Here is a 57671-nt window from a genome sequence, read left to right on the forward strand (position 1 = left end):
CTCAAGATGAGATGTCCCATTCGAAAGAAGTAAACCCCCTTGAAGACGACGAGGTAGATAGGGCAGGGGTGGAAGTGCAGTAATGCACGGAGCTGACTGTTACTAATAGGGTGAGGGCTTGACCAAGAAATGAGAAAGACGGCTGCAAAGCGGCTGCCGGACTCACGCAGAGGTAAAATGATTCCATTAGGATGTAACATGTATGTAGTTTTGAAGGTACAGTAAATGAGACGGTAACCATTTGGTTATCGTTTTTTTATTTGCTGAAACTATACTGCTGTGTTATCATGTTTATATAAAAAATATCTGTTTAGGAAGGAAGGGCATATGGGAAATCCTAATATTCCAGTAGGTATCTCTGATTTTAAAGAGATACGTGAGAATAATAACTATTATATTGATAAAAGCGGTTTCATATCTGAACTCCTAACCGATGGTGCAGCGAAAGTAACATTGATTACCAGACCGAGACGATTTGGGAAAACATTGGGCATGAGCATGCTCTACTATTTCTTTAATGTTCGAAATGAGAGTCAGAAATTATTCGAAGGGCTTGAAATTTCAAGAAATCACGAGCTTTGTGAAAAATGGTTGAATAAGTGGCCTACTATTTTTTTGACATTTAAAGATATAGATGGACTTGATTTTGCAAGTGCGTATGACCAGCTGGTATTTACCATCTCTGATTTGTATCAGAAATACAGTTTTTTGCTGGAAAGCGAAGAAATTGATGAAGAAGATCGTAAGCGCTTTAAACTTCTGAAATCTGGTGAGGGAAGCAAAATTTTGGTTATCAGATCTCTTAGTCTGCTTATGCGTCTGCTCGAGAATTATTACCATAAGCAGATGATTTTGCTTATAGATGAATATGACGTTCCTATAGCAAAAGCCAGCAGCAAAGGATATTACCAGCAAATGCTGGAAATTATCAGAGGTATGATGAGTACTGCATTAAAAGATAATACTTCATTGAAATTTGCTGTTATCACAGGCTGTTTGCAGATTGCAAAAGAGAGCATTTTTACAGGGACAAATAACTTTGTTACAGATACGATTGCAAATACCGGATTCAATGAATATTTCGGATTTACCCAGCAGGAGGTCAACAAAATCCTGGAAGATACAGGGACAGTGCAGTATGCAAAGCAGATGAAGGAATGGTACGATGGATATCATATGGGAGAAATTGATGTGTACTGCCCGTGGGATGTTATGAATTATTTGCGGGAACTTCAGAGAAATCCCAAAGCGCAGCCAGTCAGTTATTGGAAAAATACCAGTGACAACGCAATTATCCGCTCTTTCATCGATTTTGCAGGCAATAGCATTACGGACAAAATGGAAACATTGCTTTCTGGTAGATATATTCTTCAGGATATTGATGAGAACCTGACTTATGATTATTTGCATTCATCCGAAAGTAATCTTTGGAGTATTCTTTACATGACTGGTTATCTGACAGAAGCGCGGATTTCAGAAGGGAAAACTGCATTTTCACCGGATACCAAAGCATTAAAGATACCAAATGCGGAAATAAGAGAAATTTTTGAAACTACGGTAATGAAATGGTTTGCTGACAGTGTGAAAAAATGGAATCGAACAGCGATTTTTCAGGCTCTCTGGAATCAAAAACCAGAAATTATAACTAGAGAAATGAATCTATTGCTGTGGAATACCATCAGTTATCATGATTATAAAGAAGACTTCTATCATGCGTTTCTCACAGGCATTTTTATGGGAGCTGGTGAACAGATTGAATCGAACAAAGAGCATGGATTGGGAAGACCAGATCTTGTGATTATTGATAAAGTCAATGGAAAGGTAGCGATTTTCGAAGTAAAATATTCGCAAAGCATGAAACAGTTAAATAAAGATTGTGATAAAGCACTGGCGCAGATGAAAGAGAGAAAGTATGCAGAGGATTATAAGGACAGGTATAAAGATATCTTTTGTTATGGAATCTCATTTTATAAAAAGGAATGTCTGGTGAAAATGCTGGAGTCTTAGAACCTGTTTAAACACGCTCTGGAAAAGGTGAGGAAGCATTCCCTCACCTTTTTCCAAGTTCCCAGAAAGCCACAGCACTTGCGGCAGCTACATTCAGGGAATCCACTTCATGGGACATGGGGATTTTTACGGTGTAATCGCAGCCGGTGATGGTTGCATCCACCAGTCCGTCTCCTTCAGCTCCAAGGATAATCGCCAGTTTTTCTTCGGCTTGAAGGGCTGGGGCGTCAATGCTGATGGAATCGTTCCGAAGAGCCATTGCTACAGTTTTAAATCCGAGAGAGCGAAGCTGCTCCATTCCAGCTTCCGGCCAGGACACTTTTTTATGAAAATAAGTCCATGGAATCTGAAAAACAGTACCCATACTTACCCGGGTGGCTCTGCGGTAAAGAGGATCACAACAGCCTGGGGTGAGAAGAACCGCATCCATATGAAGCGCGGCAGCTGAACGAAAAATGGCTCCGATATTGGTTGGGTTCACTACATTTTCCAGAATGGCGATACGGCGGGCATTTTTGCAGATATCTTCCACAGAGGGAAGGTCCCGGCGAGTCATGGCACAAAGCATTCCACGGGTAAGTGCAAAGCCTGTAAGCTTTACAAGTACCTCATAATCTGCTGTATAAACCGGAATTCCCGGGAACTTTTGTAACAATTCTTTTCCTTCTTTTTCCAGATCCTTGTGTTGAACTAAAAAAGAAACCGGCTGATATCCGGCATTGGCCGCGCGTTGGATTACCTTTGGGCTTTCTGCGATAAAAAGTCCTGGTTTGGGCTCATAGAATCGTAGAAGCTGCACCTCCGGGATTCTGGCGTAAACATCCAGCTCCGGGGCAGTGAAATCTGTTATCTCAATTCGGTTACTCATTTCGTTTTCTCCTGTTTTTCAAGTGCTTTTTAAATGCTACTTGTTTGATAAAGCATTTTATTATCAGCATTATTATAAGGGAAAGACAGGTAAATTGCGATTCTTTTTTTAGCATATTTCTGCAATCGACACGCCTCGCTTGGCGGTATATTTTGTCAAACACGCTCTAGCCCGGGAAAGGAAACGATATGAGAAAAATTAGAATTTTAGGGACTGCTGTTATTACTCGCCAATTGATGGGGAAAAGGATGTCACGTTTAAAATCATCCAGAATGATCAGGCAGTTGAAACTCTTGACAGCCTTATGACGACACAGCAGTTCCGGTAATTTATGATGGAACATCAGAGAGTGAGAAAAAGTTCACATTGCGAACCAGCTTATCAGTTCGCGCAGCGGCTCATGCGCAGACGATAACTATTTCCGGAATACTGGATTATCTGCGAATAAAAAGGTAATTTCCTATTGAAATAATAGGAATTAGAAGGTATAATCTTCTGTAGAGTGATTTTGCATTTGCAGAATCACAGAGCAGGAGGAATGAAGATGAGAATATCCACTAAGGGTAGATATGCAATAAAGTTAATGCTTGATCTGGCTACCAATGACAATGGAGAGCCGATCCGGCTGAAAGATGTAGCACGTAGACAGGAAATTTCCGAGAAATATCTGGAGCAGATCATTTCCGTGCTGAACAAGGCCGGATATGTGAAGAGTGTCAGAGGACCACAGGGCGGCTATTTACTGCAACGCAGACCAGAGGAGTACACCGTGGGCATGATCCTCAGACTTACCGAGGGCTGCCTGTCACCGGTAGACTGTGTAGCACCGGATGGAGCCGGCTGTGAGAAAGGGGATGCTTGTGTTACCCGTATTCTCTGGAAGAAGATTGATGATGCCATCAATGAGGTGGTAGATAATATTACACTGGGAGATCTTCTGGACTGGCAGGCTGCAAGTGCAGATGATTATGTGATCTAAAGGTTACTGTTCACTGGTAACATTCCGCGAGGTGTTTTTTGTGAACAAAGTTCACAGAAAACCTGAGAATTGCGGCGCGAAATCATGCGAATGCATGATTTCTGTGCATCGCGAAGCGTGTTACTGTGAACGGAGTGAACAGTAACAACAAATCGCTTACTGCTGCTATTTTTATAGCTGCATATGATAAAAATCATCTCGCTTCCGGCTTGGGCTGAGCAGGGACTTCTGCGTCAGTGCACTTGGAATTCTGCGCCTGGAAGGTGATAGTCACTTTGAATAAATCCCCATCCAGGTAAAGCTGGAATTTGCCGCCCTGGAGCTCAGTAAGACTTTTGGCAATGCTAAGTCCAAGCCCGCTTCCCTCGGTGCCACGGGCTACGTCACCGCGGACGAAACGCTCGGTAAGTTCCTCGGCAGCGAAATTTAACGGCTGGGCGGAAATATTTTTCAGGGTGAAAACCACCTGACCGTGGGCGTTCATTACTTCCGCGTAAACCCGGGTGTCTTCCATGGCATATTTTGTTACATTTCCGAAAATATTTTCCAATACACGCCACAGCCGCTGGCCATCTGCATAGATTACAGAAGGTTCATCTGGAAAATGTACCATCATGGTAAGATGGTGTTCTTCGAAACGCTCCTCGAACTCTCCGATTACCTGATGGAGCATTTCTACGAAATCAAGATTATTCATGTTCAGTGTCAGATTTCCGGTGCTGGCCTTGGAGGCTTCTACAACATCCTCTGTGAGTACCTTCAGCCGGGCTGCCTTGGCTTCCAGAATATCCAGATATTCCAGGACTTTCGGATCTGTAAAATTCTCACGTTTCAGAAGATCAACGTAGCTGATAATGGAAGTCAGCGGGGTCTTCAGATCGTGGGAAACGTTGGTGATCAGCTCGGTTTTCATCCGCTCATTTTTCACACTGTTTTCTACGGCTGCGTCAAGACCGCTTCCAATGTTATTAATATATTCTGCAATATGTTTATCATCGCCCCAAAGCCGTTTCAGAGGAATTTTATATTGCAGGTTTCCATTGGAAATTTCTCTCAGTCCTTTTATGATCTGTTCTCTGCTGCAGGCTTTTGTAATGACATATAGCAGTATCAAAAGATCAGCCAGACAGCTGAAGAAAAAGAACAGCTGCATGCTGCCAAGTAAGGGACCGCAGATTATATATTTGATGAAAAGAAAGCAAAGAAAAGCGAAGGTTGCTTTCAGTCTGGCAGCAGTGTTTCTGGAGTAGAGATCAGCAAGGGCGTGAAGCTTGTGACTGGCTGAATGAATCAGTCTGGAGGTCAGGACAAGAAGACGGCGCAGGATGCTGTTTTTCCAGAGCTGCTTTGCCTTGATCCGCCGTACCAGGCTAAGGTAGCCAATCTGGAACCAGAATAAAGTGTAAAGCCCCAGAATCATAAGCTTCAGCAACAGACTCACATCAAGGAGTGATGTGGCACGCAGTCTGTCAGTCTGATAGTCTGCAAAGGACAGGCATTGTAAAAGGAGTACCAGGACAGGAAACCATGCAAGCAGAATCAGTCCTGCAGAAAGCTCGGTTGGCCAGCGGTCAAAAAAGCAAAGGTGCAGCTTTTGGTCGCTGTTTTTTCTTCCGGCAATTGCTGTTAGCCATACAAACGCAGCCAGGAAAAGAAAGCCGCACAGCAGGAAGAAAAGAAATACCGGCTTCTGATAGCTGGAATAGTTTTCAAAAAATGTTTTGTCGGCAAAAAAGGTATCGGAAACAGGAAATGCCTGATCCACATAGGCGGCAAAGATGAAATTGCTGTTTACTGCTGGCAGCAGGGAGTTTGCCACCTCCTTCCAGGAGTCGCAGGTAACATTGTTTCCGGGGAAAGTATTGTATTTCTTGAGCCCTGCCAGGTTGCTGGTAAATCCATCTGGTTGATATTGGATAAGAACATAGGAAATACCATTTATAGATTTTAAAAGATCTGTCAGTTTTGTGCAATAATCGATGGTGCCCCCCATATTGTCAGCTGTAGGATTTTCTATGGCTGAATCAACGTGTGTTACACTGCGTTCCAAGGTATAGCCCAGCTGGGCTTCCAGCTTGCTGTCATTGGAAATAACCTGTCCGTCATCCTCGTTAATGTAAATGTAACTCATGTTGGAGTGACCCTGGGAATAATTTTTCAGAATCTGCTCCTGCTGGATATAAAAGTCAGTTCTGGAAAGAAGGCTGTAAAGAGATTCGAAAGCCTCATCTATGCGGTCGTTCCATTTGGCATTGGAATTTAGAACATCCAGAATGCTGTCTGCGCCTTGGGGCGGATAAGCCTCTGTTGGTTCATAATATCCATCATAGAGGGAGATGGAATCATAGAGCACTTTGCCGTCCCCGGATGTGATCTGAATGCCGGAAAGATCATCCATTACACCATATTGCATGTCGTTTTTGATGTCTTCGATAAGCTGTTTGAGATTTTCATCGTAGGATGCTATTTCAGTTGCAGAGTCACTGAATCCGTAATACTCCATATCCACAGAAAAATCCAGCTCTCCACTGTCAATTTTTTCCAGAAAATCCTGAACATAATAATAATGCCGGGAAAGTGACTCGCCGGCAGAAGAAGCCTGGTGGCAGATCACAATGGGATTTCCACTGGAGGTATCAAAATCCTGCGCCCATTTTTCCAGGTCTGAAACTGAATAGGCCAGACCGGAGGTGTTTTGAAAAGAGATTTCTTCATCGTTGGCAATTTCATTAAGATCAACTACTTGGGATGCAGATGTCTGATTTAAAGAAGTGTGAGCCGCAGATGAGGCATTTTTGTCAGATGACTGGGAAGCTTCATTTTGGGCAAGGCCTTTCCAGGATACATTAGTATAGGGAAATGTAACAGAAATTCCGTACATCACGTCATAGGCTGCGTCGTAGAGGGTATTGGCAAATGCCGTGGAATCCAGATAATCTTTCCCGGAATCAGAAAGCCTCAGACCATGTGCCAAAGAGGTAATTAAAAATAAACCTAAGAAGATTACAGCTCCCAGAAAAATATATTGCAATAGGAGCAAAAGCCCTTTGATACCAGGGCTGCGGTGCCATTTTTTCTTTTCCATATGATTAACCCCTTTCTTGATAATGTGCTGCTTATCGTATTGGTAACGCCATTTGGCATATCCAATAGCGAATCTTTCAAATACTTTTAATCAAAGCTTTTCAATTTTATACCCAAGTCCCCAGACAACTTTTAAATACCTGGGCTCCTTGGGATTGATCTCAATCTTTTCCCGGATATGCCGGATATGCACGGCAATTGTGTTATCTGCCGCAATTGCTTCTTCATTCCAGATATTTTCATAAATTTGATTGATGGAAAATACCCGGCCCTGATTCTTTATGAGAAGAAGCAGAATATTATATTCAATTGGCGTAAGCTTCAGGGCTTCGCCATCCACCTGAACTTCTTTCTGATCGTCATTCACCGTCAGCCCGCCGGTTGTATAAATATGCTGACTTTCACAGGAAACTGCTGCACCCAGCTGGGTATATCTTCGAAGCTGGGAACGAACCCTGGCAATCAGCTCTAAAGGACTAAAGGGCTTGGTTACGTAATCGTCAGCTCCAACATTCAATCCAAGAATTTTATCTGCATCCTCGGACTTTGCTGAAAGAATAATAATAGGGAGAGAATGCTCCTCCCTGATTTTCAAAGTTGCCCTGATGCCATCCAGCTTCGGCATCATAACGTCGATGATCAACAGATCCACCTCATTTTTCTGTAAAACCAAAAGTGCCTGTTGTCCATCGTAAGCCTTTAGAATCTGGTGACCTTCCTGCTCCAGATAAATGCTGATGGCTTCTACAATATCTTTATCATCATCACATACAAGAATTGTTGCCATTTTCTTTTTCACCTCCCCTGTAATATATAAGGTATCAGACAAAATTTAAGATGAAAGGGGTAAAATCTTAAGATATTCTTATGAAAATATTGTACGTAAGCTTATGGATACACTGCACCATATAAAAACGTACTTGTCCGATAAATATGAGTGTAAAAGAAAGCCACGCTAAATGCAACAATATTGTCGGCTTTTGTCAGCTTTTAGCTGCTCCACTCTTTTTTGAAAGTGAGCAATAGGGTCATCATACTGTTTTTCCAATTCATTCAACCAGCCAATAGATTCTATTGTTTTCTGGCGGGAGCATTTCTTAGCTTTATTGTAATATGTGTCATTTTGCCTAAAAAAAACAGAAAAACTTTCGCGAGTTGACCTGTTGCGTATTGAAAAGGAATAGCTTATAATATTTTTAATAGTTTTAATCGTTGGATTTACATTCAGAAATGGAAAAGGACGCGTATGAGACAGGAGAAGAGAACTGAGACAATTACATACATAGTAGATGAGTCATATCGAATTCAGTATATGAGTAAAGCACTGATGAAACAGTTTTCGGATTTTGAGCCCGGAGAGATCTGTTATGAGAAGTTTCGGGGAAGAGAGAAGCCCTGTCGTAATTGCCCGTTGGCACATCCGAACCGGAAGACCGATTTATTTTATAATGAAGATCAGGGGAAATGGCTGAAAATCAATGCTGGAGAGGTCGAGTGGCCGGGAGCAAGGAACTGTCATGTGATTTTGGCAAAGGATATTTACGAGGAAGATATGGATAATCTTTGCCGTTTTGTAAATATGAAGAAGGAGATTCTGGAACGGAGAAACCCGGGCAAGACGGAGAAGAATAAGCTTACAGGTTTATTTGCCAGAATTCCTTTTTTTACACAGACAGAAACCTTTCTCAGAGTAAATGAAGCTGCGGCAGGGAAATACTGTCTGGTAGCCATTGATATTGAACATTTTAAGCTTTTTAACGAATGGTATGGTCAGGTGGCAGGAGACAAGCTCCTGAGAGAAATCGGGGCGCATCTTAATAAAATGCGTCAGGAATTTGGCGGGATTGCCGGATATATGGGCGGGGATGACTTTGTAATTGTTCTTCCAAATGATGAAAAAGTTCTCGAAAATCTGAAATGCCGTATTACCGGATTTGTGCGTGCGTACGGCGGACATACCGGATTCCTTCCTGCTTTTGGCTTTTATGTAATTGATGATATCAGTCTTAGTGCTTCACAGATGTATGACCGGGCAATTCTTGCTCAGGAGACGGTAAAGGGAAATTATGCTGTACGCTGTGCTTATTATAGCTCAGATATGAAGACACGACTGGAGAATAATCATGTGCTTCTTACTGAAGTGCAGGCCGGTTTGGAAAGAGATGAGTTTATATACTATCTTCAGCCGAAATGTAATCTGAACACAGGTAAGATCGTCGGGCTGGAATCACTGGTGCGCTGGAAGCACCCTGAGAAGGGAATTGTGGCACCTGGATATTTTATTCCGGTTATGGAGAGTAACGGACTGATCACAGAACTGGACATGAAGGTGTGGGAGCAGGTTTGCCAGACGCTGCAGGACTGGATAAAAAGCGGACATAAGGTAATTCCTATTTCTGTCAACGTATCCAGTGTGGATATTTATGCAATTGATGTGGTAGAGCATTTTAAAAATCTGGTTCGCAAATACGGGCTTCCGCCGGAATATGTAGAGCTGGAGATTACAGAAAGTGCTTATGTAGAAGAATATAAGGTGATCACCGGTGTGGCAGAGGCACTGCGAAATGCAGGCTTTACCGTTCTGATGGATGATTTTGGAAGCGGATATTCTTCTTTGAATATGCTGAAGGATGTAAATGTAGACGTTCTGAAGATTGACATGAAGTTTCTGAAAATGGATGAGAATACCATGGACAAGGGAATGGGAATTCTTGAGGCTGTTACCAGAATGGCAAATATTATGGGACTTCGCATGATTGCAGAGGGAGTTGAGACGGAAGACCAGATCAACTATCTGCTGAATATGGGCTGTATTTATGGCCAGGGCTATTTCTTCTACAAGCCTCTTCCGGTTGAAGAAATAAAAGCACTTCTCAATGACGAGAATAATGTGGATTACCGGGGGATTCAGGCACGAAAAATTGAGCATGTGCGTTTCAAGGATCTGTTTCAGTCTGAGCTGGCAAGTGACAGCATACTGAATAATATTCTTGGGCCAATTGCCATTTATGATGTATATTGTAATAATGTAGAATTGCTGCAGGTAAATGATAAATACTGTCTGCTGGTTGGACAGGATCCTGTGGATCTGGCAGAGAATGTTCAGGTTATGGAGGCAATACACCCGGATGACAGGAAAAAAATGCAGAATATTTTCCAACGGTCTTTCCAGAGACTGGCTGAAGGTGCAGAGGGAACTGTGCGCCGCAGAAGAGAAGATGGTCAGTATATATGGATAAATATCAAAGCATTTTTCCTGAGAGAACAGGATGGACATAAAATGTTTTATGGAGCTGTCCGGGACGTATCCGAAGAAATGAATCAGTTCCAGAAATTGATGTTTTATCAGAACAGGGGAAATTAATGTAAATGCAAGGGCGCGTTGTCCTTGCATTTTAAATTGGTTTGTGGCATAATCTGTGATAATAACTTAACAAGCTGGAAACATAGCCGATTAGGCTTTTATCCGGTTTCATTTCAAGATGACAGGTGAGAAAATGTCTGGTTTTACGAAAGAAATTATTATCAGGACTTTGTTTGAACTGCTTAATGAGAAACCTCTTGCGAAAATTACAGTGAAGGATATTGTGGAGCGCTGCGGTGTGAACCGGAATACTTTCTATTATCATTTCCGCGATATTTCTGATGTTGTGGAATCAGCTCTTCTTCGGGAAGTGGACAATGCCTTTGAACATCCGGTGGAAGTGGATTCTATGCTGGAATGCCTTGAGGTACTGGTGAATCTGATCGGAGAGAACAAGAAGGCCATGCTCCATATTTACTGTTCCGTGCAGAGAGAAACGTTTACCAGTGTACTGGATAAAATGTGCCAGTATGTTATAAAGCAGTATATCGTACATAATTTTGAAGAAGAAATTATGGAAAAAGAAGATATGAAGGTGCTCATGCATTTTTATAAATGCGTAATGATCGGAGTGATTCTGGACTGGATGGATCACAGGATGTCTTACGATCTGACAGAATATGCAGAGAAACTGCGTGAACTCTATGAAAATACTTTTGAGAAAACATTGGAAAAGGTGGCAGGAACCAAACCTGCTTATCTGAAAATCGTATAGGGAATTTGTAAATCTGCTTTTTTCCCCGGAGAATGGAAATGCGGTAAGCTTTTAGGCAAATATGGGATTGTGTCTGAATTTCAGACACAGTCCTTTTTTTGTCCGTTCCTTTTTGAAATTTATCTTACTATAATAAATCCATGAAAAGCAGAAAGGAGAATCAGAATGAATTCGTCAGGAACTTTGAAAATAGCACGAAATGGATATATAGTGATGGCAGTTGTTTTCTGTGCTTTGGGAATTTTTTTGATGGCTGCTCCGGAAAAAGCCGTGAAAATAATTTGTGTTCTTGCAGGAATTTTGTTCATTGCAGATGGAATCATAAAAATTATCGGCTATTTTTCCAGAGATTTTTACTGTCTGGCTTTTCAATTTGACCTTGGCTTTGGAATTCTCATGATTGCAGTTGGAATTCTGATTCTGGTGAGAAGGGAAGCCATACTAAGACTGATTTTCGTGATTTTCGGTCTTGTGATTCTGACCGATGCATTGCTTCGGATCCAGATGTCAGTGGAAGCGAAAAAATTCGGTTTGAAGCTCTGGTGGGCAGTTTTGCTTATTGCAGTAACAACCGGAATATTTGGAATGCTTCTTCTCGTTGATCCGGCAGGAGGTGCAAAGCTGACTGTGATTTTTACTGGCGTGGCATTTTTGCTGGAGGGAATACTGAAGCTTTGCGTGGTAGTATACACTGTGAAAATCCGTGAGAATGAAAATGTAGTCTGGGAAGATGAATTCAGAGAAATTTAAAGGAGGAGCATTATGAAACTGATTGACAAGGCAAAACAGGCCGCTATGGAAGGTGCTGTAACAAAAGCATTAGAATATCTGGAAAAGGATCCGGAGACAAACATTCCGAAGCTGATGGAGCTGGTTGACAAATTCACTCCGCAGGACTGGTATAAAGGTCAGAGGGATGCCATTCGTAATGCGATCCAGGACACAGACAGCAACTGGTATAAGCTGATCATGAACCTGTATCAGCTGAATCCAGGTGTCCGAAAAGTATTTTTCCAGAACTTTATTGTAAATGCCAGCTTAAAGGGAAGTGCAAGACAGGAAGAAGTTGCAGCACAGAATAACTGTAATGTTCCGTGGGCAATCCTTCTGGATCCTACAAGTGCCTGTAATCTGAAGTGCACAGGATGCTGGGCAGCTGAGTATGGCCACAAACTGAATCTGGATCTGGAGACCATTGACTCCATTATCAGACAGGGTAAAGAGCTTGGTGTTTACATGTATATTTATACCGGTGGTGAACCTACTGTACGTAAGAAAGATCTTATTAAACTTTGCGAGATGCATCCGGATTGTGAATTCCTTTCCTTCTCAAACGGGACACTTTTCGATGAGGAATTCTGTGATGAAATCTTAAGAGTAAAGAACTTCGTTCCGGCATTCAGTCTGGAAGGTTCCGAGGAAGCCAACGACGGACGCCGTGGAAAGGGAATCTATCAGAAGGTTATGCATGCAATGAAGCTGTTGAAGGACAGAGGACTTCCATTTGGAGTTTCCACCTGCTATACAGGCATGAACGTAGACAGTGTAAGCAGTGAGGAATATTTCGACAAGCTGATTGACTGTGGTGCATTATTTGCATGGTTCTTCCATTATATGCCAGTTGGAAATGACGCTTCACCGGAGCTTCTTCTGACACCGGACCAGCGAGAAGAAATGTATCGTGCAATCCGTAAATTCAGAAGCACAAAAGCAATCTTTACGCTGGATTTCCAGAATGATGCTGAATTTGTACATGGATGTATTGCAGGTGGAAGACATTATCTGCATATTAATGCAAATGGTGATGTGGAGCCTTGTGTATTCATCCATTATTCAAACTGCAACATCAAGGATACTTCTCTTCTGGACGCACTGAAGAGCCCGATTTTCCAGGCTTATCATGATAACCAGCCTTTCAACGAGAACATGCTTCGTCCATGTCCAATGCTGGAAAATCCGGAAATTTTGCGTAAATTAGTTGCAGAGACTGGCGCAAAATCCACAGATCTTCAGTCTCCGGAGAGCGCAGAGCACCTTTGCGGCAAATGTGATAAATATGCAGCCTGCTGGAAAGAGAGAGCAGATCAGCTGTGGGATGAGAGACAGAAGGAGAAGGCAGAAAAAGCCGGATGCTGATAGTTTGCTGCAGAAATATGCAGGTAGAATGATTTCATAATAAAGTCTGAGTATAGTATGTCGCTTGCAACGGCATCTGTACTCAGACTTTTTGTGCATAAGGTGCAAGAAACAGAGGACTAATAATTGTATGCACCCTCATAAGCGTTGCAGCGCTCCTTGCGCTTCGACTGATTTTCGCAGCTGCTGCACCTGTCACAGAATTCCTGTTCATAGCAGGTGGAACAGACGCAGCCTTTGCAGGCGTTGCGGTCGTAGGCGGAGGTACAGGTGTAAGGAAGTTTATTATCGGTAGTCTTTTCTGACATTTGAATCACGCTCCTTTTTAATGTGATTATAGTGCGAAAAAATATGTGGTTCAATGGGAAAAATCCGAAAAAAGTGAGGCGGATTTTTGGGCACTTTTTCAGGGAAGAAGATGAACAAAATTGACGTGGGTACAGTTTTCTGCTATCATAAATTTGTTATTTGATATTAGGCAAAATGAAAGTCAGTTACATTGCGTTTGTGGCGATTCCCAAGGGTTGTCCGCATTCGTGCTATAAATGGTTCATGATTTTACTTATACAGATATGATTCATGGATGATATTCAGGACTTTTGTGCGAAATAATAGAAAATGAGGTAAAAATAAAATGTGGATAGCAAATGGCTGGAAAGAATACGAAGTAATTGATACTTCCTGCGGCGAGAAACTGGAGAGATGGGGAAAATATCTCCTTGTCCGTCCGGATCCGCAGGTAATCTGGGATACACCGAAGACAGAGCCAGGATGGCGCAAGATGAATGCACACTATCACCGCAGCTCCAAGGGAGGCGGTGAATGGGAGTTCTTTGATCTGCCCCAGCAGTGGGATCTTCATTACAAGGATCTTACATTCCATCTGAAACCATTTAGCTTCAAGCACACCGGTCTTTTCCCGGAGCAGGCAGCAAACTGGGACTGGTTTGGAGACAAGATCCGTAAGGCTAGCAGACCGATCAAGGTACTGAATCTGTTTGCCTATACAGGTGGTGCAACTCTTGCGGCAGCAGCTGCAGGCGCGTCTGTTACACACGTAGATGCGTCTAAGGGAATGGTTACCTGGGCGAAAGAGAATGCGGCAGCAAGTGGTCTTGCTGATGCACCAATCCGCTGGCTGGTAGATGACTGTGTGAAGTTCGTAGAGCGTGAAATCCGCCGGGGGAATCACTATGACGCAATTATCATGGATCCGCCTTCCTATGGAAGAGGCCCGAAAGGCGAGATCTGGAAAATTGAGGATGCCATTCATCCCCTTGTGAAGCTTTGCACAAAGATTCTCAGCGATGATCCCCTGTTTTTCCTGATCAATTCCTACACCACCGGACTTGCTCCGGCTGTACTTACTTATATGCTGGCAACAGAGATGAAGAAGTATAAGGGACATGTAGATTCCCAGGAAATTGGCCTTCCGGTGAAGTCAAATGGGCTGGTATTGCCATGCGGTGCTTCTGGAAGATGGGAAGCGGTTTAAGAGTTGTTGTTCACTGGTAACATTCCGCGATGTGTTTTTTGTGAACAAAGTTCACAGAAAACCTGAGAACCTCGGCGCGAAATCATGCAAAGCATGATTTCTGTGCATCGCGAAGCGTGTTACTGTGAACGAAGTGAACAGTAACCGGTTTAAGAGGGATTTTATATAAAATAGAGCCAAACACTTGACAACCGACAATTTAGCATACTAAAATGGAAAAGATATACGAGGAGGATACACCAAACAGGCAATTGCCGAAGGAGGAATTTATGAAAAAATATACCGAAATGAATCATGAAGAGCTTCTGGCACTGAAAAAAGAGCTGGACAAAGAATTTGAAGAGATCAAGGCACAGGGACTTGCCCTTGATATGTCAAGAGGAAAGCCAAGCAATGCACAGCTGGAACTTTCTATGGAAATGATGGACGTTCTGAAGGGCGATTCAGATCTGAAATGCGAGACTGGAGTAGATTGCCGTAACTACGGTGTGATCGACGGTATTCCGGAAGCCAAGCGTCTTCTTGGAGAAATGTCTGAGGTAGATCCGGAACACATTATCATATATGGAAATTCAAGCCTGAACGTTATGTTCGACAGTATCGCACGTTCCATGACTCAGGGTGTAATGGGAAATACTCCATGGTGCAAGCTTGACAAGGTGAAATTCCTCTGTCCGGTACCAGGTTATGACCGTCACTTCAAGATCACCGAATTTTTCGGAATCGAGATGATCAATGTTCCGATGACTCCACAGGGACCGGATATGGACATGGTAGAGAAGCTGGTAAGTGAAGATGCAGCGATCAAGGGAATCTGGTGTGTTCCGAAATACTCCAACCCACAGGGTTACACTTACTCCAAAGAAACCGTAGAGCGTTTTGCAAGACTGAAACCGGCAGCACCGGACTTCCGTATTTACTGGGATAATGCATACAGCATTCATCATCTCTATGATGATAATCAGGATTTCCTGGTTGAAATTCTTGGTGAGTGTGCAAAAGCTGGCAACCCTGATCTTGTTTATAAATTTACATCCACTTCCAAGGTAAGCTTCCCAGGATCTGGAATCGCTGCCGTTGCAGCTTCCAAGGCAAACCTGGATGATTTCCGCAAATATATGCAGGTTCAGACCATCGGTCATGATAAACTGAACCAGCTCCGTCACGTAAGATTTTTCAAGGATCTTGACGGACTTCACGCCCACATGAGAAAACACGCAGATATCCTCCGCCCGAAATTCGAGCTGGTTCTGGATACGCTTGACAAAGAACTTTCCGGACTTGGAATCGGTGAGTGGACAAAGCCACACGGCGGATATTTCATCTCTTTTGATTCCCTGGATGGCTGTGCAAAGGCAATTGTAGCCAGAGCAAAAGAGGCTGGTGTTATCCTTACTGGCGCAGGTGCTACTTATCCATACGGCAAGGATCCGAAAGACTCCAACATCCGTATTGCACCATCCTTCCCTACACTTGAAGATCTTGGCAAAGCAGCACAGGTATTCGTACTTTGTGTGAAACTTGTCAGTGTAGAAAAACTTCTCGGCTAAAAGCGTGTTGCTGTGAACGGTAACCTTTCCGTAAAAGGTGAGCCACTATTTTCAAACAGGCTCTGAAATCGGAAATTTGCGCATAGAATGTAACCATGCCAGATCAGGAAAAGTACCTGATCTGGCATATAAAAAGAGGCAGAGTAATCTACTGTTATCTGTGAACAGTAATCATCTGCTTTTTATTGTCTTTACCCGTCTGCATTTGGAAGATAGAAATAAATGCCGACTATGGAGTTTATTTCCTGCATAAGGTTAAACAGAAGATGTGGTCGTGTAAAGACAATAAGAATTCATCATAAGCAGGGAGGAATTTATGGCAAAAAATAAGGAAAAAGCAGGCGCAGGAAGAACGATTGTTATTTTACTTGTGGTTTTGCTGCTGCTTCTTACAGCAGGAGCCTATGGATATGGCGTGTACTACTTTTCCAGTCATTTTCTTCCAGGATCTATGGTAAATGGCTTTAATTGTTCCTATATGGCTTCAGAAGATACCGAGGACCTTCTGAACCAGCGTGTAGGCGCTTATGTTCTTGCTGTGGAGACCATGAAAAACGGTCAGGAAGCAATTTCTGCCCAGGATGTGGGGCTTTCCTATGTGTCTACTGGAATTGTGAAGCAGTTGATCAAAGATCAGGACCGTTTTACCTGGTTTCTTGCTTTTAACCAGGATAAGAATTATGATATTTCAGAATCCCTCAGCTATAATGTGGAGCTCATGGGGCAGGCTGTTGATAATCTGAAATGCATGCAGCCAGAGAATGTAGTCCAGCCTGTGGATGCCCAGATCCAGGATACCGGAGATACTTTTGAAATCATTCCGGAAGTAATGGGAAATGCTCTGGATCGCACTAAGACGGAGGAAGTGATTTCCGCAGCCATGCTCCGGGGAAAAACTTCTGTAAATCTGGAGGACGAGAGCTGCTACCGGAAGCCTTCGGTATACAGCACAGATGAGCTGCTGAAAGCCAATTGTGAAAAAATGAATCAGCTTGTCAAGGTGATCATAACTTACGACTTTGCTGATCGTACTGAGACTGTGGACCGTACCCTGATCAAGAATTGGTTCGGTTATGATGAGGATGGTAATGTGATCCTGGATGAAAACCTGGTGCGGCAGTATGTGGCAGACCTTGGGCTGAAATATGATACCATGGGACAGACCAGAACATTTCTGACTTACGATAATCGCCAGGTGGAAATTAAAGGCGGTGATTATGGCTGGGTAATTGATCAGGATGAAGAGGTAAAGGCTTTGATCGAAGCTGTCGAAAGCGGCGTTACACAGGTGCGTGAGCCTGTTTATCTGTACTCAGGCTACAGCCGCGGTACAAATGATATTGGATCCACCTATGTGGAGATAGATTTGACAAACCAGCGTCTTGTTTTTTACCAGAAGGGAACTCCAATCGTGGACACACCTATTGTAAGCGGAAATCCGGATATAGAAGGCTGTGGCACTCCTACAGGCTGTTATGCACTGGATGCCAAGGAATCTCCGGCAGTGCTTACAGGAGAGGATTATGAGGCAAATGTGACCTATTGGATGCCTTTTGCAGGAAATGTGGGAATTCACGACGCTTCCTGGCGGTCTGAGTTTGGAGGAAATCTTTATCTGTGGGAAGGCTCCCATGGATGTGTAAATGTTCCATATGACAAGGCGGCCGAGATTTATGCAAATATTGAGGTTGGCATGCCGGTGGTTGTGTATGAGTAACTATTCAGTAGAGAATATTCCGCGAGGTGTTTTGGGAAAACTAGAGTCTGTTTGAAAAATCATTTCCGCAATCTGCACGCCCCACGGAAAATCAGCGCGAAATCATGCGAATGCATGATTTCTGTGCATGGCAAAGCGTGTAACTGTGAAGGAACTGAACAGTTACGTTTACGAACAAAAAAGGAGATATAAGATTATGAAGATAGTAGTTTTGGCTGGAGGAACCAGTACGGAGAGAGAGATTTCCATTGTATCCGGTACCGGAATCTGCGGTGCACTGCGCCAGAAAGGTCATGAGGCAATACTTGTAGATATTTTCTGTGGAGTTGAGAATGTAGACTGGGAGAATCCTTTCCCGGCTGAATATGATGTGGAAAAAGCAGCAGAGTATATGAGCAGCTTCAATCCGCAGATCAAGGAGATGGAGAAAAAACGCAGAAGCTTTTTCGGACCAAATGTTCTGGAACTTTGTGAAAAATGTGACATTGTGTTCCTTGGACTTCACGGCGCAAATGGTGAGGATGGAAAGGTGCAGGCTACCTTTGACCTGCTGGGAATCCGTTACACAGGAACCGGTTATCTCAGCAGTGCCATGGCTATGGATAAGCGTATCACCAAGGAAGTTTTCCTGATGAACCATGTTCCTACCCCAGGCGGATTTACCATGACAAGAGACAATCTGGAGAAAGACATTGCTAAGCATGGACTGGAATTCCCGGTAGTTGTAAAAACAAGCTGCGGCGGTTCCAGCGTAGGTGTTTATATTGTAAATGATCAGAAAGAATACGAAGAGGCTCTTACAGATGCATGCCAGTATGGCGCGGATATTGTTGTGGAGGAGTATATCAAAGGCCGTGAATTTTCTGTTGCAGTTGTGGATGACAAGGCGTATCCGATCATCGAGATTGCTCCGATCCAGGGATTCTATGACTACAAGAACAAATATCAGGCTGGCTCTACTGTAGAGACCTGCCCGGCTGAGATTTCTCCGGAGCTTACAGCAAAAATGCAGGAGAATGCAGTGAAGGCAGCGAAAGCACTGGGACTTACCGGCTACAGCCGTCTGGATTTCATGATGAAAGATAACGGAGATATGTACTGTCTGGAAGCAAATACCCTTCCGGGAATGACTCCTACCAGTCTGATTCCTCAGGAGGCGAAGGTACTGGGAATGGATTATCCGACGCTTTGCGAGGAACTGATCCGGATTTCTTTAAAGAAGTACGAATAATATACCGAATGTTTATATTAAATATAAAAAGGATTAAAAAAATGAAAAATCTTACCCTGGAAAACCTGACCAAGGTCTGCGGCGGTGTTTATTTCGGACCGTCTGACAAGCTGGAGCAGGAGGTTTCCTCTATTACAACAGACAGCCGGAAAGCAGAAGCCGGAACCTTATTTGTTCCCATCGTAGGCGAACGTGTAGATGCCCATAAATTTATTCCCCAGGTGATGGAAGCAGGTGCGCTTGCTACTTTATCTGAGAGAATCCTGGAGAATGCTGATTTCCCATATATCAAGGTGGAATCTTCCCTTCAGGCTGTAAAGGACATTGCAGAATTTTACCTGCAGCAGCTTCAGATTCCGGTTGTTGGAATTACCGGAAGTGTGGGAAAAACAAGTACAAAAGAGGTAATTGCCTCTGTCCTGAAAGAGAAATATCGTACCCTGAAAACACAGGGAAACTTTAACAATGAGTTAGGTCTTCCACTCACCGTATTCCGCCTTCGTGACGAGGATGAGATCGCAGTTCTGGAAATGGGAATCAGCGATTTTGGTGAGATGACCCGACTTGCGAAGATTGCAAGACCCGATACCTGTGTGATCACGAATATTGGCACCTGCCATCTGGAGAACTTGGGTGACAGAGACGGTGTGTTGAAAGCGAAAACCGAAATTTTTAAATATCTGAAAAAAGATGGACATATTGTATTAAACGGTGACGATGATAAGCTTTGCACTGTGAAAGAATATGAAGGAATTAAGCCTGTATTCTTCGGTATGGAGTCAGATAAGGATATTTATGCGGATGAGATCGTGAGCAGAGGGTTGAAAGGCATGACCTGCCGCATTCACGTAGGTGAGGAGTCTTTCACAACGGACATCCCAATGCCTGGCCGTCATATGGTATACAATGCCCTGGCAGCAACTGCAGTTGGTCGTATTTACGGACTGACGCTGGAGCAGATCCGTCATGGAATTGAGACCCTGGAAGCCATCAGCGGCAGATTCCACATGATTGAGACAGACCGTTTCCTTATCGTAGACGATTGTTATAATGCCAACCCAATGTCCATGAAAGCATCACTGGATGTGCTGAAAGATGGTGCTGGCAGAAGAGTGGCAATCTTAGGCGACATGGGAGAGCTTGGAGAGAATGAAGTTCAGCTTCACGCAGAGGTAGGCGAGCATGCAGCCCAGTGTGGAATTGACGTTTGCATCTGCACCGGCCCTCTTTCCGCAAACATTGCGAAGATGGCGAGAAAGAACCCGGAGCTTATCGTTATAGAAGAACCGGACCGTGACAGCCTTTTGTCCCATCTGTCTGATTATGTGCAGACCGGTGATACCATTTTGGTAAAGGCGTCTCACTTTATGCAATTTGAGAAAGTGGTAGCTGCATTGCAGGAAATGTAGGGAAGATAATGTATTGCCCTTTAAGCAGACTCTGTAGATATAATCAGAATCTGTTTAAGGGGCATTTACATTTATTTCCGCGATATATTTGACTTATAGCGCGAAAAATCAATGCTATTCCGCAATATATCATACTTATTCCGCAATAAATCAAAAACTAATTGATATATTGCGGAAAGTCTTTATATAAGTGATCATAAAATAGGAAAATATGCAGAGAAACCACAGGATAAGCGGGATTCACCGAGAATTTGACGAACGATTTATGTTTCATACAGAACAGGACAGCGGTATAATGTTCGTAAAAGGTTACTGTTTATTGGCAATGTTCCGCCAGGTATTTTTTGAAATCAGGTTCATACAAAAAAAGAGAACTGCGGTGCAAAGATATTGAACAGTTTCCCAATTTGAAAGAAAGCATGGGAGGACATTATGCTGGAGAAAATTATGGATCTGCAGATATTGCTCTACAGTATGGCGGCCCTTGGGACCCTTGGAGCAATTGGAATGCTGACGACAAACCTCACCTACAGAAGAATGCTGAAAAGTACCGGAAGCAAAAACACAGGCACGAAAAACACCCAAGGAGCAGGCAGCAGTCAGCGGATCAGCCTGAAGGAAAAATGGCTGAGACTTTGGAAAACACGGGACAGGCTTCTTCACAGAATGAATCGGCTGGTGTGGTATCCGGCACTTTTGTCCACTGTGATTCTTGGCTGTGCCATCTATTTTTCCAAGACGTTAAGGATAGAAGAGGGACTTCCTCTGACTTATCTGTATGTGGGCGCCACTGTACCGGTGGTGTTATTGCTCTTACGTCAGGCGTTGGATTTTTCTTACAAAGAAGAGCTGGTGATGGATACGTTGGCAGATTATGTGGAGCAGATGAGAAGCTGGACAGAAGAGATTCCAGCCGCGAAAAAAGCTGACCCTGTTTTACAGGAAGAAATCGTGGATAAGATTACCAGTAGCATCAAGCAGACAGCTGCTTCCGGAAGTCATTTCAGTAAGATGCTGACTCCTGAGGAAGAGAAGATTATGAGGGAAATTATCCGGGAATTTATGGCTTGACAATTACAGAATGATAGATGAGGGCGCAGGCACTATCAGCCTTGCGCTCTTGTATTTTGGGGATTATTGTTTTCCCCATTTACAGCAACACGCTGCGCAAACTTAATTCTCGGGGGTTCTGTGAACTTTGTTCACAAAAAACACCTCGCAGAACATCACCAGTGAATAATAACAGGATAGTAACACTTATTGTACATTTTATAGTTTGGGATTGCATTTTCCCGGAGAAAACGGTATTTTATAAAACAGATGAGGAAACGCACGACTATATAAGTGAGCACAGAAGAAAGCGAGGAGCACATTATGAAAATTGTAATTCTGGAAGCAGACAGCCTGGGACAGGATATGGTATTTACTCCATTTGAGGCACTGGGCGAAGTAGTAATATATCGAAGTACAACAGCAGATGAAATGGAAGAAAAGACAAAAGACGCAGATGTGATCGTGACCAACAAGGTTCCAATCTGCGAGTCTACCATTGGAAAAGCACAGAACCTAAAGCTGGTCTGCCTGACCGCAACAGGCTTTAACAACCTGGATGGAGACTATCTGAAAAAGAGGGGAATTGCAGCTTACAATGTTGCCGGATACTCTACAAACGGAGTGGCACAGCATACCTTCGCTCTTCTTTTCTATATTCTGGAAAAACTGAATTATTACGACAATTACGTAAAATCCGGAGAATATGCAAGAGGAACCTGTTTCTCCCATTTCGGACAGAATTTCTTCGAGCTGGATGGAAAAACCTGGGGAATTATCGGTCTTGGCGCAATTGGAAACAGGGTGGCGCAGATTGCCAAGGCATTTGGCTGCCATATTATCTGCTATTCCGCTTCCGGGAAGAAATACAATACAGAATATGAACAGGTAAGCCTGGATGAGCTTCTTTCCCGCTCTGATATTCTTTCCGTCCATGCACCGCTGAACGGGTACACGGAGAATCTGATGACACTGGAAAAATTCCGCAAGATGAAGAAATCCGCTATTTTCCTGAATCTTGCGCGAGGCGCCATTGTAAATGAGCCAGATTTGTATACAGCTCTTACCGAAGGCTCCATTGCAGGTGCAGGCCTTGATGTTCTTTGCAAAGAGCCAATGAATCCGGAGAATCCGCTTCTTAAGATCCAGAACAGCAATAAACTGATCATTACTCCGCATATTGCATGGGCTGCGAAAGAGACCAGATTCCGCGTAGTGGATGAAGTGGTGAAAAACATTCAGCGGTTCCAACGTGACGACAGGACAAACAGGGTATATTAAAGTTTCGGGCCAGGGATAGATTAGAGTGTGTTGTGGACATGCTCTAATCTATTATTGAAGATAAGAAACAGTTTCGTTATAATTAAAGAAAAAGTGTTTGAGAATGTCTGATACAGAAGGGAGACTACATGGCAAAGAAATACTATGCAGTAAGAACAGGCAGAAAAACAGGTGTATTTATGACCTGGGCAGAGTGTCAGAAACAGGTCACGGGATTTTCGGGAGCAGAATTTAAGAGCTTTCCCACTATGGAAGAGGCACAGGCATTTGCCGGTGTGAATGCAGAGGGCATCCCGGATACACTTCCCAGGGCAGAAAAACCTGCGTCAGCCCAGGTGATTGCCTACGTAGATGGCAGTTACCGCTCTGACACCGGCGAATTTTCCTACGGAATGGTCATCCTGAAGGATGGAGAAGAGCACACATTCTGCGAAAAAATGACAGACAAAGAGCTGGCACTGATGCATAATGTAGCAGGAGAAATCAAAGGCTCCGAAGCGGCAATGCAGTATGCTGTGGATCATAATATTCCGGAAATCACCATTTACCATGATTATGAAGGCATTGCCAAATGGTGCACCGGTGCCTGGAAAGCTACCAAACCCGGAACAATTGCGTATCAGGCCTTTTACCGGGAAGCCGTGAAGAAAGTAAAAGTCCATTTTGTAAAAGTAAAAGGACACTCCAACGACAAATACAACGATATGGCTGACCAGCTTGCCAAAAAAGCTCTCGGAATCCTGTAGCGGATCCGGGAGCTTTTGTAATCTGTGCGCCGCATATATTTTGTCTGAACTTAGTTACTGCAGCCAGTACAGCGAATATTAACCATTTATGAAATCTTATATTTCAAAACCGGGTAAAGTCCATAAGAACCATAGGTTGCACCGTAATACTTGCTGTAACTCTTTGCTTCTGCGAAAAGCGGGTCATAAACATACCCGTTGATCTCGCACCATGCGTGGGCATTGTTGTTGCTCTGCACAGCGTCGGCACATACATAAACATTCTTGTATCCGATTGCCTTGGCGAGGTAAGCAAATGCGCCAGCGTCAGAAACGCAGTCTCCGTTGTGATGCAGAAAATGGTCATTTGCAAAAGTAGCCGGCCAGTCCTTGCCGCCCTGGTCAAAATCACGCCAGATATTATAATAGCCCTTGATCACCCAGTTGAAACATGTCTGAAGCTTCTGGGATTTGGACATGCTGGAATTGGTGATCTCTGCTGCAATCTGCTTGGAGCGGAGGTTGGCAATCTGAACCTGAGTCATTCTCTTTCCGCTGGCAGTATAGTAGGTAGAACCCTTTTTTCTGCCGATTACATGACTTTTATTGTCGATGTAGTAAGTAAATCCCCTGTAACCTTTATTAACAGTAGTATTTTTTAATAGGGTTCCCTTGGCACTGAAATAGAAATAATTCTTGCCAATCTTCTGGAAACCGGTGAGGCGTTTTCCTTTTCGATAGTATCTTCTGATTCCGGATTTGGTCTTCACCCAGCCTTTTTTCTGTGGCTTTTTGGGTGTCGGAGTAGGGGTGGCAATAACAGTTTCCGTTACCTGAGAAGGTGCAGCTTCAGCTGCGTTTGCAGTTACCGGAGTAAGGGCAAGTACTGCGCTGGTGAGAACCAGCATAAACATTTTTGTCTTTTTCATCATTCTTCTCCATCTTCCTCTATTACCTGTATTTCCAGGTAATCAAAGTCAATCTGTTCAATAAAATTATCCTGATAAAAACGTGTTTTACTGTGCTTCTTAAAATCCCGCACCGTAGTATCCAGCCAGATTGGATTACCAAGATCCAGCTCATAACAGATCTGCTCCAGACAGTGAAAAACCTTGTGCGTTCTGGTCTCCTGGCGGTCATCACAGATCACGGTATCCTTCAGCATATGGTTATCTTTCCAGATTCGTCCCCAAAGGCGAAACATCTTAGAACACCTCCCATTATTTCAGTGTTGGTAGATTCTACCTTATCACTGATTTGAAAAAGTTGCAACAGAAATGTGGAGCAAAATTACAGACCATTTTTTGCAAAAAAAGCTTTTTAGCACGCTAAAGTGTTTTTGCTTGACCCTTTCGGAGAAATCTACTATAATTAACGATAATGTTGCTGCTGTTCACAAAAAATACCTCTCAGAATGTTGCTGGTGAACAGCTGCATAATATTTGTTACTTATAAATCTCTCAAGATGAGGAGGAGCTTTATTATGAAATTATATGATACTGGCGTGTATCTGCAGAATGGAAAGGAAATCATTCCGGCAGCTGAAGCCCAGCTTCCTGTTTCCAGAGAAGATGCAGCAAGAAATACCATTGCCTATTCTATTTTAAAAGCCCATAATACTTCCGGTAATATGGACAAGCTTCAGATTAAATTTGATAAACTGACATCCCATGATATTACTTTTGTAGGAATTATCCAGACTGCACGTGCTTCCGGACTGGAGCGTTTTCCGGTACCGTATGTTCTGACCAACTGTCACAACTCCCTCTGTGCAGTTGGCGGTACTATTAATGAGGATGACCATATGTTTGGTCTTACCTGTGCGAAAAAATACGGCGGTGTCTATGTTCCGCCACATCAGGCAGTTATCCATCAGTTTGCCCGCGAAATGCTTGCTGAGTGCGGCAAGATGATTCTTGGCTCAGACAGCCATACCCGTTATGGCGCTCTTGGTACCATGGCTATGGGAGAGGGGGGACCGGAGCTTGTGAAGCAGCTTCTTTCCCAGACATATGATATCAATATGCCAGGAGTTGTTGCTATTTATCTGAAAGGAAGCCCACGTCCGGGCGTAGGACCGCAGGACGTTGCTCTTGCTATCATTGGTAAAGTATTTGCAAATGGTTATGTGAAGAATAAAGTAATGGAGTTCGTAGGTCCTGGCGTAGCTAATTTAAGTGCTGATTTCCGTATTGGAATCGATGTTATGACTACTGAGACTACCTGCCTTTCCTCCATCTGGCAGACAGATGAGAAGATTCAGGAGTTTTACGAGATCCATGGAAGAGCCCAGAGCTATAAAGAGCTGAAACCGGGAGATGTGGCTTACTATGACGGCTGTGTGGAGATTGACCTTGGCGAGATCAAGCCAATGATCGCTATGCCGTTCCATCCAAGCAATACTTATACAATTGATGAACTGAATGCAAATCTGGATGACATCCTTGCCGATGTTGAGAAAAAAGCTCTGGTAAGTCTGGACGGCAAGGTTCCTTATACTCTCCGTAATAAGGTTGTAGACGGAAAGCTTTATGTTGACCAGGGAATTATTGCAGGATGTGCAGGCGGTGGATTTGAGAATATCTGTGCTGCAGCGGATATTCTCCGCGGAACCAGCATCGGTGCAGATGCCTTTACTTTAAGCGTATATCCGGCAAGTACTCCGATTTATATGGAGCTGGCTAAGAATGGAGTTCTGGCAGATCTTCTTGAGACAGGTGCTGTTGTGAAAACTGCATTCTGCGGTCCATGCTTCGGTGCTGGAGATACTCCGGCAAACAATGCTTTCAGTATCCGCCATACCACCAGAAACTTCCCGAACCGTGAAGGCTCCAAGATCCAGAATGGTCAGATTTCTTCTGTTGCACTTATGGATGCACGTTCTATCGCTGCTACAGCTGCAAACAAGGGATTCCTTACCTCTGCTGAGAATTTCACAGGAGAGTACAGAGGACAGAAATATTTCTTTGATAAAACGATTTACGATAACCGTGTATTTGACAGCAAAGGCGTGGCTGATCCGTCTGTTGAGATCCAGTTTGGACCGAACATCAAAGACTGGCCGAAGATGCCGGCACTTGCAGAGAATCTGGTTCTGAAGGTTGTTTCCGAAATTCACGATCCGGTAACTACTACCGACGAGCTGATCCCATCCGGTGAGACTTCCTCCTACCGTTCCAATCCTCTTGGACTGGCTGAGTTTACTCTTTCCAGAAAGGATCCGGCTTATGTTGGACGGGCAAAAGAGGTTCAGAAAGCAGAGCATGCCATTGAGAACGGCGAATGTCCGCTGGATGCACTGCCAGAGCTGAAGCCGGTTATGGAAGCGGTGAACAAAGAGTATCCGGAAGCTGGCAAAGGCAATCTTGGCGTTGGAAGTACTATTTTCGCAGTGAAGCCCGGAGATGGTTCTGCCCGTGAGCAGGCTGCTTCCTGTCAGAAAGTACTTGGCGGGTGGGCAAACATTGCCAACGAATACGCTACCAAACGTTACCGTTCCAACCTGATTAACTGGGGAATGCTTCCATTCCTGATCCCGGCCGGTGATCTTCCGTTTGTAAACGGTGATTACCTGTTCTTCCCGGAAATCCGCAAGGCAGTGGAAGAGAAAGCCGACAGCATTACCGGTTATGTGGTAAAAGAGAGCGGACTGGTTCCGTTTACCGTAACACTTGGAGAGCTGACAGATGATGAGCGGGAAATCATCCTGAAAGGCTGTCTGATCAACTACAATAGAAAATAAAATGTTATGAGGCAGGTCATTCTTTTTGAGAGCGACCTGCCTTTTTATCAGAATTCCCTGTTACATAAAAAGTTCTACATGGTATGATCACACTGCAACGAAAAGGCAAATATCGCTCAATGTGTTTCTACATAGGCTAGAACGTGTTTAAAAAAGCATTTCCGCAATCTGCACGTCCCACTTTGCGGTATATTTTTCCCGAATTCGGTTGTCGTAGCCCGCTATGATACCCTCAACCGGACAAAATCTCCCACAAATCATGACGTATATCTTGCAGAAAGCCTTTTTTAAACACCCATTTAGCCTTTTGCAAAAAGGAGTCTTTCTTGTTATATAAACAAATATTCTGAATAATTACAATAATTAGTAAAAAACACAGAAATACAACGTGAAGTGCCAAAATAAAACAGAAATAAAACAAAAAATACAAGAAAAAGTATTGACAAATAAGATCAGAGATGGTAATATAAGCTCATCAAAAGAAAAACAACTTTATAAAGAAAGGAGCTTAGTGATTCCAATGGGAACATAAAATCTTTCTAATCAATATAAGAGAGACAGGAATCGCATTTCCTGCAAGAAGACCTGATACGAGAACCGTGTAAATAGAAAATAAAGTATCACTTGATTCAGCTGATACTTATAAACGTATCCAAGGTAAATAGAAGCGATTACTTATATTGAATAACTGTCCACCACTAATACAAAGATCTGGAACTTGTGTAAAGAAACATTTCTCCAGAGGATATAACCCCTTATCACAGATAAGCAGGATATCTTGAGATTCCTATTGAACCTTTAGAATATGAATCGAAACTTTGCATTAGAAGAATATCATAATTGATATTCCAGTCAGAAATAGATCAGGAACTTCCGCTCAAACTTTTTTGTATAATACATATAAGAGAGCATATGAACCAGTAAGTGGTTTTGGATTTAACCGAATTAAGTTTGAAATTGTTTATGATAATGATTCAGAGCCTGAGAAGTATATCCGATATTTCTGCAGAAGAAATTATAAAACGTGAATTATAATTTCAATCTATCAAACTTCTAAATAAACCGAATGATAAACATCATATCGTTTATGAGCAGGAAATAAGATAAGATATTTTAAATAAAAACTTAAAACTGAATATAGAACAACTGAATAAAGACCACGTAAATATTAAATTGTAAATCAATTTGAAAAACGAGGAAAAGACCATTGAATACTGAAGAATTTTAGGACGGTCATCATTTGAAATATAAGTAAAATGATGACCGTCCTTTTCCATGCTGCGCTTGTAAATCAGGCTTTAATCCGCTATAATGAGCGGAGAAAATTGGAAACTATGAGGGAAGCAGACGATGTTTAGTGGGAAAATAGAGGACTACATTCTTTTTGAAGATAAAGAGATTATAGTTTGCCGTAAGCCAGCGGGAATTGCGGTACAGAATGCAAGAATTGGTGCCATGGATCTGGAGAGCAGCCTGAAAAATTATCTGGCAATGCAAGCTGGTGGTGGGAGAAGGATTCCATATCTGGCAGTAATCCACAGGCTGGATCAGCCGGTAGAAGGTATTCTTGTATTTGGAAAGACACCTGAGGCTGCGAAATCGTTAAGTGCACAGATTACAGCTGGAAAGATGGAAAAAATTTATCTGGCAGTAACATATGGACAGCAGGCAGAGACTGGGAAAAAAGAAACAGTTCTGGAGGATTACCTGAAAAAAGATGGAAAATCCAATACTTCTTCCGTAGTGAATGCGAACACTCCTGGTGCGAAGAAAGCCAGACTTTCCTATGAGGTTCTCGGTGAGGCTGTGGATGCAATTTCCGGAAAGAAAAAATGGCTGCTTCGAATTCATCTGGATACAGGCCGTCATCACCAGATCCGGGTTCAGATGGCTCATGCAGGAATGCCTTTGGCTGGTGACCGGAAATATGGTGCCGGAACGAATGTGACCATCGGGGCAGGCAGCCTGGCTCTGTGCGCCGCAAGCCTTACCTTTTTCCATCCGGTAACCGGAAAGGTGATGAAATTCGTGACAAAGCCGGAAGGGACTGAGTTTAAGGGGATTTCTATCCCGCAAATGTGAAAAAACCATAAAAACTATAGACGTGGAACCGAAATTGTGTATAATGTAAAAGCAAGATTAAACAAAGATGAAGACTGCGAAAAATAGTTATAAAAAGTTTTTTTGAAAAAACTTTAAACATTCAGATGAGGAGTGAATAAAATGAAAAAAGTAGCAGTGATACCTGCTTTTGTTCTGGCTGCATTATGCACCTTCACAGGCTGTAAGAAAGAAGAAGTGGAGAAAGTGATCGCGCCACTGGTTTCTGACGGGCAGACTACGGAATCCACAGAAGAAGCCCAGGAAGAAAAGGATCCTCTTATTCCTGAAATTGATACATCTGTAGAACTCCAGGCAGGATCCCGGGTGGCAGTTGTAAGCAAGAGTACAAGCGGAGAGTTCTGGGGACTGGTTAAGAAAGGAATGGAGCAGGCAATTGCCGATGTAAACGAGGCATATGGCTTCAAGAAAGAAGATCAGGTGACCATGACCTTTGAAGGCGCCAGCGATGAGAAAGATGTGGAGAGCCAGGTAAATACCATAGATGCGGTAATTGCAGAGAATCCGGATGTACTTTGTGTTTCTGCCAGCGATATGGATTCCCTTCAGGCGCAGCTGGAAGCTGCCAAGGAGAATGGAATCCCGGTTGTGGCATTTGACTCTGGTGTTACAGACAGCAAGATGGTCCGTGCATTTCGTGGTACGGATAATACCAGGGTGGGCGAAATCGCTGCGTATAGATTAGCCACAGCCATCGGAAAAATGGGTAAGGTTGCAGTCTTTTCTGCGCAGGAAAAGACGCAGAGCATTCAGGAACGTGTAAGCGGTTTTACCAATTATATCACCAATTATCCGGATATTGAAGTTGTGGAGATTGTTTATCAGGATCAGGTAGATGATATGACAGCTGCCATGCAGGAGGTTCTTGACAAATATCCGCAGCTGGACGGTGTTTTCTGCGATAATGCAGATATTGCCGATCTGTATCTGGACATGAAAAAGGATGAGACAAAGGATTCCATTGTGATGGTTGGTGTGGATGCCACAGCGAAACAACAGGAGGCTATCTGGAATAGTAAAGAGGTCGGCGTGGTTTCCCAGCAGCCTTACGCGATGGGATATCAGACCATCTGGACAGCACTTTTGACTACAGCACCAAAGAAGAGTGTGGAAATCAAGCGGAATGTGCGTATCGACCCGGCATGGATTGATTCCTCAAACATTGATGATCCTACATACAGTTCTTATTTGTATGCAAATTAAAACAGCTTTCATAAGAGGCACGTCATAATTTTCAGGAATGATTTCACAAACACGCTCTACGAATTTGGGCAAAATATGCTGCAAACCGGGGCGTGCAGATTGCGAGAATGATTTTACAAATACACTCTAAAATAAGATAGTGAGGTTCATAAGAAACTATGAAAGAGAAACTGCTTTGTACAGCATGAATTTACCAGGAATGGGAATGCTGATACAAGGCGGTTTTTTGCATATCAAAGGATATTGCAGCTAGAGCGTGTTTCAAAAATCATTCCCGCAATCTGCACGCCCCACTTTGCGGTATATTTTGCCCTCTTTCAGTCGACGTAGCCCGCTACGCCGCCCTCAATCGGACAAATCTCCCACAAATTGTGAAGTACATCTTGCAGAAAGCCTTTTTCAAACACGCTCTAGAGCCTGTTTCAAACACATTCTAGACAATACTACCTGCAGTGTCTGAATTTTAGTCAATGTTTAACAATTGTATAACGACAAAATAACAAGAATTTGGTAGCATGTAATTACTTTTTGAAGTGTGAAAAAATTGACGATATGCAATAAAATAGAAGCCAATTTTTAAATAATATGCACAAAAAAAGTTGCTATCCACACTGAATTGTGTTAAAATCTGTCTATAAAATGAGACTTGCGACAGGAGGCTTTTATGAAAAAATGGGGAGATATTATCAAGAATATGACTTTGCTTAGTCAATTTAGTTTATCCTTTATCACTCCTCTGCTTCTGTGCCTGCTGATCTGCTGGTGGATGAGTACCAGCCTGGGAATAGGAGAATGGATTTTTATTCCTGGCTTTTTTTTCGGACTGGGAGGCTCCTTTACAGTAGCCTATAAGCTTTACCTGTCCGTAACCGGACATCAGAAGAAAGAGAAAGAGAAAAAGAAGAATAAAGTTTCATTTAACAGACATCATTAGAGTGTGTTTGAGGAATCATTCCTGCAAAGTGTGACGTACATTTTGCAGAAAACCTTTTTCAAACACGTTTCAGAAGGGAGATTTGTATGAGCAAAATGTTTGCAGATGTGCAGCCGGCAGTGAGGAAAGAGACGAAGAAGGTGGCGATTGGTACATTTGTATGCGTAGTCCTGATGTGGGCTGTATTTGGAATCGGACATCTGGCAGTGCCGGAGCAGATTCCGTTTGATTATACAGTGCTTCTCGCCGGATTTATCGGCGGGATGGTGGCAGTACTGAACTTTTTCCTTATGGGACTGACCGTTCAGAAGATAGTTTCCATGGAGGACGATAAACAGGCTGCAGCGAAGATGAAGGCCAGCTATAGTCAGAGAATGATGCTTCAGCTTATCTGGGGCGTTCTGGCGATTGCGGTTCCCTGTTTTCAGTTTGTAGCCGGAATCTTACCATTGCTTTTTCCAAACATTGTGATCAAGACAGTTGGAATCATTGGGGGGAGGAAGGCCGCATAATGATATATACAATTTTATGTAACTATTCAGCAGGTACTGCTCCGCGAAGTGTGTGACAGATGTGGTACGGAACAGTTACAAATTTATAATGACAGGAGGTGAGAGTACATGGATATCGAAATAACCGGTGGCAGGATATTCTATACGTTTCCGTTCGAGATTCCCATCCTGGGGAAATTCCAGATAACGGAGACTCTGGTTGTAAGCTGGCTGGTTATGCTGTTGATCACAGGACTTTGTATCTGGCTGACACATGATCTGAAAGTGGAGAAAATATCCAGGAGACAGGCTGTGGCTGAACTTCTGGTGGAGACAGCAAATAAGTTCGTCATCGGAAATATGGGTGAGAAATTCAGCTATATGATTCCTTTTGTGGCGGCGCTTTTTGCCACCAGTGTGGTATCCAACCTGATCAGCCTTGTAGGACTGCGAAGCCCTACAGCAGATCTTTCCACAGAAGCTGCATGGGCAGTTGTTGTATTTACCATGATCACGGCACAGAAGATTAAGACAAATGGTTTCGGTGGATATATGAAGGGATTTACAACTCCGATCCCTATTATGACACCATTTAATATTCTTTCTGAGATCGCCACACCGATCAGTATGGCGTGCCGTCATTTTGGAAATATTCTTTCCGGTGTAGTTATCAATGGTTTGATCTATGCAGCGCTGGCGCTGGCAAGCTCCAAACTGTTTGGATTGATTCCGGGTATTGTGGGAGATGTTTTGTCGAAGATCCCATTCCTGGACGTTGGTATTCCGGCAATTATGTCAGTTTATTTTGACTGGTTTTCCGGAATCATGCAGGCATTTATTTTCTGTATGCTGACTGTAATGTATATCGCGAATGCAGCAGAAGAGTAGCGTAAAGAAGGCGGATGTTCACGAAGTGGGCAGAAAATCGGAAAATGCAGAAAATATTTTGCAGTTTCCGGATGAATTGAATTTCTAACAAGAGAAATCATAAATAACAGGAGGATTTGATTATGGATTTTACAGTATTGGCAAAAGGTATCGCACTGGCTGGTTGTGCAATTGGTGCTGGTCTTGCACTGATCGCAGGTATCGGACCTGGTATTGGAGAAGGTAACGCAGTTGCAAAAGCTCTGGAAGCAATCGGACGTCAGCCAGAGTGTAAAGGTGATGTAACCTCTACCATGCTTCTTGGTTGTGCGATCGCAGAGACTACAGGTATTTACGGTTTCGTAACCGGTCTGCTTCTGATCTTTGTTGCACCTGGTACCTTCATGAAGTTCCTTGGATAATTAAGGACAAGTATCACAGGCGTTACCATTCACAGACCGCTGTTATGGAAGCTCCATAGAGACGGCACCAAAGCAGCTGGTTTCTATACTGGTAAGATACTGGAACGGTATGAATGGTAGCAGTTACAACAGGAGGTTAGAACATGCAGGTACAGGAACTTGTAGGAATTGTGCCGTGGACGTTTATCGCACAGATCTGCAATCTTTTTCTTCAAATGTATCTGATAAAAAGATTTTTGTTTAAGCCTGTCAATGAAATGCTTCAGAAGAGAAGAGCAATGGCAGATGCCGAAATCCAGGATGCTACAAAGGCGAAGGAAGAAGCTCTTGCCATGAAGACAGAGTATGAACAGAATATGCAGCAGGCCAAAGCAAAGGCCAGCGATATTGTCACAGAGGCACAGAGGACAGCTTCCCTCCAGAGTGAGGAGATCCTGAAAAGTGCAGCCCAGGAAGCCCGTGCTATGAAAGAGAAGGCTGAGAGCGACATTGCACAGGAGAAACGAAAAGCTGTCAATGAGGTGAAGAATGAGATCGGCGGCATGGCAATGGAGATTGCCGGCAAGGTGATCGAGCGTGAGATCAAAGAAGAGGATCACGCGAAACTGATCGACGAGTTTATTTCGAATGTAGGTGAGGCATCATGACGCAGATTGCCAGATTATATGGCAGCAGCATGTATGATCTTGCTGCTGAAGAACAGCTTACCGACACTGTGCTGGAGCAGATGCAGACAATCCGGCAGCTTTTCCGGGAGAATCCCGATTATGTGAAATTGTTGTCAGAGCCTTCGATCCCGAAGGAAGAGAGGACAAAACTTCTTGATACTGCATTTGGAACAGAAGCAGAACGGTATCTGGTGAATTTTCTGAAACTGCTGTGTGAGCGCGGAATCCTGGGAGAGTATTCCGGATGCTGTGAGGAATTTACACGGCGGTACAATGTGGACCATAACATTGCCACTGCAGTGGTGACCAGCGCGGTTGCACTGACAGATGAGCAGATGGCAGCGCTTAAGGACAAGCTGGAGAAGATAAGCGGTAAGACCGTTACCCTGACCCAGAAGACAGATCCTACAGTGCTTGCAGGTCTTAAAGTGGAACTGGAGGGCAGACAGCTGGACGGTACAGTAAAGAGCCGTCTGGATGATCTTTCCAGGAAATTAAACGAGCTTATAGTATAAGGATGGATAGAGAAAATGCAGCTTAAACCTGAAGAAATTTCAAAAGTCATCCGCAGTCAGATCAAATACTACGATAACGCTATCAAACAGAATGAGACCGGTACGGTTCTTATGGTTGGTGATGGTATTGCAAGAGCCAGCGGTCTTATCAACTGTATGGCAGGAGAGCTTCTTGAGTTTGAGGATGGAAGCTTCGGAATGGCGCAGAACCTGGAAGAAAACAGTGTTTCTATCGTTTTATTTGGTGATGATTCCGGTATTGGCGAAGGTCAGACCGTAAAGCGCACCGGAAAGGTGGTATCCGTTCCGGTTGGCGAGGCTATGATCGGGCGAGTTGTAAATGCCCTTGGACAGCCTATTGACGGTGCAGGACCTGTAGTGACAAGTGAATACAGGGCGATTGAGAGCCCGGCACCAGGTATCTGCGAGAGACAGGGCGTTAACCAGCCTCTGCAGACCGGTATTAAGGCAATTGACTCCATGGTTCCCATTGGAAGAGGTCAGCGTGAGCTGATTATCGGTGACCGTCAGACTGGTAAGACCACTCTGGCAGCAGATACTATTATCAATCAGAAGGGGAAGGACGTGATCTGTATCTATGTTGCAATTGGTCAGAAGCGTTCCACCGTATCTTCCCTAGTTGAGACTCTTACAAGAAATGGCGCTATGGATTATACCATCGTTGTAGCGGCTACTGCTTCAGAAGCCAGCCCGCTGCAGTACATTGCACCGTATTCCGGATGTGCAATGGGTGAATATTTTATGTATAAGGGAAAAGATGTACTTATCATTTACGATGATTTAAGTAAGCATGCGGTTGCTTATCGTGCACTTTCCCTGCTGATCCGTCGTCCACCGGGACGTGAGGCATATCCTGGAGATGTTTTCTATCTCCATTCCAGACTTCTGGAGCGTGCCGCAAGACTGGATGAGGCACACGGCGGCGGTTCCCTGACTGCACTTCCGATCATCGAGACACAGGCAGGAGACGTTTCCGCATATATTCCCACTAACGTTATTTCCATCACAGACGGACAGATTTTCCTGGAGACAGAGCTGTTCCATTCCGGTGTTATGCCGGCTGTAAACCCTGGTATTTCCGTATCACGAGTTGGTGGAAATGCACAGATCAAGGCAATGAAGAAGGTTGCCGGTACTTTGAAGCTGATTTATTCCCAGTATCGAGAGCTGCAGAGCTTTGCTCAGTTTGGATCTGATCTGGATGCAGATACAAAAGCCAGACTGGAGCAGGGAGCCCGTATTGTGGAGGTTCTGAAGCAGAACCAGAATGCGCCGGTTCCAGTTGAGAAGCAGGTAGCTATCCTTTATGCAGTAACCAAGGGAATCCTTTCCAGGGTTGCTACAGAGGATGTAAGAAGCTATGAAGCTGGTCTTTATACCTGGATCGACAGTGATGCACAGGGTGCTGCTGCAATGCAGGAAATCCGTTCCACAGGTGCATTATCTGCGGAGACAGAAGAGAAGCTGAAGGGCGCATTGGAACAGTATACTGAGAATTTTGTAAATACAAGACCTGAGAAATAAATTGTGACAAGGAGGACTTTTTATGGCTGCAAACATGAAAGCGGTAAAGCTGCGGATCAAAAGTGTGCAGAGCACTATGCAGATTACCAAGGCAATGGAACTTGTAGCATCCTCCAAACTGCGTAAAGCAAAAGAAAGGGCGGAAGTCTGCCGGCCTTATTTTGAGACCATGCATCAGACCCTTGTGGATATTGCCCGGGGGAATACAGATTTTTCCTCTGTATATGCCAGAGAATCCGGGAATGAGAAGCGCTGCTATGTGCTGATCGCCGGAGACCGTGGTCTGGCTGGCGGATATAACACCAACTTGTTTAAATGTCTGGAAGCAGCCTCTTTGAATCAGGATTTCCTGGTTCTTCCCATTGGGAAAAAGGCTGTGGAGTATTCGAAGCGAAATGGATTTGCCTGTGTTACAGAAAGCTTTGGTGAAATTGCCGATGTTTCTGTTGCAGACTGCTTTGAGATGGCGAATCTGCTCTGCGGGGAATTTAAGAAGGGAGAATTTGGACACATTGATCTTTGTTACACAAAGTTTGTTTCCATGCTTTCCCAGCAGCCATCGGCGATACCGGTGCTGCCTCTGAAGGACCTGACAGATGAACAGGATACAAAGAGCATCCGGAATCTGATTCTGTATGAGCCGGATGCGTCGGAAGTATTTGATGCCATCGTTCCAGAGTATCTGGCTGGTTTGATCTATGGTGCGGTTTGTGAGAGCGTAGCCAGTGAGCTGGCTGCAAGACGTACCGCCATGGAGGCTGCGACCAACAATGCCGAGGAAATGATCGAGAAGCTGAATCTGCATTACAACCGGGCACGTCAGGCAAGCATCACGCAGGAGATCACAGAGATTGTTGGAGGTGCGGAGGGTGTATGACCCATCGCATAGTATGTTATAAGGAGACTGCTAAATGAGCGAAAAACACATTGGCGAGGTGGTGCAGGTAATCGGACCGGTACTGGATATCCGGTTTGGTCATGACGAGCTGCCGGCACTTCTCAATGCCATCGAAATTGATCATGAAGGCACAAAGCTCACAGCAGAGGTTGCTCAGCAGATCGGGGATAATACGGTACGCTGTATCGCCATGAATTCCACCGATGGTCTGGTAAGAGGAACCAAGGCTGTAGATACTGGTGAACCCATCAAGGTTCCAGTTGGAGAAGAGTGCCTTGGACGAGTATTTAATCTTCTTGGTGATCCGGTAGATAATCTTCCGGCACCAGAGACGAAAGAGCACTGGGCAATCCACCGTCCGGCACCATCCTATGAGGAGCAGATGCCGGCAACTGAGATCCTGGAGACCGGTATCAAGGTTGTTGACCTGATCTGCCCTTATGCAAAAGGTGGTAAGATCGGTCTGTTCGGAGGTGCTGGTGTTGGCAAAACAGTTCTTATTATGGAGCTGATCCACAATGTTGCCACAGCACACGGCGGACTTTCCGTATTTACAGGTGTTGGAGAGCGTACCCGTGAGGGTAATGACCTTTACAATGAAATGAAGGAAAGCGGCGTTATCGACAAGACTGCACTAGTTTATGGTCAGATGAACGAGCCGCCGGGAGCACGTATGCGAGTTGGTCTTTCCGGACTGACTATGGCAGAGTATTTCCGTGATGTGAAGAATCAGGACGTGCTTCTTTTCATTGATAATATTTTCCGTTTTACACAGGCTGGCTCAGAGGTTTCCGCACTTCTTGGACGTATGCCTTCCGCTGTAGGTTATCAGCCAACTCTGGCTACTGAGATGGGTGCCCTTCAGGAGCGTATCACTTCTACCAGAAAGGGTTCCATCACATCTGTACAGGCTGTTTATGTACCTGCCGATGACCTTACAGACCCGGCTCCGGCTACTACATTTACCCATCTGGATGCGACCACCGTACTTTCCCGTGAGATCGCCAGCCAGGGTATTTATCCGGCAGTGGATCCGCTTGATTCCACCAGCCGTATCCTTTCCCCGGAGGTAGTTGGACAGGAGCATTATGAGATTGCACGTGCAGTACAGAGAGTTCTGCAGCGTTATAAAGAACTGCAGGATATTATTGCAATTATGGGTATGGATGAGCTTTCAGAAGAGGATAAGCTGACAGTAAGCCGCGCGCGTAAGGTGCAGCGATTCCTGTCACAGAGCTTCTCTGTTGCAGAGCAGTTTACAGGTATGCCGGGACAGTACGTTCCGCTGAAAGAGACTCTCCGTGGATTTAAGATGATCCTGGATGGCGAGTGCGACAGTATTCCAGAGAGCTGCTTCCTGTTTGCCGGAACTATTGACGATGTATTTGAGAAAGCAAAAAATAACCAGAATCAGTAAAGGAGGCTGCCTATGAGGACATTTCCCCTTAGAATCGGTACCCCCGACGGCCTGCTTTTTGAGGGAGAGGTGCAGCGCATTGTGTGCCGCAGCATTACCGGTGATCTGGCAATCCTGGCAGGACACTGCAACTTCTGTACCGCTCTTGGAATGGGCGAGGCCCATGTGATACTGGAGAATGGCACCAGCCGCAGTGCAGCCTGCATCGGCGGCATGCTCACCGTAATGGATGGCAATTGCAGTCTTCTTGCAACCACCTGGGAATGGCAGGAGGACATCGACGCCGACCGCGCTGGAAAAGCCAAAGAGCGTGCCCAGGAAAAGCTGGCCCAGGGTGGACTTTCCGATAAGGAATACAAGATCGTAGAAGCCAAGCTGCAGAGGGCGCTGGTGAGACTTAGTGTGAAAAGTTAAGGAATAATGAAAGAGGACAGTTTTGCCTGGAAAATGGTGTTTAAGGTGAGACTGTTCTTTTTATGTATAAAAGTTTGCGGACACCAATACATTGGTCTCTGTTACTGCGAAAAAAATCGTAAATTATCACCAATGATTTATTTTCGACTTTAAAACGTCAAATTCCCATCACATAAAAGCGTTGACATAAAAGTGTGGGCGCGTTACAATAAGATATCGGGAAAAATATGAAAAAGGGCTGGATATAACCGGTCCTTTTTATTACTTTCCAACAAAAACAAAGCCTGGAAGGTGCAGCTGCCAGGCACTATAAAATGAAAAAGAAAACAAGGGGGACGATTTGAAAGAACGAGAAACATTTGGATCACGGCTGGGATTTATCCTGGTCTCTGCAGGATGCGCCATTGGACTTGGAAACGTGTGGAAGTTTCCGTATATGGCGGGAAAATATGGTGGAGCGGCATTTATTCTGATTTACCTGGTATTTCTGGTTTTGTTGGGATTGCCAGTGCTGGTATGTGAATTTGCAGTAGGACGTGCAAGCCGTAAAAGTACGGCAAGAGCATTTCACGACCTGGAACCGGAGGGTGCCAACTTCCATAATTTCAGCTACATGAGCATGGTTTCCAACTATGTGCTGATGATGTTCTATACTATGGTTGCAGGATGGATGCTTTACTACTGTTACGCAATGGCAGCTGGCAAACTGGCCGGGAAAGATTCTGTACAGGTAGCAGATTATTTTACAGGACTTCAGGATTCAGCTGGTACAATGACTTTATGGATGATCATTGTAGTTGTTTTATCCTTCGGAGTGTGCTCTTTGGGAGTGCAGCGTGGCCTGGAGAAAATCACAAAAGTAATGATGATATGTCTTCTGGCCCTGATCGTAGTGCTTGCGGTTCATTCTCTTACGCTTGATGGAGCAATGGAGGGAGTGAAATTTTACCTGGTGCCGGATTTTGCCGCTATGGCCGAGATCGGAATCGGAAATGTGATCTTTGGGGCACTGTCGCAGACATTTTTTACATTAAGTATTGGTGCAGGCTCTATGACGATTTTCGGAAGCTATCTTGGAAAGGATAGATCCCTTCTGGGAGAATCTCTGCATATTACTTATGTCCTTTGCCTCCCTGTCTACTGTAATTGCGGTCTTTGAAAATATTATATCCTATTCAATGGACAGAAAAGGCTGGAGCCGTGGAAAAGCTGTTATAGTCAACATGGTGGCAATGATCCTTCTTTCTCTGCCGGCAGTATTTGGCTTCAACATTTTGTCAGGAATACAGCCGCTTGGAGCAGGAACGAACATCATGGATCTGGAAGATTTCATTGTATCCAATAATATTCTTCCACTGGGTTCTGTAGTATTTGTAATGTTCTGCGTGTCCAAATATGGCTGGGGCTGGAAGCGCTTTATTAAAGAGGCGGATACCGGAGAAGGGCTGAAATTCCCTGCAAACGTACAGAAATACATGCTGTATGTGATTCCGGCGATTGTAGTTGTGATTTACCTGAAAGGATATTATGATATGTTCAGCCCGAAGGGACCGGTTGTGCTGACCGTGTGGATGATTGTGAGTCTGCTGGTGCTGGGACTTGTAGGATGGATTATATTTGGAAAAAATAAGACGAAATAATAGAGAAATCTTAATAAGAAATAAGCAAAAGAGGAGTGACATAAAATGATAGCAGAAAAAATGAAACCATATGTAAAAAACAATTCTGCAATCCGTATGATGTTCGAGGAAGGCAATCGCCTTCGCGCGATTTACGGACCGGAAAATGTATTTGATTTCAGCCTTGGAAATCCAAGTGTACCCGCACCGGATTGTGTTCGTCAGGCCATCATTGATCTGGTAAATGAGGAAGAGCCGACAGTTCTCCATGGCTATATGAGCAATGCAGGATTCGAAGATGTTCGTCAGACAATTGCAGAGTCCCTGAACCGTCGATTTGGCACTTCTTTTGCAGCGAAAAATCTGATCATGACAGTTGGAGCAGCCAGTGGACTGAATGTGGCTTTTAAGACGATCCTGAATCCTGGGGAAGAAGTGATCGTTTTTGCACCTTATTTTCTGGAGTATGGTGCATATGTACGCAATTATGACGGCAACCTTGTGGAAATCTCACCGGATACTACCACATTCCAGCCGAATCTGAAGGAATTTGAGGAGAAAATCACACCAAAGACCCGTGCTGTCATTGTGAATACTCCTCACAATCCGACTGGAGTTGTTTATTCAGAAGAAATAATTAGGAAACTTGCGTCAATTCTGGAAGCGAAGCAGAAAGAATTTGGCACAGTGATTTACCTGATTTCTGATGAGCCATATAGAGAACTGGCCTATGACGGCGTACAGGTACCCTATCTGACAAAATATTATGCAAATACAATCGTAGGCTATTCCTACAGCAAATCCCTTTCTCTTCCAGGTGAGCGTATCGGTTATCTGGTTATTCCAGACGAGGCAGACGGAAGCGAGGAACTGATCGCAGCAGCAGCCATTGCTAATCGTACTATCGGCTGCGTAAATGCTCCATCCCTGATCCAAAAAGTAATCGCGAAATGCGTAGATGCAGAGGTAGATGTGGCAGCTTACGACAAGAACCGCCTTGCTCTTTACAATGGACTGAAAGAACTGGGATTTGAATGTATTAAGCCACAGGGAGCGTTCTATTTATTCGTGAAATCTCCAGTTACAGATGAAAAAGCCTTCTGCGAAGCTGGCAAAAAATACAATATCCTTATGGTGCCGGGAAGCTCCTTTGCCTGCCCTGGATATGTAAGACTGGCTTATTGTGTATCGTATGACACGATTATGAACTCTTTGCCCCAGTTTGGAAAATTAGCAGAAGAATTTGGGCTGAAAGCATGATTTCTGTGTACCGCGAAGCGTGTAGCAGTGAAGGTACTGAACAGTTACAATATGATATATAAAGTACGGTTAAAGATATGCTGTTAAAGCTTAAAGCCTGTTTGAAAAATCAGTAAATGGGAGGAAGTTATGTCCAGTTTATATATCGTAATTCCGGCATATAATGAATCGGAGAATATTGAGAAAACCATTGACCAGTGGTACCCAGTAGTGGAACGTCATAACGACGAGGGAAATTCCAGACTGGTGATTATTAACGATGGAAGTAAAGACAACACCTACGAACTTCTGCAGAAATGTGCCGCTACAAGACCCCTTCTTGTCCCACTGGATAAACCAAACGGCGGTCACGGTCCTACAGTACTTTATGGATATCGCTACGCCATCCGGCAGAAAGCCGATTATATTTTCCAGACTGATTCCGACGGTCAGACCAATCCAGACGAATTCGAGCCATTTTGGAACCAGAGGGGCCGGTATGATGCAATAATCGGCAGCCGCGCTGTACGTGGCGACGGAAAATCCAGAAAATTCGTAGAGAATGTTGTATGCTTTCTGCTGAGAATGATCTTCGGTGTAAAAGTTTCCGACGCCAATGCGCCGTACCGCCTGATGAAATCCAGCCTGGTAGCCAAATATATCGACAAACTCCCAGAAGATTTCAACATCCCCAACATTATGTTTACAACATACTTCGTCCATTACAAAGAGAAAGTTAAATTCATTGAAATCACCTTCAAACCCAGACAGGGCGGAACTAATTCCATTAATGTGAAGAAGATTGTGAAAATTGGCTGGAAGGCTGTGAAGGACTTCTATAAACTAAAAAAAGAATTGTAAGGGCTTGCCTTTCCAGTAACCAGCGATTTTGCAATGTATATTCGCAAGCCGCGCATTTTAGGAGCGGTTTTAGTGGAGGCGAGATCCATGACTTACGGAGACTTAGGCGCGAAGGCTTTTCTGAGCGTCTTAGTCTCCGTAAGTCATTAGCTTGCCGGAACACCTGGACGCGCGGCGGTGAATATACATTGTGAAATCGCGTCCGGAATAACGACCAACTCACTAAATCGCAATTATACAAAAGAGCAGATAAATCTTACTCAACCTAAGATCTATCTGCTCTATTTTCTTATAATCCCTTACGCATTTTTCTTAATAGAAGCTCTCTTACGATCACGGGAATCCAGAATCTTCTTACGGATACGAAGGCTGCTTGGAGTAACCTCCAGAAGCTCATCTGTATCGATAAACTCAATAGCCTGCTCCAAACTGAGAACTCTTGGCGGAGTCAGTTTCAGTGCCTCATCAGCAGAAGAGGAACGAGTATTGGTCAGATGCTTGGTCTTGCAGACATTCAGCTCGATATCCTCTGCCTTGCCATTCTGTCCGATAACCATACCACTGTAAACCTTTGCACCAGGTCCGATAAATAAAGTACCACGCTCCTGAGCTGCAAACAGACCATAAGTAACAGCCTCGCCGCCCTCGAAAGCAATCAGGGAACCCTGTTTACGATACTGGAAATCTCCCTTATATGGAGAATAGCCATCAAAAATAGTATTGATAATACCAGTTCCCTTTGTGGAAGTAAGGAAATTTCCTCGGAAACCAATCAGTCCACGGGAAGGAATGTGGAACTCAAGACGAACGGAACCGTCGCTTGCAGTGCTCATTCCCTGCAGTTCACCCTTACGCTCGCTGAGCATCTGGATAACGGTACCGGAAAATTCCTCCGGAACATCAATGTAGGCAATTTCCATTGGCTCTAATTTCTTGCCACGTTCATCAATTTTGTAAAGTACCTCTGGCTTGCTGACTGCAAATTCATATCCCTCACGTCTCATATTCTCAATAAGAACGGAAAGATGAAGCTCACCACGTCCGGAAACCTTAAAGCACTCAGTTGTCTCAGTGTCTTCTACGCGAAGGCTGACATCTGTGTTCAACTCTCTGTAAAGTCTGTCACGGAGATGACGGGAGGTGATGTATTTACCCTCCTGTCCTGCAAGCGGGCTGTCATTTACCAGGAAGTTCATGGCGATAGTCGGCTCAGAAATCTTCTGGAATGGAATTGCCTCCGGGTTATCTCCGCCGCAAAGGGTATCTCCGATATGAATTTCAGCAATACCGGAAATTGCAACAATTGATCCGATAGTTGCCTCTTTTACCTCAACTTTATTCAGACCGTCAAACTCATAAAGCTTGCTGATCTTAACCTTCTGTTTTTTGTCCGGATCGTGGTGGTTCAGAAGAGTAAGCTCCTGGTTTACGGCAATAGTGCCGCTCTCAACCTTACCAACGCCGATACGTCCAACATATTCGTTATAATCAATGGTACTGATCAGTACCTGTGTGTCTGCATCCGGGTCTCCCTCCGGAGCCGGAATGTATTTCAGAATAGCCTCAAACAGCGGCTCCATGTTCTCTGGTGTATCCTTCAGATCCAGAACAGCGTGTCCTGTTTTTGCAGATGCATAGAGGAATGGGCAGTCGAGCTGCTCATCGGAAGCACCAAGATCCATAAGAAGTTCCAGAACCTCGTCAACAACCTCGTCTGGCCTTGCTTCTGGACGGTCTATCTTATTAATGCAGACGATTACGTGCAGATCCAGCTCAAGAGCTTTTTTCAGAACGAATTTGGTCTGAGGCATAGCGCCTTCGAAAGCGTCAACCAGAAGGATAACGCCGTCTACCATTTTCAGTACACGCTCAACCTCGCCGCCGAAGTCAGCATGTCCTGGGGTATCGATAATGTTGATCTTTGTGTCTTTGTAATGAACTGCTGTGTTCTTGGAGAGAATTGTGATACCACGCTCTCTCTCAATATCGTTGGAGTCCATGACACGTTCCTGAACCTCCTGATTGGCACGGAAAACACCGCTCTGTTTCAGAAGCTGGTCTACCAGAGTGGTTTTACCATGGTCAACGTGGGCAATGATGGCTACGTTACGTACATCTTCGCGTTTCGTCTTCATAAAAATCGAAATCCTTTCTTTATCGGGCAGAGGGATTCTGCCTCTTTCTTTCCATATTAATGTAGTTTCTTCTTTATATTGTCCAAAACCTCAGTTTACCACATTTTTCGCGAATTACAAGGTGTTGAAAAAAAATTTTTGAATTTCTATGAAAAAAATATTTTAAATTTCTGGTTCTAAACAGGGTGATTTTCTCATAGATATTATAGACCAACAAGTAAGACAAGTATTATATGTCTGCAGAAAAAAGTGAAAATAAGGAAGGAGAACTACAACATGGCAGATAAAATTATTGAAAACAATCAGGTTTCCATCACGGGAAAAATCGTTACAGGTTTCACATTCAGCCACCAGGTTTACGGAGAAGGATTTTATACCATGGATCTTCTGGTAAAGAGGCTTAGCGATTCTGAAGACAGGATTCCGGTGATGGTATCTGAAAGGCTGGTGGACGTTACCCAGGATTACGTGGGACAGTATGTGGAAATTCACGGACAGTTCCGTTCCTATAACCGTCATGAAGAAAAACACAACCGGCTGGTGCTTTCCGCATTTGCACGGGAATTAAAATTTCTGGAAGAAGAGGATTCTCTGGCACCGGTAAACCAGATTTTCCTGGACGGATATATCTGTAAGCCGCCTGTTTACCGGAAAACACCGCTGGGAAGAGAGATTGCCGATCTGCTTCTTGCAGTGAACCGACCTTATGGAAAATCAGATTACATACCGTGTATTTGCTGGGGACGAAATGCCCGCTATGCTTCAGCCTTTGAAGTGGGTGGTCATGTACTGATCTGGGGCAGGATCCAAAGCAGGGAATACATGAAGCGCATCGGGGAAAATGAGACACAGAAGAGAATCGCTTATGAGGTATCGGTGAGCAAGCTGGAGTATGTGTAAACCAACCGAAGTGGCGGGAAATACGCCATGGTCTGCCAGTTACTTTATGGAAGGCAACCAGCCCGATTTTTCTCCAAGTTTCTTCTGCTTGCATTTCTGCTGGTTTTGCGGTAATATAAGCATATTAAAAATGGCGCAGTTTGCGGTTCTTATTTGCAAAGCGCGATATCTGGAATATAATGAACGGTATCATTTGCGGAGACGGCATTGCGAGGAATGTTATTGATCTATGGCAGACGGTAACATTATTTTTAACAATAAGAGGAATCAGTATGGAAAAAGAAATAACAGAAGTATATTGCGGAAATGGCAGAGGTAAGACCACACTGGCAATTGGTCAGGCACTGCGGGCATCTTCTCAGGGCAAAAGTGTGATCATCATTCAGTTCCTGAAAGGAAATGAACGGCGTGAGCTGGACTTTCTGGAAGAACTGGATCAGCTGGATATCAAGATCTTCCGCTTCGAAAAGATGGAGAGCTGTTACGACCAGTTGAATGAGGAAGAGCAGGCTGAAGAGGAGCGCAATATTCTCAATGGTTTAAATTTTGCCCGTAAAGTGATTGCTACACAGGAATGTGATTTCCTGGTACTGGATGAAATTCTGGGACTTCTGGATAAGCATATTGCTACTGTTGATATGGTTGTCGGGCTTTTGAAACAGAAGGACGAATCCATGCATTTGATACTTACGGGAAATCGGGTAGACCCTGGCATTTTGGATTATGTGGACAGTGTGACTACCATTACCACTCTTGGAAGAGAGCAGAACTCATGATAAGGATGAATAGGAGGAAATAATATGGCAATTTTCAAAGGTGCAGCCGTTGCAATTGTAACCCCGATGCATGAAGATGGAAAGGTAAATTATGAGAAACTGGAAGAACTTCTGGAATATCAGATTGCGAACAGCACAGATGCAATCGTTATCTGTGGCACTACAGGCGAGTCTTCTACATTGACACATGGAGAACATCTCCAGACCATCAAATTTGCAATTGACAAGGTAGCTGGAAGAGTTCCTGTTATTGCAGGTACCGGTTCTAATTGCACAGAGACTGCAGTTATGATGTCTCAGGAAGCTGCTTCTTATGGCGCTGATGCACTTCTGATTGTGACTCCATATTACAACAAGGCAAGCCAGAAGGGTCTTATCCGTCATTATACAGAGATTGCCAATTCTGTACCGGAAACTCCGATCATCATGTATAATGTGCCAAGTCGTACAGGTTGCAATATCCAGCCTGCTACAGCAGTTGCTCTTGCGAAGAATGTGAAGAACATTGTGGGAATCAAGGCTGCAAGCGGAGATCTTTCCCAGATTGCCAAGATGATGTCCATGGCTGACGGAGCTCTTGAGCTCTATTCCGGAAATGATGACCAGGTACTTCCGATCCTTTCCCTTGGCGGACTTGGAGTAATCTCTGTTTTATCCAATGTTGCTCCGAAGAATACACATGACATGGTTATGAAATTTATGGAGGGAGACCTTGCTGGTGCTGCCAGACTTCAGCTTGAGGCTGTTCCGCTTATCAATGCACTGTTCTGCGAGGTAAACCCGATTCCGGTTAAGACTGCCCTGAACCTGATGGGCTGGAAAGTGGGACCGACTCGTATGCCTCTTTGTGAGATGGAGCCGGAGAATGAGGAGAGACTGAAAAAAGCTCTTGCTGATTATGGAATTAAGCTTGCATAAATAATGTTGAAATCCCGGACAGAGCCTGTCAGCTCTGGTGTGCGGCAGCATATTGTCTGACAGCGGCTGACGGGATTTCTTTGTAATATGTAAGCAGAGAAAAACAGAGCGCGTATATTGTTGAAATAATTTTTACAAGCTCGTTAATTTACAGTAAGAAAGGAAAAAATAAAATGGTTAAAATTATCATGCACGGATGTAACGGTCATATGGGACAGGTTATTTCCAATATTGTTGAGAAAGATGCAAATGCCCAGATCGTAGCAGGAATCGACATTGCAGACCAGGGGAAAAACAGCTATCCGGTATTCACAAACATTGACGATTGCCAGGTGGAAGCAGATGCTGTTATCGATTTTTCCTCCCCGAAGGCTTTTGATAAGCTGATGGACTACTGCGAGAAGAGAAATATGCCGGTAGTTCTTTGCACCACAGGTTTAAGTGAAGAGCAGCTTGCAAGAGTAGAGGAGAGTGCAAAAAAGATCGCCGTTCTGAAATCTGCCAACATGTCCCTTGGAATCAATACTCTTTTGAAACTGGTTCAGGATGCAGCTAAGGTTTTGGCAGCAGCTGGTTTTGACATGGAGATTGTAGAGAAGCACCATAACCTGAAAGTGGATGCACCAAGCGGAACAGCTCTTGCCCTTGCAGATAGTCTGAACGAGGCAATGGACAACCAGTATCATTACGTATATGACCGCAGCCAGAGAAGAGAGAAACGTGACGCTAAGGAGATCGGTATTTCCGCAGTTCGCGGAGGCTCTATTGTCGGCGAGCATGAAGTGATTTTTGCCGGACCGGATGAAGTGATCGAATTTAAGCACACAGCATACTCTAAGGCTGTATTTGGCAAGGGTGCTGTAGAAGCAGCGAAATATCTTGCCGGAAAACCAGCTGGAAGATATGATATGAGCAACGTGATCGAAGGTTAACAGAAATATACAAAAATTGTAAAATGCATACAAAATAATTGTTGAATTTATGGATTTACAGATAGCAATGTGTTTGCTATAATTCCATCATAAGTTGCAACGGAGCAAACTACTTAGAGAGTTTGCTCCGTTTTTTGCGTTTATGGTATGGCAGGTCAGAGTATTTGCTGATAAAGCATTTTTGCACTTGTTTCCATAACGTACCGAAACTTCATAAGAGAGAAATGCAATATCGCATTTCTGCCATGCAGAAAGGGCTGCCACAGGGCGGTCCTTTTTGCGTTAGTAAAGCTGGAAATCGGGATAGCATAACTGCGCAGGCTGTTATTGTCCACTTTGGAAACGATAACAGAAGACTATCTGTACCGGTGAGAGTCAGAGAGGAGAAATTATTATGAGAAAAACAGCAAAAGCAATGGCACTTCTTACAGCAGCTTCTATGATTATGACAGCTTTTACCCCGGTTTACGCAGAGAGTACAGATACAGAGGACACGGCAGCAGTTGACTGGGAAAACGGTGAAAATATTAAAGCAATTAAGGAGAAAGGTGTGATCACCGTCGCAACCGGAACTTATGTACCATTTGAATACAGAGATGATGACGACAATATTGTAGGTTTTGATATTGACCTGGCACAGTACATTGCAGACAAGCTTGGAGTTGATATGGAAGTGACAGATATGGAATTCCAGTCTATTGTTCCTTCTATCCAGAATGGGGAGTATGATTTTTCCATTGCAGCAATGTATAAGACAGACGAAAGATGCGAGGTTGTGGATATGTCCAAATCCTACTGCGACAGTGGTATGATCCTTGCCGTGAAAGAAGATTCAGAGTATGCAGATACCGTTAAGAGTCTGGCTGACTGCGATGGTCTGAAGGTTGCCGTAAAAGAGGGGGCAACTTCTTATAACGTAGCACAGAGCTTCCTGGATGAGAATCCGGATGTTTCCTATGAGATTGTTCAGTACAAGGATACAGTAGGATGCGTATCTGACCTTTTGGCAGGCCGTGTGGATGTTGTGGTAAACGATCTTCTGAACCAGAAGATTCTTTCCCAGGAATATGAAGGTGCCAAGATCGTGTGTGATCCATTTACCCATGCAGAGAACGCCATCGCCGTACAGAAGGGAAAAGATGATCTGCTTGCATTTATCAATGAATGTATTGACGAGTATTATGCAGACGGCACTTATGATACACTCTGGACAAAATGGATCGATGCTTCCGGCGAGGGAGAAGAAGCAGCTGCAGCAGAAGATGCGGAAACCGCTGAATAAAGCATAATAGTGAAAGGACTGAACAGTTACAATAAAACACAGATATATTTCTATGCAGAAAACGCGTTACTGGTCACGGAGTGAACAGTAATACCGGAAGAGTAAGGAAGAAAGGATAAACCGGCTATAATTACTGGCCACAGGGGAAATAGTATGGTAACATTGAAATGGTCACTTGTATTTGATAAAATGACATCACTGCTCCAGGGATGCGCAGTGACGATGGAAATATCGGTTCTCACACTTATTTTTGGTACGATTCTGGGTGTTGTGCTTGCGTTGATGAGGGACAGCCACATAAAAGTGGTATCCAGACTGGCACAGCTGTACATCTGGATCTGGAGAGGAACCCCGCTGATGGTGCAGGCATTTCTGATCTATTTCGGTTTGCCAAACCTGGGCATTACTTTCAGCGCTATGACAGCAGGTGTGCTTTCCATGTCTTTAAATACAGGCGCATACATTGCAGAAATTGTCCGTTCCGGTATCCATGCTATTGACCCGGGGCAGAGAGAAGCAGCCAAAGCACTTGGAATGCCCTGGCATCTGGAAATGCTTCGAATTGTGGCACCACAGGCAACCAAGATCTGCATTCTTCCTCTTGTAAACCAGTTTATTGCCACCATCAAAAATACCTCTATTTTGTCCGCCATCACTTTGACAGAGCTGACAAGAGAGGGAACCCTGATCGCTTATAATTCTTTCCATTATTTTGAGCCGTACATAGCTGTTGCGGTATTATATCTGATCCTGACAACTATATTTACCCAGATTGCAGGAGTTTTGGAAAGGAGGATGGCATAAATGGCAGAAGATGTTATTTTAAGTGTAAAAAATATCAGCAAAAGCTTTGGGGATCTTCAGGTGCTGAAGGAAATCGGTTTTGACATACATAAAGGGGAAAAGATTGCAATCCTTGGTCCCAGCGGTTCTGGTAAATCCACAATTCTCCGGTGTATCAACCAGCTGGAAACCTACGACAGCGGCGAAATCAATTATATGGGAAAACCTGTGAATTCCGGTCAGGCACTGCATGAGCTGCGGCAGCATATTGGAATGGTTTTCCAGAGATTTAACGTTTTTACCCATATGAGTGTGCTGCAGAATGTGATCGAGGCACCGGTCCATGTGAAAAAAGTCCCCAAACAGGAGGCAATTGTAAAGGCAAAAGATTTGCTGAAAATGGTTGGGCTGGAAGGCAGGGAAGAGGCAATGGCAAAGAATCTTTCCGGCGGCCAGCAGCAGAGGGTTGCGATCGCAAGAGCAATGGCTATGAATCCGGAAGTGATCCTTTTTGATGAGCCTACCAGCGCACTGGATCCGGAACTGGTTGGAGAGGTTTTAAGTGTTATCCGTAAAGTAGCAGCAGAAGGAGTATCCATGGTTATCGTCACCCATGAGATGAATTTTGCCAGAGAAGTAGCGGATCGGATTTTGTTTATGGAAGATGGCGTGATCGTGGAGGATGCGCCTCCGGAAGAGTTTTTTGAGCATCCGAAGAATGATCGTATTCGTCAGTTTATCAGGAAAGTTGAGGAAAGGTAATTCGGGATGGACTACATAATCAAAGATGGCTGGATCGTAAATGGGAAAAAGGAAAAGCCATTTCATGGAGATCTTGTAATAGAAAATGGGAAAATTGCGGAAGTGGGAACTCATGTGGAGATTCCAGCTGATTTTCCAAAAGAGCGTGTTCTGAATGCAGCCGGTGGTTATATAACCCCCGGCTTCCTTGACATTCACAGACACGGAGACTGGCAGGCCTTTGGAAACGGGGATGATGAGCTTTTGAACCGGCAGGGACTGACGACTGTGGTGAATGGAAACTGTGGGCTTTCGGTGGCTCCGGCCGGGGAGAAATTTGGGAAAGAGATTGCCGGATTTCTCAGCAGTGTGACTGGGGATTTTCGTTGGGGAAAAGATGAAAATACAGATGATACCGAAGGTGTACTTTCCTCAAAAAAGAAAGAGGAGTCTTGCGGAATTTCAGCGGAAGAAAGCGAGATAGACGCTTTTGGGATTATGTCAACCATGTTTGCCTACATGTCAGCTCTTGGAAAAGAAAAGCGCAGTGTCAACACTGGAATGCTTGCAGGAAATGGAACCATCCGCGCCAGTGTAAAAGGCTATGCTTCCGGGAAGCTTTCCAACGAAGAATTACATCAGGTGTGGAAGGCTGTGGAGGAAGCTCTGTCAGCAGGAGTGCTTGGAATCAGCCTTGGAATTGCCTATGCCCCGGAATTTGAATATGACAGAGATGGGCTTGTGGAAGCACTGCAGCCCTTGAAGGGGACGGACATTCCCATTACCACCCATATCCGAAATGAAGGAGATGGAATCCTGCTGGCTCTGCAGGAAGTGATTTCTGTGGCGGAAGAGCTGCAGATTCCCTTGCATGTGAGCCATATGAAATGCATCGGACGGAAAAACTGGAAGGAGACTCCGGTGAAGATCCTGAAACTGTTTGACCAGGCAGCAGAGCGGGGGGGGAAGGTGGATTTTGACCTGTATCCCTATCTGACTGGTTCCACCCAGCTGGTACATCTTCTTCCGCCACAGTTTCAGGAGGGCGGTATCGATGCAATCTGTGCAAGGCTGGCAGATCCGTCTTGCAGGAAAGAGATTACGAAGGTGCTGAAGCAGCCTTCCGATATTTTTGAGAACATTGTGGAGCTGGCTGGCTTTGACATGATCTATGCCAGCACTTTACATACGGAGAAATTCGGCAGCTTTGCAGGACAGTCTATTGCAAAAATCGCAGAACAGTTTGGACAGGATCCTTATGATACCCTGTATGACATCCTCCTGGCAGAGCGCTGTCAGGTTACCATGCTGGATACCATTGCCTCAGAAGAGGACATGCTGTATTTTCTGAAAGACAGCCGGGCAAATCTGATTTCAGATGCGATCTATCCCGCAGGGGGCAAATATCACCCCAGAGTTTATGGGGCTTTTCCAAAGTTGCTCACCGACTATGTGCGTGATAAAAAGGTCTTTTCCATAGAAGATGCTGTATATAAAATGACAGCAAAACCGGCGCATGTTCTGGGGCTCCCTCTGGGAACTCTGGAAAAAGGAATGCCCGCAGATATCAATGTATTTCATCTGGACCAGTTAAGCGTTCACGCAGATTTCCAGAATCCAAACCAGTACTGTACAGGATTTGATTATGTGCTGGTGGGCGGTGAGATCGCGGTGGAACAGGATGTGTGGAGAAATTCCAAAAGCGGCAGGATCGTGCGGAAACAACAGTGATAAGCGAAGAAGGGAAATGTCCGGATTGACGGATTTTTAAATTGTAAATTTCTTCCAGAATAGTTTCTTTCTCATCTGTACATATTAGGAGCATACAGCAATGTTTACTGTTCGCAGGCTGAGTTCCGCCAGGCGGAACGGTCATTTTCGCGAAAGTGGACAGTAACGTGTTTTCAGCTGAAAATAAGAAAAGGAGACAGATGAGATGAAAAAAATGAAACGAATGCTCATAGGTACTTTGCTGGTATTTACATTATGTATGCTTACAGCCTGTGGAAATGACAATAACAATGCAGCGGATGAGGTTCAAAATAATGCAAATGAGGATGCCATTGATAAGGATAACGTGGAGGATGGAACTGCAGAGGATGAAAAGTTGGATGACGCGGGCGACAGCGTAAATAATGGTGCAGACGGAGCTGGAACTGCTGATACCGCAGTACCAGATGATGCAGGCACTGCTGGAGATGCAGATGTTCCCGGTGATAATGTGACAGACAATAACAATTCCGTTTCCGGTGCCCTTGGCGAAGGTGTAGAAGAATTAGGCGATGGAGTAGCTGACGGTGTCCGTGATGTTGGTGAAGGTGTGGGCAACGCAGTAGAAGGTGTTGGAGATGCTGTGGATAATGCGGCGAATGGAAGATAATAAAAAATAGAGGTAAAATGAAAAGGTGTTGAATGAAGAGAGGTGTTTCATTCAACGCCTTTTTGTGATATGATTTCAATAAATTTGTGAGCAAAATACAGGATAGCTACAACTTAATTACAAATGCAAGAAAAGGAGGATCATCATGAAATTTCGTCCATGCATAGATATACATAATGGAAAGGTAAAGCAGATCGTAGGAGGAAGCCTGAAGGATGCGGGAAACCAGGCACAGGAGAATTTTGTGTCAGAGCAGGATGCAGCTTTTTATGCTTCCTTATATAAAGAAAAAGGTCTGAAGGGAGGACATATTATCCTTCTGAACAGTGCGGATTCTGAATACTTCCAGGCTACGAAAGCCCAGGCCATGCTGGCCCTTGGCGCGTATCCAGGAGGTCTTCAGATCGGAGGCGGTGTAAACCCGGACAATGCGGCAGATTATCTTGCTGCCGGAGCCAGTCATGTGATCGTCACCTCCTATGTGTTCCGTAACGGCCATATTTCCTGGAAAAATCTGGAGAAGATGGTAGATGCAGTTGGAAAAGAACACCTTGTCCTTGATCTCAGCTGTCGTAAAAAAGAGGATGCATACTATGTAGTCACAGACCGCTGGCAGAAATTTACAGAGGAGAAGGTAACTCTGGAACTGATGGAAAAGCTGGGTGCCTATTGCGATGAATTTCTCATCCATGCAGTGGATGTGGAAGGCAAGGCAAAAGGTATAGAAGTTTCCCTGGCGAAGCTTCTGGGAAAATATGAAGGTCATCCTGTGACCTACGCCGGCGGTGTTGGAAGCGTGGAGGATATCCAGCTCCTGAAACAGGCAGCAGGAGGAAAAGTGGATGTGACGGTAGGAAGCGCCCTGGATCTGTTCGGTGGCACCATACCATTTGAAAAATTGATAGGTAATTTATAAATGTGAAAAAATTCGTAATTTTTTCAGAAAATGATGTTAATTTTTAGAGTAATGTGTTATAATATACCCATCAAACAGCAAAGGGGATGGAAGCATGAAATTCATTATCAGCGGAAAGAACATCACAGTGACAGACGGGCTTCGTACAGCAGTAGAGGATAAGCTCGGTAAACTGGAAAGGTATTTCACTCCTGACACTGAAGTTGTCGTAACTCTTAGTGTAGAAAAAGAAAGACAGAAAATCGAGGTGACGATCCCGGTTAAGGGCAACATCATCCGTTCCGAGCAGGTCAGCAACGATATGTATGTATCAATCGACCTTGTAGAGGAAGTAATTGAACGTCAGCTCAGGAAATACAAGAACAAGATCGTAGATAAGCAGCAGTCAGCTGCCAACTTCCAGAAAGCATATCTGGACAAGGATTATGAAGAGGACGAAGAGGTTAAGATCATTCGTACCAAGAAATTCGATATCAAGCCTATGTATCCAGAAGATGCATGTGTCCAGATGGAACTTCTTGGACATAATTTCTTCGTATTCTGCAATGCAGAGACTGATCAGGTGAATGTAGTTTACAAGCGTAAGGGGAATACCTACGGACTGATTGAGCCAGAGGATTAATAGAGATATATCTGTTTGAAAAATAAAACAGGTGAATAGGAAGGGCATGTGAAAAAACGAAAGTTTTTTCACATGCCCTTGTTTTTTTGCGTGTGTCCAGCAAAGCTGGACTACACTTGCCGGTGTAAGTCCGGTCACGGTAATCGCCAGTGAGCCGTGTAGTTAAACTCGGTGCGTTGTAGTAATACAGGGTGCTAAGCGAGTGGATAAAGTAACCTTGAAAAAGGTGCGAGCAATCATGCAGACCGTAACATAAAGTGAATTCTGCCGTATCGTTAAAAAGGTCTCGAAAGAGAGAAAAGGGAAGTTGAGCCTTGGCAAAATAGGCGAAAACCATGGAACGTGTGGAGAAACTGGAAAACAGCACGGAAGAATCCCTCGGTATAGAGGAAACGGTATGTATGAAAAGTGTAGTTCGGAACTGGAGAGACCCTACCCATCACCAAATGGTAAAGAGAAAGCGTATAAGCTTGGCGAAATCGTATTTCTGATGGAAGGGAGTCGGAGGGGAACATAGTACCGATAATGACTGTGCAAGAAAACGCAGTTTATGGGAAGGTTCCCTACTTCATTCATGTTTGTAGAGAGGGTAAGAGTGAGAGAATGTCATGCAGACTAATAACTCCAAAGAAAAAGTTCGACAACTTCAAAACAAACTATATCTGACAGCCAAGAAGTGTGACAGCCGAAGATTTCATGCACTTTACGATAAGGTATATCGAGATGATGTACTCTTTGAGGCATGGAAACGGGTAAAAGCTAACAAAGGTTCCAGTGGTGTGGATGGTGTCAAAATCGAGGATGTTGAAGCGATGGGAATTGAAAAATACCTATCAGAAATCAAATCAGAACTGATGAATGGAAAGTATAAACCATCTCCGGTAAAGCGAGTTATGATACCAAAACCAGACGGAAGTGAAAGACCTCTTGGAATACCAACGGTCAAGGACAGAATTGTGCAAATGGCTACAAAGATAGCAATAGAGCCAGTATTCGAAGCTGACTTTAGAGAATGTTCCTATGGATTCCGACCGAAAAGAAGTGCGAAACAAGCACTGGAAGTAGTAAGGAAAGCGTGTAACAACAAGGGCTATTATGTAGTAGACGCAGACATTGAAAAGTTTTTTGACAATGTAAACCAAGGAAAGTTGATGAAGCTGGTAGAGCAGAGAATATCAGACCGTAGGATATTGAAGCTGATAAAACAAGACAGATCGTTACTGGCTAGTTCATAAAAACTATTTTCGGACAGAAACATTGCTTGGAAAGATGAGGGTTGAAATTGCCAGTTTTGAAAAGTGGTATGCCAATCAGGACTGGTATCACAAAGTCAATGGGGAAGCACCGGGAAAAGAGTTGAGGCTCAGATCTTATTCCCCAAAAGAAATACAGGAAATGCTGGGGACGGACAACGCAACGGTATATGAGATATTGAAGAAAAACAATATTGAGACAATTACAGTGAATGAAAGAATGCGAGTGCCGACGGATGCTTTCTGGGACTGGTATCACAGCCAGTCCAGATACCGTACACAGGAAGATCGTAAGAAAGATGCAGCTGCAGAGGCAGCCAGTCTAAGTATGCCGGAAATGGCCCGGCTGCTTGACGTTCCACGAAGTACCGTATATGGAATCCTGAGCAGTAAAAAATATGCCCCATTGCTGGACGTCATTGTAATTGCCGGACGGAGAAGGGTGACAAGGGAGAGCTTTGAGCGATTCTTGCAGGCACAGGATACCTATGAGCTGTTTAATTTTGAATATGAAGAATTGGAACTGGAAGAAAAACGGGAATATGAGAATTATAAGCGAAGATGCCTTGCAGAAGCAGATCACAGCCAGGAGAAAAAACGTCTGGAGTATCTGACAGTGCCGGAAGCGGCAGAACTGGCAGGAGTGGAGCCTGCAACTATCGCTTTTTGGTATACAACAGGAAAAATACCGATTCGGAAAACAGGAAAGATTATTCGTATTCCAAGAGAAGCGTTTAGACAGTGGTTATTGAAGCGGAAGGAAAAGGGGGTGGTATAGCATGGCTTCGATACAGAAGAAAAATAACAAATATTGTGTTGTATATTACTGTAAAGATATAGAGGGAAAACGGAAACAGAAATGGGAAACGTATGATACGAAGAACGAAGCTAAAATAAGAAAAGCAGAAATCGAACTGAAAGAAAAAAAGGCGGTATTATCGTATCGAACTGTAAGACGTTGCAGGATCTGATAAATGAGTATGTCGAACTGTATGGAAAAGACAGGTGGGCATTGTCTACCTATGACGGGAATATGTCATTGCTGAAGAATTATATATTGCCTATCATTGGGAAAACTCCACTGACGGATATCAATACCAGATTTCTAGAGATTTACTATAAGACGCTGACAAAGACGCCATCCGTTCCAGACTTGAACGGAAATATCAGAAGCGAGTTCGTATCTACCAGTGTAATCCGTGATGTACATAAGCTGCTGAAGAGTTGTTTTAATCAGGCTGTGAAGTGGGATATCATGGAGAAGAATCCAGCATTTAAAGCGACGGTACCAAAGCATAAATCAGAGAAACGGGTAATATGGGATGCAGAGACCTTTGCATATGCTCTGGATGTGTGTGAAAATGAGTGCCTAAAATTGTGTATGAACCTTGCCTTTGCCGGTTCTCTTCGAATAGGAGAACTACTGGGGCTTACCTGGGACTGCGTAGATATATCAGAAGAAGCGA

At 44.1% G+C, this 57671-nt stretch carries 53 protein-coding genes, 1 rRNA gene and 5 pseudogenes (1 of these 59 running past the window's edge); 49 read left to right on the forward strand and 10 right to left on the reverse strand.

Translation table 11 applies throughout. The features are described from left to right. Positions 1–126: ribosomal RNA gene (locus tag AB5642_RS09810) — 23S ribosomal RNA — on the forward strand; the annotation flags it as partial. A 201-nt stretch (positions 127–327) separates the two neighbouring features. Further along, on the forward strand, positions 328–2007 hold the full coding sequence (locus tag AB5642_RS09815) for an AAA family ATPase (RefSeq protein WP_173717827.1): 1680 nt from the start codon (positions 328–330) through the stop codon (positions 2005–2007). A 43-nt stretch (positions 2008–2050) separates the two neighbouring features. On the opposite strand, the gene AB5642_RS09820 is transcribed toward AB5642_RS09815, so the two are convergent. Further along, positions 2051–2875 (reverse strand): RNA methyltransferase, encoded by an 825-nt coding sequence (locus AB5642_RS09820; RefSeq protein WP_148460988.1) that lies wholly within the window; start codon positions 2873–2875, stop codon positions 2051–2053. Between the two features lie 544 nt (positions 2876–3419). On the opposite strand from AB5642_RS09820, the gene AB5642_RS09825 reads away from it, so the two are divergent. Continuing rightward, complete coding sequence (locus tag AB5642_RS09825) at positions 3420–3854, forward strand: Rrf2 family transcriptional regulator (protein ID WP_173716837.1); 435 nt, start codon at positions 3420–3422, stop codon at positions 3852–3854. Between the two features lie 193 nt (positions 3855–4047). On the opposite strand, the gene AB5642_RS09830 is transcribed toward AB5642_RS09825, so the two are convergent. Further along, positions 4048–6939, reverse strand: coding sequence for a HAMP domain-containing sensor histidine kinase (locus AB5642_RS09830; RefSeq protein WP_243243831.1), 2892 nt, complete (start codon positions 6937–6939; stop codon positions 4048–4050). A gap of 90 nt (positions 6940–7029) precedes the next feature. Further along, the gene (locus AB5642_RS09835) at positions 7030–7725 is read right to left on the reverse strand and encodes a response regulator transcription factor (protein ID WP_173717828.1); all 696 of its coding nucleotides are present in this window, start codon (positions 7723–7725) and stop codon (positions 7030–7032) included. A 459-nt stretch (positions 7726–8184) separates the two neighbouring features. Between AB5642_RS09835 and AB5642_RS09840 the strand changes: the two genes are divergently transcribed. The 4 genes from AB5642_RS09840 to AB5642_RS09855 all read left to right on the forward strand — a co-directional run bounded on the left by AB5642_RS09840 (position 8185) and on the right by AB5642_RS09855 (position 13153). Further along, complete coding sequence (locus AB5642_RS09840; RefSeq protein ID WP_173717829.1) at positions 8185–10302, forward strand: EAL domain-containing protein; 2118 nt, start codon at positions 8185–8187, stop codon at positions 10300–10302. 133 nt (positions 10303–10435) lie between these two features. Beyond that, on the forward strand, positions 10436–11017 hold the full coding sequence (locus AB5642_RS09845) for a TetR/AcrR family transcriptional regulator (protein WP_173717830.1): 582 nt from the start codon (positions 10436–10438) through the stop codon (positions 11015–11017). 165 nt (positions 11018–11182) lie between these two features. Further along, positions 11183–11767 (forward strand): HdeD family acid-resistance protein, encoded by a 585-nt coding sequence (locus AB5642_RS09850; RefSeq protein ID WP_173717831.1) that lies wholly within the window; start codon positions 11183–11185, stop codon positions 11765–11767. 12 nt (positions 11768–11779) lie between these two features. After that, complete coding sequence (locus AB5642_RS09855) at positions 11780–13153, forward strand: radical SAM protein (RefSeq protein WP_173717832.1); 1374 nt, start codon at positions 11780–11782, stop codon at positions 13151–13153. Between the two features lie 119 nt (positions 13154–13272). On the opposite strand, the gene AB5642_RS09860 is transcribed toward AB5642_RS09855, so the two are convergent. Beyond that, positions 13273–13461, reverse strand: a complete 189-nt coding sequence (locus AB5642_RS09860; RefSeq protein WP_118582078.1) for a hypothetical protein — start codon at positions 13459–13461, stop codon at positions 13273–13275. A gap of 326 nt (positions 13462–13787) precedes the next feature. Here AB5642_RS09860 and AB5642_RS09865 point away from each other — a divergent pair, with 326 nt between their 5' ends. The 3 genes from AB5642_RS09865 to AB5642_RS09875 all read left to right on the forward strand — a co-directional run bounded on the left by AB5642_RS09865 (position 13788) and on the right by AB5642_RS09875 (position 17915). Continuing rightward, a complete protein-coding gene (locus AB5642_RS09865) occupies positions 13788–14648 on the forward strand; it encodes a class I SAM-dependent methyltransferase (RefSeq protein ID WP_173717833.1) in 861 nt (286 codons plus the stop codon). A gap of 269 nt (positions 14649–14917) precedes the next feature. Then, positions 14918–16198 (forward strand): aminotransferase, encoded by a 1281-nt coding sequence (locus tag AB5642_RS09870; RefSeq protein WP_173716845.1) that lies wholly within the window; start codon positions 14918–14920, stop codon positions 16196–16198. Between the two features lie 316 nt (positions 16199–16514). After that, entirely contained in the window at positions 16515–17915 is a 1401-nt protein-coding gene (locus tag AB5642_RS09875; protein WP_173717834.1) for a L,D-transpeptidase family protein, read from the forward strand. Here the strand turns inward: AB5642_RS09875 and AB5642_RS09880 are convergent. Further along, a pseudogene (locus tag AB5642_RS09880) lies at positions 17916–17999 on the reverse strand (DUF6783 domain-containing protein); the annotation flags it as partial. A 112-nt stretch (positions 18000–18111) separates the two neighbouring features. Between AB5642_RS09880 and AB5642_RS09885 the strand changes: the two are divergent. The 5 genes from AB5642_RS09885 to AB5642_RS09905 all read left to right on the forward strand — a co-directional run bounded on the left by AB5642_RS09885 (position 18112) and on the right by AB5642_RS09905 (position 23632). Continuing rightward, positions 18112–19146, forward strand: coding sequence for a D-alanine--D-alanine ligase (locus tag AB5642_RS09885; RefSeq protein WP_173717835.1), 1035 nt, complete (start codon positions 18112–18114; stop codon positions 19144–19146). A gap of 41 nt (positions 19147–19187) precedes the next feature. After that, positions 19188–20555 (forward strand): UDP-N-acetylmuramoyl-tripeptide--D-alanyl-D-alanine ligase, encoded by a 1368-nt coding sequence (murF, locus tag AB5642_RS09890; protein ID WP_173717836.1) that lies wholly within the window; start codon positions 19188–19190, stop codon positions 20553–20555. A 432-nt stretch (positions 20556–20987) separates the two neighbouring features. Further along, on the forward strand, positions 20988–21626 hold the full coding sequence (locus tag AB5642_RS09895) for a hypothetical protein (RefSeq protein WP_173716849.1): 639 nt from the start codon (positions 20988–20990) through the stop codon (positions 21624–21626). A 300-nt stretch (positions 21627–21926) separates the two neighbouring features. Then, on the forward strand, positions 21927–22886 hold the full coding sequence (locus AB5642_RS09900; RefSeq protein ID WP_368371574.1) for a D-2-hydroxyacid dehydrogenase: 960 nt from the start codon (positions 21927–21929) through the stop codon (positions 22884–22886). Positions 22887–23014: 128 nt separating this feature from the next. Then, positions 23015–23632 carry a viroplasmin family protein gene (locus AB5642_RS09905; RefSeq protein WP_173717838.1) on the forward strand — a complete coding sequence of 206 codons (618 nt, stop codon included), beginning with the start codon at positions 23015–23017 and terminating at the stop codon, positions 23630–23632. Between the two features lie 86 nt (positions 23633–23718). On the opposite strand, the gene AB5642_RS09910 is transcribed toward AB5642_RS09905, so the two are convergent. Both AB5642_RS09910 and AB5642_RS09915 read right to left on the reverse strand, forming a co-directional pair. Beyond that, entirely contained in the window at positions 23719–24543 is an 825-nt protein-coding gene (locus AB5642_RS09910) for a transglutaminase-like domain-containing protein (protein WP_118582104.1), read from the reverse strand. Next, a complete protein-coding gene (locus tag AB5642_RS09915) occupies positions 24540–24815 on the reverse strand; it encodes a hypothetical protein (RefSeq protein ID WP_173717839.1) in 276 nt (91 codons plus the stop codon). The genes AB5642_RS09910 and AB5642_RS09915 overlap by 4 nt, the downstream gene beginning before the upstream one ends. Positions 24816–25094: 279 nt before the next feature. On the opposite strand from AB5642_RS09915, the gene AB5642_RS09920 reads away from it, so the two are divergent. Next, positions 25095–27353 (forward strand): hydratase, encoded by a 2259-nt coding sequence (locus tag AB5642_RS09920; RefSeq protein ID WP_173717840.1) that lies wholly within the window; start codon positions 25095–25097, stop codon positions 27351–27353. Between the two features lie 210 nt (positions 27354–27563). Here AB5642_RS09920 and AB5642_RS09925 read toward each other — a convergent pair. Beyond that, positions 27564–27614, reverse strand: a pseudogene (locus AB5642_RS09925) (hypothetical protein); the annotation flags it as partial. A gap of 1089 nt (positions 27615–28703) precedes the next feature. Between AB5642_RS09925 and AB5642_RS09930 the strand changes: the two are divergent. From AB5642_RS09930 to AB5642_RS09940, 3 genes are all read left to right on the forward strand, one after another. After that, positions 28704–29435 carry an RluA family pseudouridine synthase gene (locus tag AB5642_RS09930; protein ID WP_173717841.1) on the forward strand — a complete coding sequence of 244 codons (732 nt, stop codon included), beginning with the start codon at positions 28704–28706 and terminating at the stop codon, positions 29433–29435. 141 nt (positions 29436–29576) lie between these two features. Beyond that, positions 29577–30677 carry a substrate-binding domain-containing protein gene (locus AB5642_RS09935; RefSeq protein ID WP_173717842.1) on the forward strand — a complete coding sequence of 367 codons (1101 nt, stop codon included), beginning with the start codon at positions 29577–29579 and terminating at the stop codon, positions 30675–30677. 62 nt (positions 30678–30739) lie between these two features. Next, positions 30740–30817, forward strand: a complete 78-nt coding sequence (locus AB5642_RS09940) for a hypothetical protein (RefSeq protein WP_368361887.1) — start codon at positions 30740–30742, stop codon at positions 30815–30817. A 93-nt stretch (positions 30818–30910) separates the two neighbouring features. Here the strand turns inward: AB5642_RS09940 and AB5642_RS09945 are convergent, their stop codons facing one another. After that, entirely contained in the window at positions 30911–30964 is a 54-nt protein-coding gene (locus AB5642_RS09945) for a hypothetical protein (protein WP_308768375.1), read from the reverse strand. A 15-nt stretch (positions 30965–30979) separates the two neighbouring features. On the opposite strand from AB5642_RS09945, the pseudogene AB5642_RS09950 reads away from it, so the two are divergent. The 15 genes and pseudogenes from AB5642_RS09950 to AB5642_RS10020 all read left to right on the forward strand — a co-directional run bounded on the left by AB5642_RS09950 (position 30980) and on the right by AB5642_RS10020 (position 42567). Then, positions 30980–31137, forward strand: a pseudogene (locus tag AB5642_RS09950) (DUF6783 domain-containing protein). Positions 31138–31341: 204 nt separating this feature from the next. After that, a complete protein-coding gene (locus AB5642_RS09955) occupies positions 31342–31611 on the forward strand; it encodes an AtpZ/AtpI family protein (RefSeq protein ID WP_173717843.1) in 270 nt (89 codons plus the stop codon). 17 nt (positions 31612–31628) lie between these two features. Beyond that, positions 31629–31691, forward strand: a pseudogene (locus AB5642_RS09960) (DUF6783 domain-containing protein); the annotation flags it as partial. 6 nt (positions 31692–31697) lie between these two features. Then, positions 31698–32123 carry an ATP synthase subunit I gene (locus AB5642_RS09965; RefSeq protein WP_118582119.1) on the forward strand — a complete coding sequence of 142 codons (426 nt, stop codon included), beginning with the start codon at positions 31698–31700 and terminating at the stop codon, positions 32121–32123. A 108-nt stretch (positions 32124–32231) separates the two neighbouring features. Then, entirely contained in the window at positions 32232–32990 is a 759-nt protein-coding gene (locus tag AB5642_RS09970; RefSeq protein WP_118582122.1) for a F0F1 ATP synthase subunit A, read from the forward strand. A 122-nt stretch (positions 32991–33112) separates the two neighbouring features. Next, positions 33113–33391, forward strand: a complete 279-nt coding sequence (gene atpE / locus AB5642_RS09975; RefSeq protein WP_179962564.1) for an ATP synthase F0 subunit C — start codon at positions 33113–33115, stop codon at positions 33389–33391. Positions 33392–33534: 143 nt separating this feature from the next. Continuing rightward, positions 33535–34038 (forward strand): F0F1 ATP synthase subunit B, encoded by a 504-nt coding sequence (atpF, locus tag AB5642_RS09980; RefSeq protein WP_118582125.1) that lies wholly within the window; start codon positions 33535–33537, stop codon positions 34036–34038. Then, positions 34035–34574, forward strand: a complete 540-nt coding sequence (gene atpH, locus AB5642_RS09985; protein ID WP_118582128.1) for an ATP synthase F1 subunit delta — start codon at positions 34035–34037, stop codon at positions 34572–34574. The genes atpF and atpH overlap by 4 nt, the downstream gene beginning before the upstream one ends. Before the next feature lie 15 nt (positions 34575–34589). Further along, positions 34590–36119 carry a F0F1 ATP synthase subunit alpha gene (atpA, locus tag AB5642_RS09990; RefSeq protein ID WP_173770102.1) on the forward strand — a complete coding sequence of 510 codons (1530 nt, stop codon included), beginning with the start codon at positions 34590–34592 and terminating at the stop codon, positions 36117–36119. 22 nt (positions 36120–36141) lie between these two features. Continuing rightward, positions 36142–36996 carry an ATP synthase F1 subunit gamma gene (gene atpG / locus AB5642_RS09995; protein WP_148461012.1) on the forward strand — a complete coding sequence of 285 codons (855 nt, stop codon included), beginning with the start codon at positions 36142–36144 and terminating at the stop codon, positions 36994–36996. A 34-nt stretch (positions 36997–37030) separates the two neighbouring features. After that, positions 37031–38434 carry a F0F1 ATP synthase subunit beta gene (gene atpD / locus AB5642_RS10000; protein WP_148461013.1) on the forward strand — a complete coding sequence of 468 codons (1404 nt, stop codon included), beginning with the start codon at positions 37031–37033 and terminating at the stop codon, positions 38432–38434. Between the two features lie 12 nt (positions 38435–38446). Continuing rightward, the gene (gene atpC, locus AB5642_RS10005) at positions 38447–38848 is read left to right on the forward strand and encodes an ATP synthase F1 subunit epsilon (RefSeq protein ID WP_148461014.1); all 402 of its coding nucleotides are present in this window, start codon (positions 38447–38449) and stop codon (positions 38846–38848) included. A 340-nt stretch (positions 38849–39188) separates the two neighbouring features. Then, a pseudogene (locus tag AB5642_RS10010) lies at positions 39189–40488 on the forward strand (sodium-dependent transporter). A 45-nt stretch (positions 40489–40533) separates the two neighbouring features. Beyond that, the gene (locus AB5642_RS10015) at positions 40534–41727 is read left to right on the forward strand and encodes a pyridoxal phosphate-dependent aminotransferase (protein WP_368371569.1); all 1194 of its coding nucleotides are present in this window, start codon (positions 40534–40536) and stop codon (positions 41725–41727) included. Positions 41728–41856: 129 nt separating this feature from the next. After that, positions 41857–42567: a glycosyltransferase family 2 protein gene (locus tag AB5642_RS10020; protein WP_148461016.1), complete on the forward strand. Its 711-nt coding sequence runs from the start codon at positions 41857–41859 to the stop codon at positions 42565–42567. Positions 42568–42866: 299 nt separating this feature from the next. On the opposite strand, the gene typA is transcribed toward AB5642_RS10020, so the two are convergent. After that, the gene (gene typA / locus AB5642_RS10025) at positions 42867–44702 is read right to left on the reverse strand and encodes a translational GTPase TypA (RefSeq protein ID WP_118582152.1); all 1836 of its coding nucleotides are present in this window, start codon (positions 44700–44702) and stop codon (positions 42867–42869) included. Positions 44703–44978: 276 nt separating this feature from the next. Between typA and AB5642_RS10030 the strand changes: the two genes are divergently transcribed. From AB5642_RS10030 to AB5642_RS10100, 15 genes are all read left to right on the forward strand, one after another. Then, on the forward strand, positions 44979–45602 hold the full coding sequence (locus tag AB5642_RS10030; protein ID WP_118582155.1) for a single-stranded DNA-binding protein: 624 nt from the start codon (positions 44979–44981) through the stop codon (positions 45600–45602). Between the two features lie 272 nt (positions 45603–45874). Beyond that, positions 45875–46378, forward strand: a complete 504-nt coding sequence (locus tag AB5642_RS10035; protein ID WP_173716858.1) for a cob(I)yrinic acid a,c-diamide adenosyltransferase — start codon at positions 45875–45877, stop codon at positions 46376–46378. Between the two features lie 24 nt (positions 46379–46402). After that, the gene (gene dapA / locus AB5642_RS10040; protein ID WP_118582161.1) at positions 46403–47296 is read left to right on the forward strand and encodes a 4-hydroxy-tetrahydrodipicolinate synthase; all 894 of its coding nucleotides are present in this window, start codon (positions 46403–46405) and stop codon (positions 47294–47296) included. Positions 47297–47469: 173 nt separating this feature from the next. After that, positions 47470–48228, forward strand: a complete 759-nt coding sequence (gene dapB, locus AB5642_RS10045) for a 4-hydroxy-tetrahydrodipicolinate reductase (protein WP_118582164.1) — start codon at positions 47470–47472, stop codon at positions 48226–48228. A gap of 394 nt (positions 48229–48622) precedes the next feature. Continuing rightward, the gene (locus tag AB5642_RS10050; RefSeq protein ID WP_118582167.1) at positions 48623–49510 is read left to right on the forward strand and encodes a transporter substrate-binding domain-containing protein; all 888 of its coding nucleotides are present in this window, start codon (positions 48623–48625) and stop codon (positions 49508–49510) included. Between the two features lie 153 nt (positions 49511–49663). Beyond that, the gene (locus AB5642_RS10055) at positions 49664–50314 is read left to right on the forward strand and encodes an amino acid ABC transporter permease (protein ID WP_118582170.1); all 651 of its coding nucleotides are present in this window, start codon (positions 49664–49666) and stop codon (positions 50312–50314) included. Then, positions 50315–51055, forward strand: a complete 741-nt coding sequence (locus AB5642_RS10060; protein ID WP_368371570.1) for an amino acid ABC transporter ATP-binding protein — start codon at positions 50315–50317, stop codon at positions 51053–51055. 6 nt (positions 51056–51061) lie between these two features. Next, positions 51062–52765 carry an amidohydrolase family protein gene (locus tag AB5642_RS10065; RefSeq protein ID WP_368371571.1) on the forward strand — a complete coding sequence of 568 codons (1704 nt, stop codon included), beginning with the start codon at positions 51062–51064 and terminating at the stop codon, positions 52763–52765. Positions 52766–52970: 205 nt separating this feature from the next. Then, positions 52971–53414, forward strand: a complete 444-nt coding sequence (locus tag AB5642_RS10070) for a lipoprotein (RefSeq protein WP_173717855.1) — start codon at positions 52971–52973, stop codon at positions 53412–53414. Between the two features lie 145 nt (positions 53415–53559). After that, positions 53560–54330 (forward strand): phosphoribosylformimino-5-aminoimidazole carboxamide ribotide isomerase, encoded by a 771-nt coding sequence (hisA, locus tag AB5642_RS10075; RefSeq protein ID WP_195982613.1) that lies wholly within the window; start codon positions 53560–53562, stop codon positions 54328–54330. 94 nt (positions 54331–54424) lie between these two features. Beyond that, positions 54425–54952, forward strand: coding sequence for a ribosome-associated translation inhibitor RaiA (gene raiA / locus AB5642_RS10080; RefSeq protein ID WP_118582188.1), 528 nt, complete (start codon positions 54425–54427; stop codon positions 54950–54952). Positions 54953–55560: 608 nt separating this feature from the next. Beyond that, the gene (locus tag AB5642_RS10085; protein WP_368371572.1) at positions 55561–56187 is read left to right on the forward strand and encodes a reverse transcriptase domain-containing protein; all 627 of its coding nucleotides are present in this window, start codon (positions 55561–55563) and stop codon (positions 56185–56187) included. Positions 56188–56209: 22 nt separating this feature from the next. After that, the gene (locus AB5642_RS10090) at positions 56210–56983 is read left to right on the forward strand and encodes a helix-turn-helix domain-containing protein (RefSeq protein WP_368371573.1); all 774 of its coding nucleotides are present in this window, start codon (positions 56210–56212) and stop codon (positions 56981–56983) included. Position 56984: 1 nt separating this feature from the next. Next, positions 56985–57176 (forward strand): hypothetical protein, encoded by a 192-nt coding sequence (locus AB5642_RS10095; protein ID WP_330590371.1) that lies wholly within the window; start codon positions 56985–56987, stop codon positions 57174–57176. Between the two features lie 41 nt (positions 57177–57217). Beyond that, on the forward strand, positions 57218–57671 hold the beginning of the coding sequence (locus AB5642_RS10100) for a tyrosine-type recombinase/integrase (protein ID WP_368371575.1). Its footprint extends 713 nt past the window's final position; 454 of the gene's 1167 nt are visible here — the first part of the coding sequence; the start codon lies at positions 57218–57220; the stop codon falls past the right edge of the window.

The sequence above is a fragment of the Ruminococcus sp. 1001136sp1_2201st1_G3_2201SCRN_220225 genome, assembly GCF_040924365.1.
Lineage (GTDB): Bacteria > Bacillota > Clostridia > Lachnospirales > Lachnospiraceae > Blautia_A > Blautia_A faecis.

Bases quoted from the DNA above. Each gene is read 5' to 3' on its own strand.
- AB5642_RS09815 (WP_173717827.1), top strand. From the start codon at position 328: ATGGGAAATCCTAATATTCCAGTAGGTATCTCTGATTTTAAAGAGATA.
- AB5642_RS09820 (WP_148460988.1), bottom strand. From the start codon at position 2,875: ATGAGTAACCGAATTGAGATAACAGATTTCACTGCCCCGGAGCTGGAT.
- AB5642_RS09825 (WP_173716837.1), top strand. From the start codon at position 3,420: ATGAGAATATCCACTAAGGGTAGATATGCAATAAAGTTAATGCTTGAT.
- AB5642_RS09830 (WP_243243831.1), bottom strand. From the start codon at position 6,939: ATGGAAAAGAAAAAATGGCACCGCAGCCCTGGTATCAAAGGGCTTTTG.
- AB5642_RS09835 (WP_173717828.1), bottom strand. From the start codon at position 7,725: ATGGCAACAATTCTTGTATGTGATGATGATAAAGATATTGTAGAAGCC.
- AB5642_RS09840 (WP_173717829.1), top strand. From the start codon at position 8,185: ATGAGACAGGAGAAGAGAACTGAGACAATTACATACATAGTAGATGAG.
- AB5642_RS09845 (WP_173717830.1), top strand. From the start codon at position 10,436: ATGTCTGGTTTTACGAAAGAAATTATTATCAGGACTTTGTTTGAACTG.
- AB5642_RS09850 (WP_173717831.1), top strand. From the start codon at position 11,183: ATGAATTCGTCAGGAACTTTGAAAATAGCACGAAATGGATATATAGTG.
- AB5642_RS09855 (WP_173717832.1), top strand. From the start codon at position 11,780: ATGAAACTGATTGACAAGGCAAAACAGGCCGCTATGGAAGGTGCTGTA.
- AB5642_RS09860 (WP_118582078.1), bottom strand. From the start codon at position 13,461: ATGTCAGAAAAGACTACCGATAATAAACTTCCTTACACCTGTACCTCC.
- AB5642_RS09865 (WP_173717833.1), top strand. From the start codon at position 13,788: ATGTGGATAGCAAATGGCTGGAAAGAATACGAAGTAATTGATACTTCC.
- AB5642_RS09870 (WP_173716845.1), top strand. From the start codon at position 14,918: ATGAAAAAATATACCGAAATGAATCATGAAGAGCTTCTGGCACTGAAA.
- AB5642_RS09875 (WP_173717834.1), top strand. From the start codon at position 16,515: ATGGCAAAAAATAAGGAAAAAGCAGGCGCAGGAAGAACGATTGTTATT.
- AB5642_RS09885 (WP_173717835.1), top strand. From the start codon at position 18,112: ATGAAGATAGTAGTTTTGGCTGGAGGAACCAGTACGGAGAGAGAGATT.
- murF (WP_173717836.1), top strand. From the start codon at position 19,188: ATGAAAAATCTTACCCTGGAAAACCTGACCAAGGTCTGCGGCGGTGTT.
- AB5642_RS09895 (WP_173716849.1), top strand. From the start codon at position 20,988: ATGCTGGAGAAAATTATGGATCTGCAGATATTGCTCTACAGTATGGCG.
- AB5642_RS09905 (WP_173717838.1), top strand. From the start codon at position 23,015: ATGGCAAAGAAATACTATGCAGTAAGAACAGGCAGAAAAACAGGTGTA.
- AB5642_RS09910 (WP_118582104.1), bottom strand. From the start codon at position 24,543: ATGATGAAAAAGACAAAAATGTTTATGCTGGTTCTCACCAGCGCAGTA.
- AB5642_RS09915 (WP_173717839.1), bottom strand. From the start codon at position 24,815: ATGTTTCGCCTTTGGGGACGAATCTGGAAAGATAACCATATGCTGAAG.
- AB5642_RS09920 (WP_173717840.1), top strand. From the start codon at position 25,095: ATGAAATTATATGATACTGGCGTGTATCTGCAGAATGGAAAGGAAATC.
- AB5642_RS09930 (WP_173717841.1), top strand. From the start codon at position 28,704: ATGTTTAGTGGGAAAATAGAGGACTACATTCTTTTTGAAGATAAAGAG.
- AB5642_RS09935 (WP_173717842.1), top strand. From the start codon at position 29,577: ATGAAAAAAGTAGCAGTGATACCTGCTTTTGTTCTGGCTGCATTATGC.
- AB5642_RS09955 (WP_173717843.1), top strand. From the start codon at position 31,342: ATGAAAAAATGGGGAGATATTATCAAGAATATGACTTTGCTTAGTCAA.
- AB5642_RS09965 (WP_118582119.1), top strand. From the start codon at position 31,698: ATGAGCAAAATGTTTGCAGATGTGCAGCCGGCAGTGAGGAAAGAGACG.
- AB5642_RS09970 (WP_118582122.1), top strand. From the start codon at position 32,232: ATGGATATCGAAATAACCGGTGGCAGGATATTCTATACGTTTCCGTTC.
- atpE (WP_179962564.1), top strand. From the start codon at position 33,113: ATGGATTTTACAGTATTGGCAAAAGGTATCGCACTGGCTGGTTGTGCA.
- atpF (WP_118582125.1), top strand. From the start codon at position 33,535: ATGCAGGTACAGGAACTTGTAGGAATTGTGCCGTGGACGTTTATCGCA.
- atpH (WP_118582128.1), top strand. From the start codon at position 34,035: ATGACGCAGATTGCCAGATTATATGGCAGCAGCATGTATGATCTTGCT.
- atpA (WP_173770102.1), top strand. From the start codon at position 34,590: ATGCAGCTTAAACCTGAAGAAATTTCAAAAGTCATCCGCAGTCAGATC.
- atpG (WP_148461012.1), top strand. From the start codon at position 36,142: ATGGCTGCAAACATGAAAGCGGTAAAGCTGCGGATCAAAAGTGTGCAG.
- atpD (WP_148461013.1), top strand. From the start codon at position 37,031: ATGAGCGAAAAACACATTGGCGAGGTGGTGCAGGTAATCGGACCGGTA.
- atpC (WP_148461014.1), top strand. From the start codon at position 38,447: ATGAGGACATTTCCCCTTAGAATCGGTACCCCCGACGGCCTGCTTTTT.
- AB5642_RS10015 (WP_368371569.1), top strand. From the start codon at position 40,534: ATGATAGCAGAAAAAATGAAACCATATGTAAAAAACAATTCTGCAATC.
- AB5642_RS10020 (WP_148461016.1), top strand. From the start codon at position 41,857: ATGTCCAGTTTATATATCGTAATTCCGGCATATAATGAATCGGAGAAT.
- typA (WP_118582152.1), bottom strand. From the start codon at position 44,702: ATGAAGACGAAACGCGAAGATGTACGTAACGTAGCCATCATTGCCCAC.
- AB5642_RS10030 (WP_118582155.1), top strand. From the start codon at position 44,979: ATGGCAGATAAAATTATTGAAAACAATCAGGTTTCCATCACGGGAAAA.
- AB5642_RS10035 (WP_173716858.1), top strand. From the start codon at position 45,875: ATGGAAAAAGAAATAACAGAAGTATATTGCGGAAATGGCAGAGGTAAG.
- dapA (WP_118582161.1), top strand. From the start codon at position 46,403: ATGGCAATTTTCAAAGGTGCAGCCGTTGCAATTGTAACCCCGATGCAT.
- dapB (WP_118582164.1), top strand. From the start codon at position 47,470: ATGGTTAAAATTATCATGCACGGATGTAACGGTCATATGGGACAGGTT.
- AB5642_RS10050 (WP_118582167.1), top strand. From the start codon at position 48,623: ATGAGAAAAACAGCAAAAGCAATGGCACTTCTTACAGCAGCTTCTATG.
- AB5642_RS10055 (WP_118582170.1), top strand. From the start codon at position 49,664: ATGGTAACATTGAAATGGTCACTTGTATTTGATAAAATGACATCACTG.
- AB5642_RS10060 (WP_368371570.1), top strand. From the start codon at position 50,315: ATGGCAGAAGATGTTATTTTAAGTGTAAAAAATATCAGCAAAAGCTTT.
- AB5642_RS10065 (WP_368371571.1), top strand. From the start codon at position 51,062: ATGGACTACATAATCAAAGATGGCTGGATCGTAAATGGGAAAAAGGAA.
- AB5642_RS10070 (WP_173717855.1), top strand. From the start codon at position 52,971: ATGAAAAAAATGAAACGAATGCTCATAGGTACTTTGCTGGTATTTACA.
- hisA (WP_195982613.1), top strand. From the start codon at position 53,560: ATGAAATTTCGTCCATGCATAGATATACATAATGGAAAGGTAAAGCAG.
- raiA (WP_118582188.1), top strand. From the start codon at position 54,425: ATGAAATTCATTATCAGCGGAAAGAACATCACAGTGACAGACGGGCTT.
- AB5642_RS10085 (WP_368371572.1), top strand. From the start codon at position 55,561: ATGCAGACTAATAACTCCAAAGAAAAAGTTCGACAACTTCAAAACAAA.
- AB5642_RS10095 (WP_330590371.1), top strand. From the start codon at position 56,985: ATGGCTTCGATACAGAAGAAAAATAACAAATATTGTGTTGTATATTAC.